Source organism: Vibrio sp. B172a, from assembly GCF_030248355.1.
Lineage (GTDB): Bacteria > Pseudomonadota > Gammaproteobacteria > Enterobacterales > Vibrionaceae > Vibrio > Vibrio owensii.
This window is the reverse complement of the sequence record NZ_JAHGAC010000002.1, coordinates 57672-115342: the sequence shown is the minus strand read 5'-3', so window position 1 is coordinate 115342 and position 57671 is coordinate 57672. Positions and strand designations below refer to the sequence as shown.

The following is a 57671-nucleotide window of genomic DNA, read 5'->3' as shown; positions in this document are numbered from 1 at the left end:
AAAGTCATCTGAACAATCTTCGCAATTGCGGCAGCAATCATGATCATCACAGCCATCGCTGCTGCAGCGCCAGTTTGACCTGCATCGTCCATATTCAGAATCGAGACCGAAGCCGGAATCGTATCGGTTGAGTAAAGGAATACTACCGCAGAAGTGGTGGTCAATGCATTAACAAACAAGTAAGTCGCAATGTCCAAAATCGCAGGTAAACACACAGGTAATGTCACTTTAAAGAACAACTTGTATTGAGGAAGCTTCACCGATGCCGCTGTGGCTTCAATCTCCGATGGCAACTGCTTTAGCGCTGTCAGGGCGGTCATGTGACCCACCGTGTAATAATGCACTACCGTGTTAATCACCAAGAATGCCATGGTGCCATAAAGCACGTTCAGAGGATTGTTCGCATCATTGAAGTAAAAGATGTAACCCAAGCCAAGCACCATACCCGGAACCGCCATTGGCACCACGCTGAGCATTTGCATCACTTGGCGAATTGGACCAAACGCTCGCCCTTTCTCAATGCAGTAAGCACCGACAAAGATGATTGCTGTACCAATAACCGCTGTCCAACCTGCCAGTGTTAGTGAGTTGAAGAATGGGCTCCAACCGTAGGTGCTCATTTCGGCAAAGTTGTAGTTGTTTAGCGTCAGCGCTTTGTTCCAAGGCCAGAACGTCACTAACGAGCCATACACCGCCATGCCAAGCACTGCCAACACTGCGATAGAAATGATGCTGCAGTAAACCAAACAAATGCTGTCACGCGCTTTGTTAGGCTCTGGCTGATAAGGCACCGAGCGAGTGTCAAATAAGTTCTTTTGTTTTTTCTGTACCCAGCGGTCTGCGCCGAACGCCATTACCGCAGGGAATAACAACATAATGCTGGTCACCGCACCCATGGCAAAGTTTTGCTGTCCCACAACTTGCTTGAAGATGTCAGTCGCCAAAACGTTGTAGCTTCCTCCAATCACTTTCGGCACACCAAAGTCCGTGATAACCAATGTAAAAACCACAATAAGCGTACTGATCAAACCGTATTTCGCCGCAGGTAACGTCACCATAAAGAAGGTTTTGATTGGTGAAGTTTTAAGTGCGCGGGCTGCTTCATACAAACGGGCATCAGAAGTGCGCAGCGAAGTGGTCAAAATCATCAATGCATGAGGGAAGGTCCAGAAAATCAAACCCATCGAGATACCAATCACGCCATAAATCGAGTTTCCTAACAGCATCTCTTTAGCAATGCCTTGATTGCCGAAAAGGAAGATCAAACTGATCGCTGGCAACAACGAAGGCGCAAGGATCGGCGCAGTACCTAGAATTTGAAACAAACCTTTAAACGGCATACATGAACGAGTCAGCGCGTAGGCATAACCGAACGCAAGCACACCCACTACCGAGGTCACTATCACGCCCAAAGTGAAGGTGTTTCCCACTGACACCCACAAGCTTGAAGAGGAAAAGTATGTCGCAAAGTTTGCCAATCCGACAAATTCGCCATTGGCATTTTGCACACTCTTGGTCAACATTGCCCAAAGCGGCATTAAGATGAACAACACCATCATGGTCGACAAACCAGCAAGCAAACCAAACAACACAAGGTTGTCGCGGCTAACACGTCCGAGTAAGGATTTTGCTTTGTCTTGTGTGGTCAGGCTATTCATCGTCATTGTCTTCGCATCCATGTTTACACCTACGCTGCTAGCGCTTTATCAACCGAGGGCACGGCGTAACCATGCAGCCCTTCTTCAGCAAACTGGATGTAACGTACATCGCCCGCCTTGATATTGAGTTTTTGAACCGTATCCACAGGCACATCCACTACGATGGTTTTCGTTGAGCTGTCGTTTTGCAATACGCAATCAATGCGGAAAAACGCACCCAGAAACTCGGTTGCCGTAACTCGCACGGGTAAAGAGTTGTTGTAGTTTTCAACGAACTTGATGCTTTCAGGACGCACCGCAAGGTCGAAGCGGTCACCACGTTGGATCTTACGATTGGTCAAGCTTGGCGCTGGCATCAAGGTTTCGGCAATGCGTACTTGGGAGTCCGTTGCGACTGAGGTTTCAATAAAGTTCATACTGCCGACAAACTCAGCGACAAAGCGCGTAGCTGGTTGTTGGTAGATCTCTTGAGGTGTGCCGACTTGCTCAATCACACCATGGTTCATTACCACGATACGATCCGCCATCGACAGCGCTTCGTCCTGATCGTGCGTAACCATGATGGTGGTGATGCCAAGCTTACGTTGCAGCTTACAAATCTCGTCACGTAAGTGAACACGTACTTTTGCATCCAGCGCCGATAATGGCTCATCAAGTAGCAGTAGACCCGGAGATAGCGCCAATGCACGAGCCAATGCAACACGTTGTTGTTGACCACCAGAAAGTTGGTTAGGGAATTTCTCTCCAGAGGTTGGAAGACCAATGGTTTCTAACCAGTAATCCACCTTCTCTAACGCTTCTTTGGTCGACATGCCTTGGTTCTTCAAACCCACCGCAATGTTCTCTTGCACGGTAAGGTTCGGAAACAGCGCGTAAGATTGGAATACGATACCGAAATCGCGCTTCTCTGGTGGTAGAAATGTGGTCTCTTGACCGTTTTGAAAAATCGCACCAGACGTTGGCAAGTCTAAACCTGCAATGGCACGTAGCAGAGTGGTTTTACCGCAGCCAGAAGGACCAAGAAAACAAACAAACTCGCCCTTTTCAATCGCTAGCGAGATTTTCTTTAATGCAGTGAACTGTCCGAATTGCTTCACTACATTTTCGATATCTAGGTAATGTTGGTTAGTTGACATAACACACGCTCCAAATGGTATATACCAACTTTAGTTTTGGAGTGTTACGTTCCAATGACAAATTTATAGCCAGAAGATGACAAATAGATGAAGGGAAATGAGGTTTGTTTCTACGCTTGCCCCCCCTCCAACTCCCCCTTTTATCAGCATGGTTTGCCAAGCAATTGAATGCGGTTATCAAGGGGGAGAGTTTTCTTTGCTACAGTGAGTTCGGTGCTTTCCCGACGTCATTCTGAAGGAGCCTAGGCGAGTATTCAGAATCTACTTGAAGCGTGTTAGATGTTGCATTGTGAATTAAATTATCCGCGAATGCAGAACCAGTCCCTCCCCTTTACCAACATGACTATTGTAGTCCCTTAAAGTTGAAGCCAACGGGAGGTTAGGTGGGGTTGCTGCTTTGCACTACAATCATAATTTGCGTGCGAACCTGAGATTCTCGACTTGCTCCTTCGTCGCTCTCGCGAATGACGTGGGGTGTGGTGATGAATTGAAAATACAGGGGCATTTTTAAGCTAGAAAGTGCTATGGACTAAAATTCCACCAGTAGCAATACTGGAAAGAAATCATGTCAATATGTAGTCAACATCTTTTACGACGGAACTTCTAAAGCATATCCAATTAGAATCTCGGCGAATCAATTTTTTCTTTGTATACCTACCTATAAAGGTAATTTTATTTACATTATCTACAATATCAATAAATCCCCCAACACCAAATAGAGAATCTCCTAGCTTTGCTACATACACATTTCCATCTTCGTCAATGTTCCCAACTCCGAGTAATGCATGGTCAAATTTTCTTGACCAAATATCTTGAAATGTTTTTGTCTGAGAGTTGATGGAAACAGGATCTATTGAGATACCAAACCCAAGTCCATCAATAGGAAACCCTCCTTGGTTGCCAGACTCAATTGATACGCTATAACCTGAGTCTATCAAGTTCAATTGGTTAATGGCAGCAACAGGTAGGCCGATACCTACGATAAGCTTCTCATCCTTACTTACTCGTTCCTCTAGAAGAGTTGATAGCCTCCTTACTGTATTGCACTCTCTATATAGAGGTTTGTTGTCACCAAGTAATGAATAGTCGTTCCTATAAGTAACACAGTGGTTATCCGCCCTATAGGAGAACACACCACTAAAAAAACAGCGAGGGATCGCTATATGCAAAGGGGACGGCGGTAAAGTTATCTCAGGGACCTGAATAATAACCTTTGCGCGTCGAACAAGAGAAGCGTCTAAAATGCGTTTCAAATCAAGATCAATAGGGTTATTCTCTAAAATAACATCGCCATTAACTAGAAAACCTGACCCTCGTAGTAAAACTAACTCAGAATGTGGAAGGCTATAGTTTAGCGTATTATCTGCAGATCCAGTTGTTACAGGTTTAAGTTGCGGGTTGTCTCCAAGCGCCCCACCACGATAGGAAGGATCGACCAGAGTCTTCAACCCTATATTGGAATGAACCGCACGAGACGTAGAACCCAATAAATGATTTACAATACCTTGAGGCAAAGTGTACCCATCTATATCACCACGAATAATCCCATCGCCAAGCCCTCTAGCCGCCCCAAAAAAACCACCAATAGCCCAACTTATCATTTGATTACTAGCTAGTATATTAACCCCATGCCTGTAGCCGCTACCTGTAAAAGTAGGACATATAACACCATACTTCTTTTTTATTCCCATTTGAGAGTGGGCTTGAACAATTAATTGCAACAAATAGTCTGGAGATACACAGCTACCGAAGCCAAGAATATCGATAGTGTCTACCCCTTTCAATAGTTGAGCTATAGTGGCAATATCATTTCTTCTCACCAGCACTCTCCCCTACTCGTTCAACTGGCTTATCCCATAGAACCAAAAATATACACCCGGTTTTAGTATGCAACGAGTGAGCGGAATCTGGGCGATAGACGATCAATTCCCCACGGGTATAGTTTCCATAGTTATCACTTAGAACACCTTCAATGACAAAGATAACTTCGTAGCCTGTATGTATATGTTCGGGAACGAAAGCAGCCTGATCATACTTTACTAGTGCTAGTCGTGAACCATTCTCACCCGCATCATGAAATATCTCGCGAATATTAACCCCCACACGGCCATCTGTGTGCATTGGTAAGAAGCCTTCACTATCAAGTGGCTTTAGAATATTTTTATGGAAAATCACACCATTCATTTTTGTTTTTCCTTGTTTAGTAGAAAAACTTGCTCGAGCAAGTGCCTGTAATCAACGTCAGCTCTTAATAACCATCTCGAGCCTCTTGATTCACCAAAATCATGCCCAGCCATACCCTTAATGTTGCATTTTTGAAAAATTTCTCTAACTACGATATCTGATGAACAATCACTACAAACTATCCACATAAACATGCCATTCGCTGAAAATGAGACGCCTTCAGGAGTTATTAGCGGTCTGACATTGTCGAGTATTTCGTGATAGTAACTAGTGATAGCTCTGGTCACTTTGCGTTCAGATAAATACTTCATCGCTAACTGTCGATTTAACATGGAAGGATAATTTGAAAGCTCAAATTGCTTCCGTGTAACTATCTCATAAAGGAACTTATTGGGTGTATAGGAGTAGCCAACTCGCAAGTTGGGAGTAGCACAAAACTTTGAGGTGCTAAATATTAAAATGTAGTTAGTTCTATCTTTTAATATTAAAGATATTTTTTCAACCTCATCGGTGGAAAGAAAACTAAAATATACTAGGTCAATAACAACATATTCATAAACTGCGACCAAGTGCACCAAACGTTCAAGGTCAACTCTTCCATCAGGATTGTTTGGCATGCATATTAAAGCTGCGGAACATTTATTTTTACATTCACCACTAGAAATTTTCATATTTGATTCGATAGAACCAAGAATAGAAGAATATCCATTCCAATAAGGAATTGACGTAAATATTTCATTTAGTCCTATTCTCGATAGGGCACAAAACACCGTATATAATGCTCCTCGCCCGCCATGGTGAACTGTTAACCCGGAATCCAAAACATTCTTGATACCTAATTTTTTCAGAAAGATCTTCTCAATTACTTCAGCCTCTTCTTTAAAAAATGAAGACGGATATTTACCACACTTAACACCATCATTTTCAATAGCTACCGATAAACTATCAATATATTTAACTGGGCACTCTGGTACTCCGATAGATAAATCCACCATCTTCGATCCTTAGATTTAATTAACACTAACTACAAATTTTTGGGCTTGTGTGTCAGCAGAATTTCTCAACAATGAAAGATCACTGGCACATGAGATAAAAGAAAACCCGTCAGAATAATATTTATCTGCCATTTCTTCATTGAATATTAAGGAGCCTGCTGGAATTGAAGACTCTTTACAAAGTTTGATAAACTCCCCGATGTTCTCTTGTACATCTGATTCAAAAGTTTGACCCGTCTTACCCATGTCATCTGACAAATCGGCAGGGCCAACGAAAAGACCATCCACTCCATCAACTGAAGCTAACTCTGGCACCAAAGAAATTGCCTTAGCACTTTCAACCTGAAGAATCACAGTTATATCTTGGTTTGCCTTATCGAAATAGTCAGAAATACGACCAAAGTGATTAGCACATTGACCTAAAGATACACCTCGAAGCCCACCTTTTGCTTTGTATCGCGTCGAAGCAACTGCCTGCCTTGCCATATCTACAGACTCAGTTAATGGAAACAAGAAGTTCTTCACGCCTACATCAAGCAATCGCTTTATTTCAACAGGATCGTTAACTGGAGGTCGGACGATTGGAGAGGTTTCGCTATCTCTAAAACAACGTAGAATGTTTGCTACTGATTCGGTAGTGTTAATTGAATGCTCCATATCAATTAACACCCAATCGTAACCTGAATCACGTATTACATCAGCAATAATGGGACTGCATGACGAAAACCATAGTCCATGAAGCTTTTCGCCATTTTTTAGGCGTAATTTGAAATTGTTACGTATAAATTGCTTATTAATCATTTGGATTCTCCAAAATTTATTGATAAAAAGTCACTCACCGCTTCTTTTGCGTGCAAGTAAGTGAGGGATGAAACCTCAGTAAAATAATTATCGATATTTGTTGCTGGACCAAGTATATAAAGATTCCTCTTGCTACATGCCTTAAAATTCGCATCAACTAGAGCAGAACCATCATTACTTATCACGTTTATACTTTTAAGAAACCTTTCGAGCGCCAAGTAACAACATGTACAGTCAATAGTATTTTCTCTTACTATAAGCTCTTTATTTACCACTTTCTTTTCGATAGTCAACTTATTATCAACAATTAAACTATTAATTATTTCTGCGTTCCTAATTGGGAACATAACTCGTCTATTTACAAATATAGAACGATGTCTTTTAAGTAACCTTTTCTGCCTGGAAGGAAGACCATTAAAAAATTTTCTATAGTTTTTAGTTGAACGATAAAGAAGAGGTTGCCAGATAGGAATTCTTGTTCGAGCAATGTCAAGTTCTTCTCGCAGTTCTCTCTTGGGTTTAAGCAAGTTTCTAAAATCCGCTCCTCCATTGATTGGGTCTTTAAGGCACTCAGATTTTATGAGTCGTAAGAGCTTAAACAAACAAGGGTTATTTAACAATTCTGGTTTACTCTCAAAGATATTGTCGAAATCACTTTCAGAAAAGTGGCTTCTTACAGCCGGAAAGATTCCATTTTTAGAAAATACATTAATGCGGAGATCTGGCCTCAACTTATTTGCTAAAATAATCCAATCTATCGATGACAACCCTGAGCCAACAATGTTTATAGTTCCCTCCTTAGGGATTGATTTAATCTTTGAAATGTTTTCTTTGATTGGGAATGAAGAGCCGAATCCAATAGAAGTAAATATTGCATCAAAATTATCATAAACAGTATTACCCGAAACTATAGAACCACATTTTTTTATTTCACTAACTAATCCAAGAAAGTAAACGTTAGTTTTATTCTTCTTTAGCTTAACTAATATATTTTTTTTAACTTCATTAAGGTAATTCCCAAAAACCCGTCGAGGTACAAAGCAATCTGTCGAAGAAAGAGTTGGATGATTACAGGCTATCCAATCTTGAAAGTCGTTTATATGATTAAAAAACGAGATACTATCATTACGAGTATTCATTATAAATTCATCAGGAGCTTGTTTGTAGGCCTCGCCAACACCGGTTGTATTTTTCATAAAAACATATATTTCAAATTTAGATTCTGACATTGAATATATATGATCTAGTATAGACAACATTCCAACCCCACCACCAACAATAGCAAGCTTTTGCGTTAGCATCTTGTTTTTCCTTGTAACCCTCTAATAACTAAAGTTTTCACTTCAATTACTATCGCCATCGAATTTTAAAACAAGTTAAATAAATAAAACGAGAATTGACAGGGATTTATTTATTATTTAAATACAAATTATGATTAAATAATAAATAACTAAGGCACAATACGGGTACTTATGATGTAATCCTTTTAAACTCGGGTAGTGTCATCATCCTCTGAAACAGAACATTACGTTCTTTCAATGTCAATAAGTTTACGGATAACAAATATATGGACTATTTACTATTTTTTACAATTTGTGTAGCTGCTACTTTTTCCCCCGGGCCAGCGGTCTTATTGACTGTGAAAAATTCAGCCTTGTATGGGGTTAAGCGAGCGGTCTCAGGGATTCTTGGAAATGTTGTGGCTATGATCACAATGGCAGGCTTGTCGGCTACAGGTTTAGGTGTTCTTCTTTTGGCATCTGAGCCATTATTCCTATTTATTAAAATGGTTGGCGGAATATATCTAGTTTTTCTTGGAATAAAGACATGGAGAGCAAACAAATGGACTGTAAAAAATTATAAGCCCAAAGCTAGCACGAATAGCAGAAAGATGCTGTTTCTTGAAGCGTATCTGGTTGGTGTAACTAATCCAAAGGCTATCGTATTTTATTCGGCCTTATTTCCTCAGTTTATCGAAGTTGAACATTCCATGATACAGCAATTTATTTTGCTTACACTCACCTTTACATCATCGTCATTCCTAGCACTTTTGACATACGCGTTGGTAACAAAAAACCTTGAGTTTTGGCTTATAAAAGAGAAAGTTAGAGCGACCTTCAATAAGGTTACTGGAGGGATATTTATTGGATTTGGCTTATCTTTAATTATTAGCAATAAGATATAGAAGTTGTTTTAATAATAACTTCAACGCTACATGGACGACCTTTCTCCTAACTTGTACTTATATATGAGAAACTCGCCTGAACAAACTTAGCTCAAGATATTTTTTAATACTGTCCTTTCAAAACACTACCATTTGTATACAAGTGTAATCTGATGAGCTAAATTAGTGGAACAGCAAACCTTGTACAAGGAATCAGATAACCCGCCACACTTCTTTAAATGAATCAAAGTATGCGTTTTAATCACTCTTAAAATCACGCGTGGATTAATATTAGAAGAACAAACCATAAAAGTGGTAAAAATTGCGCAACAAACACCATCCGTCCTAATGTCCTCTTTGCTACAGTCATAACATCTATACCACTCTAATAAGTAAAAAGTTAAATATTTAGATTTTAGCCCTGGGCTTAAAAAAACGATGCTAAAAAGCACATTTAATTTTGATAAATAATCATTATTTATCAAAATTAGAGAGTTGAACCTTAAACTTATGAGCTGAGCAACTAAGTTGACTCAAACTTAGATTAATGACCAAGCTTCGCTATAAAAGAAACTAACTGAAAGCAATATAGTCAAGCTTTAATCACTCCTGAGTCACTGATCTTTTGGATTGGTGAAGAAGCAATCCAGCATTTAGCCGTGATGATACAGGACTGAAGGTCTACGGTGAGGCAAGAAAAAAGTCAATGAGCATAGAACTCCAAGTGTGACTCCCCAAAACAAAAACTTCACCAAAACCCTAGCCATCAAATTTGATGCACTTGTGTTGTTCCTACAGAGATTTTAATCACCATTCCCAAAATTACACTTCATATCTAAGCCCCGTTCAACCTCCTCATCGGTAAGTTCAGGTATTGCTTTGATAGGTCTTCCTTTACATTTGAGGGGAGATTTCGCTGGCTTAGGTTTGGATGCTCTCACTTTTCGAGTTTTTAGGGGTACTCACAAACTGGCCTGAAAATATTCCACTAATAACTTCCCCTATGATCTCAGCAGATTGCGATACTCGCGCATCATCCACGTGAGCGTAACGAAGCGTGGATGAAATACGCGTGTGATCCAACAATTTCGACACCATTGGAATAGGGTCCCCCTCTAACACCGCAAAACTGGCAAAGGTATGACGCAAATCATGTAAGCGGACGCCTTCCAATCCTGCCAACTGGCGAGCCAGTCACCAGAAGATACCCAACTGCTTGGTTGATATGGGTTAGGTATTACAAGGGGCCGGAAACAGTTAATGACTCTCTGATTGTCATGCCTCCATAACCACGGTCATTGGAGGTTGTTGTATTAACCAAGCTTTTAATTTTTCGCGAGTAAATGCTTTATTAAACTCATCAGAGCTTCCTTGAAGCTTACAAACTTGGAAAGAGTGCTTTGCTAAATCAATGGCGATAGTAGTAGACTTTTTCATGTATGGACTCCTTAGATTTAGGCTTTGACACCATAAATTCTAGCTCCCTCCTGAGGGAGGGAGTCCATACATCGCGAATCTAGGTGAGACTAGGAATCTACTTGCAGCAAATTCTGAAATAGAAAGAGAAAACAAAAAATCCACCTCAACCGAGGTGGATTTCAACATTCAACTCAAAGCGAATTCAATTAAGACTTTGGCTCTGATTTCGCGTCAAACTTCTCAGACCATGCCGCTAGGATCTCTGCACGCTTGCTGCCCATTTGCGCGAAGTCCATCTTCGCCATGTTCTCTTGAACGTTCGGGAAGTTAGACACGGCCGCTTTCACTTCTTTATGTGCAACCACTGGGTACATTTCTACGTAAAGCTCGTTTGCTGCTTTAGAGATTGACCAGTCGACAACACGTTTCGCTGCATCAGACTCTTTTACTAGACCAACAGCTTCTGATTCCCAGCCGATGCCTTTTGGTGTGATAACCGCTAGTGGTGCACCTTGTGTTTTCAGCTTCGCGCCGCGGCTCGCCATCGAAATACCGATAGCCACTTCCCCCATACCCGCTTGAACACATGGTTTAGAGCCAGAGTGCGTGTAGTGTGCAATATTCTTGTCTAAGTCACGCATGTAGTTCCATGCTTGATCTTCACCCATGTTTTGTAGCCAAGCAGAAACCTGCATGTAGCCAGTGCCTGAAGACGCTGGGTTCGGCATTGCAATGTGACCTTTGTAAACCGGCTTCGTTAGGTCTTCCCAAGACGTTGGTTTCGGTAGGTTAAGTTGTTTCGCTACCGCTTCGTTGAAACAAACTGCGTTAAAGAACGCATCGTTACCAAACCAAGCTTGGTTTGATTGAGGGTCGTTTAGGTTCGCATGCAGCTCTTCCAAACCTTTTGGTGTGTAAGGCTTAAGAAGACCTTCATCTTTAAGCAGTGCCATTGACGAGCCAGCAAGACCCCAAACCACTTCCGCTTGAGGGTTGTTCTTTTCTGCCAGCAATTTCGCCGTCATGATACCGGTTGAATCGCGAACCCACTTAATCTTGATATCTGGGTTATCTTTCTCAAACGCAGACTTGTATTTCGCAAGAATGTCAGTTTCGAAAGCGGTGTAAACCGTGACTTCCTGTGCTGCCATTGCATTCGTAGCTAGCAGAGAGACAAGTGCAGCCAGCGATCCTTTCATCAAACGGTTTTTCATCATTTTCTCCAGTTAATTTGGCTAAGTTTTCATTTGGTCTGTACCAGTTGACGATATACACCCTACTGAGCCTTTGTGACGAATTCATGACCATTAAATGGCAGTTTTACGAAAATTTTCGATGAATAATTGTTCAATTGATCCACCATTTTCTGGATATTAAAGTTTTATGAAATTGGAGATTCGCCTATTTACTGCCCTTTTCTTCCTCGCTAGAGTGAACTCGAAATTTGGTGTAGACCAAACAGCCCATTCTGATGGAAATCGAGATGAAAAACGAATACCTACTACTGACTCCAGGTCCTCTATCTACTTCTGAAACGGTACGTGAAGCCATGCTTAAAGACTGGTGTACTTGGGATGATGAATACAACAAAGACATTGTAGAAGTGATCCGTACTAAGCTTGTAAAACTGGCGACGGAGCGAGATGGCTACACCAGCGTTTTAATGCAAGGTAGCGGCACAGCATCAGTAGAAGCAACGATTGGCAGCGCCATTGGCAAAGATGGAAAGCTGCTGGTTGTCGACAACGGTGCGTACGGTGCACGTATCGCTCAGATCGCTGATTACCTAAATATTCCATGTCATGTAGTTTCCCCAGGCGAAACATCACAGCCACACTTGAACGAGGTGGAAACTGCATTGGCATCGGATCCTACAATCACACACGTGGCGATTGTTCACTGTGAGACAACCACTGGCATGCTTAACCCAATTGAGGCATTTGCTTCTGCGGCAAAAGCTCACGGTAAAGTAGTGATTCTCGATGCCATGTCGAGCTTTGGTGGCATTCCTATCGATATCGCAGAGCTAGGCATCGATTTTATGATCAGCTCAGCGAACAAATGTATTCAAGGCGTACCGGGTTTTGGCTTTGTGATTGCGAAGCAAACTGAGCTCGAAAAGTGCCAAGGTCAGGCACGTTCTTTGAGCCTTGATCTTTACGACCAGTGGCACTGCATGGAAGTGAACCACGGCAAATGGCGTTTTACGTCTCCAACGCACACGGTTCGCGCTTTCTATCAAGCCTTGTTAGAGCTGGAACAAGAAGGCGGCATTGAGGCTCGTCATAACCGTTACCAAACTAACCAGAAAACACTGGTTGCAGGTATGCGTTCTTTGGGTTTTGAGCCACTACTGAGTGATGACCTTCACTCGCCAATCATCACTTCTTTCTACTCTCCGACGCACAGTGATTACCAATTCAAAGCGTTCTACACACGTTTGAAAGAGCAGGGCTTCGTGATTTATCCGGGTAAGGTGTCGAACGCAGATTGCTTCCGTATCGGCAACATTGGCGAAGTTTACCCAGCAGATATCGAGCGCTTAATCGGTGCAATTGAAAAAGCAATGTACTGGCAAGTTGCGTAAAGCGACCTTCTGATTGAGAGAGCGTTATGACTCAGAATATCAAACCGACCCATTTCCGTAGTGAAGGCGATATCAACACGACACCAGCGCGCCAAGCTTGGAATGCATCGATGGACGACGAACGCACGCAAACATTATTGAAGCGTGATTCGGAAGTCTTTCTTCATCAAGCCATGTCGACACCTTGCTTAGATACCTTGGAAGCAGCGGAAGGCATCTATATCCAAGATACTACCGGCAAAAAGTACATGGACTTTCATGGCAATAACGTCCACCAGCTAGGCTATGGTCATCCGCATGTGATTAAACGTGTGCAAGAGCAAATTGCCAAACTGCCGTTTTCACCACGTCGTTTTACCAACGAGACCGCGATTGAATGTGCCGAAAAGCTCACCCAAATCTGTGGCGGTGAATTGAACCGCGTGCTGTTTGCTCCGGGTGGCACATCTGCGGTTGGTATGGCTCTTAAACTAGCACGCCACATCACGGGCAACTACAAGGTGGTGTCTCTGTGGGATTCCTTCCACGGCGCATCGTTGGATGCCATCTCAGTGGGTGGCGAAGCGTGTTTCCGCCAAGGCATGGGACCATTAATGGCAGGCGTTGAGCGCATTCCACCAGCCGTATCTTACCGAGGCGCTTTCCCAGTTGCCGACGGCAGCGATGTGCATTATGCCGACTACCTTGAGTACGTGATTGAGAAAGAAGGCGGCGTGGGCGCGTTTATCGCAGAAGCGGTTCGTAATACCGACGTACAAGTGCCGAGTAAAGCCTACTGGAAACGCATCCGTGAAATCTGTGACAAACACAATGTCATGCTGATCATCGACGACATCCCTAACGGCATGGGTCGCAGCGGTGAATGGTTTACCTACCAAGCCTACGACATCGAGCCAGATATGCTCTGCATTGGTAAAGGTTTGGGTGGTGGCTTAGTGCCTATCGCAGCCATGGTAACCAAAGACAAATACAACACCGCCGAGCAAATCTCCATGGGTCATTACACTCATGAGAAGAGCCCTATCGGTTGTGCTGCAGCACTGGCAACCATGGAAGCCATTGAGCAAGACGGTTTGCTAGATAAAGCCAAAGCCGACAGCCAGTTCATGCGTGAAAAGCTGCTAGAGATGAAAGCTAAGTACCCAGTGATTGGTGATGTGCGTGGCATCGGCATGTTATGGGGCATTGAACTGGTCACTGACCACGAAAGCAAAGCACGCGCGTATGACGAAGCGGAAGCTGTGTTGTACCAATGCCTCAACAATGGCGTGAGCTTCAAGGTATCGCAAGGCAATGTGATTCAACTCAGTCCACCGCTGATCATCACTCGCGAAGAACTGACAGAAGCCTTGGCCATCTTCGAAGAAGCGATCGCCAAAGTGTGTAAAGACTTTAACTACTTCTAACCTCAACAAAAACCAATTTACCCAGAGCGCGGTTCCAACGTGTAGGCAAGCGCTCTGGCAAGCAAGAAAAAGGATTGAACATGAGCAACTCACCAATTCAAGCAGTGATCTTTGACTGGGCTGGCACTATCGTCGATTTCGGCTCTTTTGCACCGACTAGTATTTTTGTGGAAGCGTTCAAACAAGGCTTTGATTTCGATATCGACCTAGAAGAAGCGCGCGAACCAATGGGGCTTGGTAAATGGGATCACATCCAAGCCGTGGGACGCATCCCTGCGGTTGATAAGCGTTGGAATGAGAAGTTTGGTCGCTCAATGACCAGCGAAGACATCGACGCTATCTACGCAGCATTTATGCCTTTGCAAAAAGCAAAAGTGGCGGACCATGCAGACCCAATCCTTAATGCGATTGAAGTTGTGAACAGCCTGAAAGACAAAGGCATCAAGATCGGTTCTTGTTCTGGTTACCCTCGCGAAGTGATGGACGTATTGATTCCTGTGGCAGCAGATTACGGCTACAAACCGGATTACGTAGTAGCAACGGATGACCTGCCTCAAGGTGGTCGCCCAGCACCATTTATGGCACTGAAGAACGTGATTGAGCTGAATGTTACCGACGTTAATGCGTGTATCAAAGTGGATGACGCCGCACCGGGCATTGATGAAGGTCACAACGCCGGTATGTGGACCGTTGGCTTGCTGCTTTCTGGTAACGAAGCCGGTCTAACGTTTGAAGAATACCAAGCTGCGGACGAAGCAACACTTAATGCCGCTCGTGAAAAAGCGCGTGCAAAATTGCTCAAGAGCTCGCCTCACTATCTCATCGATACTATTGCTGACTTCCCAGAAGTGGTTGCAGATATCGAACGTCGCCTAGCGGCAGGTGAGCGTCCTTAGTCGACAATCACTATTCTCACGCATAAAAAAACCTCTCAGCATCGAGAGGTTTTTTGTATCGCGTTTTAGTATCTAACCAAATAAAATTAGTTGATTGCAGTGCTCGCTCGGCGTTTTAGCTTAAAGCCCATGTCCGTTGCGTGCTCTACAGGCTCGCCTTTAATGGCTTGCAGTAACTTGTCTGCGGCTTTCGTCCCCATACGTTCGTAATCGAATTCCGCACAGGTCAAACTTGGGTAGGCGTGCTCACCCATGGAAGAGCCTTCCAAACAGATAATCGCAATGTCGGTCGGGACTTTCAGCACTCGGCGGTGACACTCAAACAACGCGCCAATCGCAATCTCTTCATGGCTACATACCAGAGCATTCAAACTTGAATCGCGCAGCAATAGCTTCGCCAACCCTTCCGCACCTAATTGTGAAGATGGTGCTTCGTGCGTGGTTAAGAAATGGTCCGGCGCAAGGTAGTTCTCAATCATCGCGCTTTGCCAGCCGTGTAGCTTACGTTGCAAAGTGGAGTGATCGCCACGCGCACCAATGAAGCCCACGTTCTTGAAGCCTTGCTCAATCACGTGTTTGGTACAGGCTTTACCCACCTCAAAATGGTCAACACCGATATTGAGATAACTGGCTTTCGAACTTAGCTCAGCAATTTCCAATACTGGCGTATTCGAGGCTTCCAAAAGCTGATTAGTACGTTGGCTGTGTTCATTACCAAATAACACCACTCCGGCTGGGCGGCTCTCAAGAAATGTCGAAAGCAGTTTCTCTTCTTGTTCTACCGAGTAGTCGCTGTAACCAAGCAGCAACTGGTAACCCGCTTTGTTCAACGCTTGTTGAAAGCTCGGTAAGAAAAGCGCGCACGCTTTTTCAAACAAGGAAGGAATGATAAGAGCGATGGAGTAGCTTTCAGCAGACGCCAAAGCCCCTGCCGCTTTATTCGGGATATAGCCGAGCTCATCAACCACTTGTTGAATCTTTTCTCTCAGCTTGTCAGATACTAGCTCAGGCGTTCGTAATGCTCTCGACACCGTCATGGTGCCTACGCCGGCTTTTTTAGCGACGTCCGCCAAGGTGACATTGCCAGTACTTCTTCGTTTGCGAGGTTCGCTCATTGTTCTTATTTAGTGTTCTCTATTTTCTGCCGCGACATCTTACCACAGCGTTTTAGTGGTTTTGATATTAGCGCATTAGAAGTCGATCACAAGCATATGAAACTCGGATGACTGATAAAAATGGTAGCGCTATCACAATTTATGATAGCGCTATCAGATAGCGCTACCATTTGTGATCATTCTCAGGTTTTTCTGACAAATTGATCGATAAAGTACCCATCAACAAAACAACAAACCGGAAAGATCCAATGCTACGTGAACTGATTACCTCTGATGTGATTCGCATCCATTCTGATGCTACTGACTGGAAAGATGCGGTGAGCAAATCTTGTGAAGCACTGATTGAAAATGGCGCGATTGAGCCAAGCTACGTGGACGCTATTTACCGCTCACATGAAGAGCTCGGTCCTTACTACGTGGTAGGTCCTGGTATGGCAATGCCACACGCTCGCCCTGAAGATGGCGTTAACCGTTTGTCTCTTGCCATCACAGTGATTCAAAACGGCGTGAACTTCGATTCTGAAGGTAACGACCCAGTGAAAATGCTGGTTACGCTAGCCGCGACAGACAGTAACTCGCACGTGGATGCGATTTCTAAACTGGCTGAGTTGTTTATGAATGAAGAGCATGTAGAAGCCATCTGCACCGCTCAAAACACACAAGATGTTCTCGCGATCATCGAAAAATACTAACTCCTGATGTGCCCTTCAAAATGGGCATACACCCCTATAAAAAGAAAAGGTCTGAATTATGAAAATTATGGTTGTTTGCGGTCACGGTCTTGGTACTAGCCTAATGATGGAAATGAGCATCAAAGGCATCGTGAAAGAATTGAATGTAAACGCAGAAGTGGATCATATCGATCTAGGTTCTGCAAAAGGTACGGATTGTGACATCTTCATCGGTACTAACGATATCGTTGAACAGTTGAACGCACTTGGCGTTGAACCTCGCATCGTTGCGCTTGATAACATGGTCGACAAAGTGGCAATGAAAGAGCGTCTATCTGTGGCACTTCAAGAGCTTGGCGCTCTATAAGGTGGCGTTATGGAATTTTTCAGTTTCTTAATGAACGATGTCCTATCAGAGCCAGCGGTTCTGGTAGGTCTTATCGCCCTCATCGGCTTAATTGCCCAGAAAAAACCGGTCACCGAGTGTATTAAAGGCACGGTAAAAACCATTCTTGGTTTCATCGTGCTTGGTGCGGGTGCAGGTCTGGTTGTGACTTCCCTGGGCGACTTTGCGACGATTTTCCAACACGCGTTCGGCATCACAGGCGTGGTTCCAAACAACGAAGCTATCGTCTCTATCGCGCAAGAAGCGTTTGGTAAAGAAATGGCGATGATCATGTTCTTCGGTATGTTAGTGAACATATTGATCGCTCGCTTCACACCATGGAAATTCATCTTCCTAACAGGTCACCACACGCTATTTATGTCGATGATGGTAGCGGCGATCCTTGCTTCTAGCGGCATGAAAGGTGTTCCACTGATCGCGCTTGGCTCTCTGGTTGTGGGCTCTGTGATGGTGTTCTTCCCTGCGATTGCTCACAAGTACATGAAGCAAGTAACAGGTTCTGACGACGTTGCGATTGGTCACTTCTCTACCCTTTCTTACGTACTAGCGGGCTTTATTGGCAGCAAGTTCGGTAACAAAGAACACTCTACTGAAGAGATGAACGTACCTAAGAGCTTGTTGTTCCTACGTGATACGCCAGTGGCAATCTCGTTCACCATGGGCATCATCTTTATGGTGACGTGTATCTTCGCTGGCGGTGACTTTGTACGCGAAGTTAGCGGTGGTAAGCACTGGTTCATGTTCGCACTGATGCAATCCATCACATTTGCCGGTGGTGTGTACGTCATCCTTCAAGGTGTACGTATGGTTATCGCAGAAATCGTTCCAGCATTTAAAGGCATCTCAGACAAACTAGTACCAAACGCAAAACCTGCGCTTGATTGTCCGGTTGTATTCCCATACGCACCAAACGCAGTATTGGTTGGCTTCCTATCAAGCTTTGCGGCGGGTCTTTTGGGTATGTTCCTACTTTACGTGATGGGTCTTACTGTGATTATCCCAGGTGTCGTTCCACACTTCTTCGTGGGTGCAGCAGCAGGTGTATTTGGTAACGCTACAGGTGGTCGTCGCGGTGCAATCTTGGGTGCTTTTGCACAAGGTCTACTGATTACCTTCCTACCAGTATTCCTAATGCCGGTACTGGGTGACCTAGGCTTTGCTAACACGACCTTTAGTGACGCAGACTTCGGCGCTGTTGGTATCTTACTGGGTCTGATTGTTCGCTAAGTGGTTAGCTTGAATATGATTAGCTGAGAACTGGGTTGATTGAAGCGGGAATAGGCTCATCGGCATCAATCTTCAAGAATCTCTAGTCATAGCAAACGACGAACTTTAGAAGAAAGCAATCGTAGAAAGAAAACAAACGCCCCTCACGTGAGGGGCGTTTTTCTTTTTGGCACTATCTTAAGGAGGTTTGGCTTATTGAAGCGTACTTCCGTTAGATAGCAGCTTTCTTGTCGGCTCTTGCTCGGTGTATTCAACCGCATCATGTTCCGCGAGTTTATCGACTTCCGCCTGTTCACCCACCACAACCAACACGTGTTGTTTCACTAGAGCGTCGACCACTTCAATGTTGTGCTGACGAAGAAGCGCTCTCACTTCGCTCTCTTTCCCTTCATGATACTTAACAAAGTAACGTGCAGGTTGCTGCTCGGCTTGATCTTGGCGTTCATCCACGAGAGGAAATCCTTGATTGTTTGCCAAGCTGCTTGAGCTCAGTCCGATTGCCAATAGTGCGGTAGCGCCTACCGCAGACAAAGAAAGTAAGGTCAACTTCTTCATAGTCACTCCTTATTGAAAGGTCAGAGTCCAACTGTTGATGGTGCCTGTGTCTCTTCTGGCATTGTCCACCGCTTTAAGTTCCCATGTGCCTTGCGATTCAAAACCAGAGAAGTCCGCTTGGAAACTGGTTTTAATGTCGTTCGCACCACCACCCGCATTGTCGTGCAGTACTACTTGACCACCATCTGGTGACGTTAGCGTGACACGAAGATCGCCAATGTAGGTGTGAGTGATATCCAAGTCGATAGTCACTGAACCTGCATCGCCAGAGCGAGCCACATCTAATGGGCTTACGATACCTGCAGAGCTGTTGTCAGGAATTGCTACTGCATTCGAGTTGGTGTAGCTAGAAGGTGCAGAACCGCCACCTGATGAATCACCCGAGCCGTTATGCGTTGCAACAAGAGAAACACCAGAGTACGCGCTGTAGCCGTAAACTAATACTTCATATTGCCCTGCGCCAGATACGTTCAAGCTACAGCTTTCGCCATTACCGCCCGCCCATGAACGACAGTCGTAAGTGCTGGTGCTTGGTGTGCCGTTAAAGCGCACGTAAAGGTCAGCATCACCAGAACCACCACTCATGTTGAATGTCGCTTGCGTTGCATCCGCTGGGACGTCAAACACGAATACAGTGCTTGATTTGCTGCCACCAGAAAGCTGCGTTTTCGCCACGCCATTTTCTAGAACGTTGTCGTTGCCAGAGCCGCCGCCATCCGGACCATTACAGCCTGCGTCTAGGTATTGTTTCGCAGCCTCTGCATTCACAAGACCATGACCAGTACGGTTATCACGACCTGTTACGTCGATGTCCGTTGCTGTCTTGATCAGCGCGTTACGTACTTGCGCTGCGGTACAGGTTGGATGGTAGCTCCACACCAAACCCGCAACACCCGTTACGTGCGGCGTCGCCATCGAAGTACCGTTGTAGTACTCGTAGTCTTCACCCTTGGTGGTCGATACCGTGATGTCTTGACCAACATAGCCCAACAGCTCCTGACCGAAGGCACGATCAACTGTCACTGAAACAATACGCGCCGCGTTGTTTTGATCGACAAGGAAAGGATTCTGCAAACCCGGAAGCTCAGAGTTACTGTACACAATCGCCGCACTTGCACCTGCGTTGTAACACGCTTGAACTGCATCGATTTCTGGGTAGTTACCCGATGATTGGTTACCCACACGCTCAGTCAAACAGATCTTGCCAGACATATCACCACAGCTGAAGCTGCTACCGGATACGTCACAGCTTGCCAGTGTCGCCGTGATAGAGCCGGCTACTGGATCAGGACCGTAACTGCCGCCCGATTGGATCAAGCGGTTGTGAGGAACGATGCCACGATCGAACTGGCTAACACCGTTCAAGCGAATGTCTGAAAGCTTACCCTCGCCCACTGTCACCGTAGATAGAATCGCTACGCCCGGACCTGCGATTTCAACTTGGTCTGTCGCTTGAGAGAACGCCGCGTGATCACGCTTATCATCCACTGCCGCAACGGACATAACTGAGTCGTAAGACGCTGGGTAGCTGTGCGCAGTATTACCATCGTTACCCGCAGCGGCAATCAGCAGCACGCCTTGGTCGTAAATGGTTTGCAACGCGTTTTTCTCCGTCACACTCGACTGGCTACCACCAAGGCTCATGTTGACGACGTTCGCGCCGTTGTCAGCACAAGTTTGTACCGCTTTCACCAAGCTGGATGAGTAGCCCCAACCCGCTTCATTGAACACCTTAACGATGTGCAAATTCACGTTTTGGTTCGGCATAACGCCTTTGATGCCCTCTGTATTGGCAATCGCGGCAATCGTACCTGCTACGTGCGTACCGTGAGCGTTGTTGTTCCCCGGAACACTCCAAGAACCTGTACCGCTATCGTTTGTACCCGACACTCGGTTGCCACTCAGATCGTTGTGCGCCAAATCGTAACCCGAGTCGATGATACACACGGTGCGATTCCCTGCATTCGAGTCATCCAGAAGCTGAGCGTTAACCGCCTCGTAGCCCCATGGGATAGTCTCGCTTAACAGATAACGCGGAGGGTCAATTTCAACGTATTCCACATCGCTGCGGTTACGTAATTGCCCCAACTCCGAGTCTTCCATCTCCACGCTGTAGATCGCGCGGTTTCCTAGCTTTTCCACTTTACGCGCTTTAAGCTGATCTAAGACCGACTCTTGCGCGATGCGTGGCCCCCAGAATGAGTTCCCACCCAATGCTGAAGGACTGGACGTATCTTCTTTAAATTTGACGATGTATTTGGTCGGCAAGTTAGATTCGTCGAACCCCGTTAAAGGAGCCGCATGCGCTGACATCGAAAATGTCAGTGCTACTGCAACGGCAGACAATGAAAACAAGCCATTTAATTTAGTTGTTGTGTGATGCATTTGCTCTATTCCTTTTTGAGCTGATTTTTATTCACTTTATCCTCATGAAAAATCATAACCCTGACTTATGCATGAGCGATTCAGCTATAGGTTATCGCCTAAAAATGCCAAACAATTTGTTTCATGAATACACAACAATGAACAAAAGATCATCTAAACAACAGATTTAGTTAACATACAAAAACACCACCAAAACCTTATAAAGCAATTACTTATTAACACAAAAAGTGCATGTTAAATTAATGTTAGTGAGTAATTATTCTAGATTTTATAAAATCTTAGTATTTACCAAATCTATTGAAATACGATTGCGGTACCAAAATTGACAGAATGAATAATTAGATATTTGACTAAGTAGGGTATTTACTCAGAATGAGGGCGTTTAGTGAGATAAATTCTCACTTAAATCATGACGATAATCATCATAGAGAGTGAATCATGAATAAGACCATTACGTTACTTAGTGCATTATTACTACCACTGAGTTTGGCTCACGCCGACGAGCCATCACTGACTCCTGAAATGGTAAGTGCCTCGCAAGTCAGAAGTGCGCAAGCGAAACAAACCTACACTTATGTTCGCTGTTGGTACCGCACCAGTTATTCAGAAGACGAGCCTGCGACAGATTGGGAATGGGCAGAGAATCCCGACGGCAGTTACTTCACAATTGACGGCTATTGGTGGAGTGCTGTTTCTTTCAAAAACATGTTTTACACCGACACACCACAAAGCATCATCAAAGAGCGTTGTGAGCAGACCCTAGATCTAGCGAATGACAACGCTGACATCACCTTCTTTGCTGCCGATAACCGTTTCTCCTATAACCACACCATCTGGAACAACGATCCAGTCATGCAGCCCGATCAAATCAACAAGGTCGTGGCGCTGGGTGACAGTTTGTCGGATACCGGCAACATCTTTAACGCATCACAATGGCGATTCCCGAATCCAAATAGCTGGTTCCTAGGGCATTTCTCTAACGGTTTTGTATGGACAGAGTACATTGCTCAAGCCAAAAACCTACCGCTCTACAACTGGGCTGTAGGCGGCGCAGCGGGTGAAAACCAATACATCGCTCTGACGGGAGTGGGTGAGCAAGTTTCATCTTACTTGGCGTATGCGAAACTGGCCAAAAACTACAAGCCAGCCAATACCTTGTTTACGCTTGAGTTTGGTTTGAATGACTTTATGAACTACAACCGTAGCGTGCCAGAAGTGAAATCAGACTACGCAGAAGCATTGATCAAACTGACCGATGCGGGTGCGAAGAACTTGTTGTTGATGACGCTGCCAGACGCCACTCGTGCGCCACAGTTTACCTACTCAACTCAAGAGGAAATCGACAAGATCCGTGCGAAGATCGTCGAGATGAACGAGTTCATCAAAACACAAGCGGCGTATTACACAGCGCAAGGCTACAACATCACTCTGTATGATACCCATGCCCTGTTTGAAAGCTTAACAGCGAACCCAGAGCAACACGGCTTCGTTAATGCGAGCCAAGCTTGCCAAGACATCAACCGCTCGTCTTCTGCAGATTACTTGTACCACCATTCGTTGCGCTCAGAGTGTGCTTCTTCTGGCTCTGACAAGTTTGTGTTCTGGGATGTGACTCACCCAACTACGGCCACGCATCGCTACGTAGCAGAGAAGATGTTAGAAAGCAGCAACCAACTATCGAACCATCCGTTCTAATCCTAGAACCCGAGGGGCAGATAAGAAAAAGGCTGACGTAATGTCAGCCTTTATTGTTTTTGAATCCTGTTTATCTCGAAGCTTTGCCTCGTCTAGCGACCTTTATCGGTGCAGAATCGCCACCGCTTTAGTGGTCTTCTCTAAGTTCTCTTCCGCTTGATCTGGAATCTTACTCGCGATGGTCGCATACAAGCTGTCGATCATGGCAAGTTTGACCAAGCGCGCGATGCCGTTTTTACCCAATAGCGGTTCTGGCGATGCAGGCGCGTATAGCGGGTAATCGGAAAGCTGGGACAACTCAGCGTGGAAGTTGTTGGTGATAGAGATGATTGTCGCACCAGATTGCTTCGCAAGGCGGACAGCATCCATCAAATCAACGGTTTGACCTGAATGCGAAACCACCAGCACCACGTCTTTTTCACTCAGCACACTAGCCGACATCAACATTAAGTGACGGTCACGAGGCACTGATGCGCGAATACCAAAACGTAGGAGCTTGTGCTGGAAGTCCTCACAGATGATGTTCGAACCACCCGCTGCGTACAACTCAATGTTACGCGCGTGAATGATGGCCTCGGCGGCTGCGCTCACCATGTTGGCATCCACAAAGTTGAGGATTTCCGTCAAGGCATTGATGGAGTTTTGCAGCACCTTAGTGACGATCTGCTCGCAAGAATCATCCGGCTGAAGTTGCTCACTTGGCGCGTAAGAATCTGAGTGATGATGAGCGTTTAACGCATCTTTAAGCTGTTTAAAACCACTGAAGCCAAGCTTCTTTGACACCTTAACGATCAACGCCGTTGACACACCCAATCGCTCCGCCACTTCTTTAATTGAAGTCGACTTCTGCATGAAGTGAGGCTTGAGAAAGTTTTCCGCAATGGATTGTTCGGTACGCGTGAGTGAAGGCATACGCATACGAATATTGGGAATTACTTGATTGACATCCACGGACAATATCATTCCTTGTGAAACAGTCGGATCATTATACATAGCTACCGCTCTCTCGTCATGGTAACTGCACTTGCAGCTACGGTTATGCCTTTAATTGCCAATGTGTTGCCGTGACTGTGCTTTCGCTCTCAATCACAAAGCCCACACCTTGTGCGTTTTGGCCGAAGAAGCGTGATGTCGACACCGCCTCACCTTGGTTAATAAACACTTCCACACATGAATGGTCACGAAGAATTTGTAGATGACGAACCTCACCTTGCCACTGCTTTGATTCCCACTCACCCGTTTTCAGATTTCGGCGAATAGTTGCTAGCCCTTGTGGCGTCACGTGCAACGTCAAATCGGCGGCAACATCGATCGTCAGTTCTGCCGGAACATCTTCAATCAGCAGTTCAGAAGACAATCCATAAAAACGCAGCGATTGGTTGGTAAAGCTTTGTGGTTGCGAACGCAAAGATTCGAGTTCTGCACTTGGTTTTTGCAGTAAGCGTCCGTCTTGAAGAATCAGCTCTCGCGGGCAAGTCATTTGGTGAATCCAGCCAAACTCTATCGTTGGCTGGTAAGATTCGAACTCATCTGGTTTCCCCATCCACCCAAAGAGAATACGACGACCTTGTTCATCTTCAAATGTCTGTGGCGCATAAAAATCGAAACCATGATCCATCAAGACGCCTTCGCCATGTTCAAAGCCCGCTGTTGGGTAATCAAGCTGGCCAAGATGATAAGTCACATCAAAGGTTTCCACTTTACGACCGTCCACTTCTAACCAGTTTTTCGGACAAGTGATCAGCGCGTATTGGTCACCAATTGGGAAAAGATCTGGGCATTCCAACATAAAGTCATCACTTTGATGTTGATTGCGGCCATCACCAAATACTTCACCAACAAACTGCCATTGTTGTCTGTCTGATGAACGGTAAAGCAGCACTTTGCCTTTGTAATCGAGATCTTCTGCGCCCAGCACCATGTAGTACTCACCGTCGTGCAACCACACTTTTGGATCGCGCACATGGCCGCTGTAACCTTGAGGTAAGTCGAGCACAATGCCTTGCTTCTCTACTTGTTTGCCCGCCTGTAAGGTAGCTCGGCATTGGTAAGCGGTTCGGCCACCTTGTTCGAACTTCACGTTGCCGGTGTAAAACAGTTCCAGCGCACCATCCACCACCAAGCCTGAGCCAGAATAACAGCCGTGCGTTTCGTAGTTTTCTGTTGGTGCTAACGCCAAAGGTTGATGCTGCCAGTGAATAAGATCTTTACTGGTGGCGTGTCCCCATGCTTTCGCGCCATGTGCACACGCTTTTGGATTCCATTGATAAAACAGGTGATATTCGCCCGCAAAGTGCGCCAAGCCGTTTGGATCATTCAATAAACCAAATTGCGGTGCAAAGTGCCAAGTCGGACGGTAAGGGTCTTCTTGCGGATTTGCCATCTGATTTAAGGCAATCGCCAACACGTCGTTAATGTAGATTTGTTCTGCTGTCATGGTAAGCCTTATTAAAATCTAGAAACAGGAATCCCCCTGAAGTCAGGGGGATGAAAACACAAGGGATTACTTGTCTTGCAGCATCTTGTCTGAGTAACCAAATAGGTAAGTCAGAGTAAATGCCGTACCGATAGCAATTAAGTTCACCGCTAGGTAACCCAGCATTTGACCATTCAAGTAGAGCAGCGCTCCTGGAATTACCGTGATAGCCATGCCTGTTGCTTTCAAACCAAATACCGTTGCGAAGAAGCCGCCAACTGCACCGCCAATCAAGCCCATAATGAATGGTTTGAAGAAGCGAAGGTTCACACCGTATAGCGCTGGCTCAGTGATACCCAAGAACGCAGATAGTGTTGATGGCATTGCCAGAGCTTTGAGTTTCTTGTCTTTGGTTTTCACACCTACCGCAAGACAAGCAGCACCTTGTGCAGCGATTGCAGCGGTGATGATGGCGTTGAATTCGTTTGCGCCAGTGTTGGTCAGCAATTGAATCTCAAGCAGGTTGAAGATGTGGTGAACACCCGTCATCACAACGATTTGTTGCAGACCACCAATCAAGACACCGCTCAGACCCAGTGGCAGATCCAGCATGAACTGGGCGCCTTGCAGGATAATAAGCTCTAACCAGTGGAAGATAGGACCAATCACAAATAGAGAAGCCGTAATCATCACCAATAACGTTAGGAATGGTGTGACCACTAAGTCCAAAGCTTCTGGTACGAAGTTACGAATACGGCGCTCTAGTTTGGCTCCCAACATACCGGCGATAAAGGCAGGGATAACAGAACCTTGGTAACCAAGCACAGGAATAAAGCCAAAGAACATGATGGGATCAAGCTCACCAGACGCCACAGACCATGCATTTGGCAGCGCTGGCGACACCAGCATCATACCCAAAATCAGACCAATTAAAGGAGAGCCACCAAACACGCGTGCCGCCGACCACGCGATCAATGCTGGTAGGAAAATGAAGGCAGTATCCGTCAGAATCTGAGTATAAAGAATGAAGTTTTGCGGAATGGTTTCTGGCGTTAGACCAAACAAGCCTAAGATCTCTGGCTGCATGAACAAGCCACGCAAACCCATAAACAAACCTGTCGCAACAAGCGCTGGAATGATTGGCACGAAAACATCACCAAACGTACGGATTGCACGTTGGAAAGCCGTCCCTTGTTTTTCAACCGCTTTACGTTGTTCATCTTTCGAAGCTGTCTTCAGCTTTAAGTTCTCAAACGCTTCAAAGACTCGGTTCACCGTTCCGGTGCCGAAAATAATTTGGTATTGGCCGCTGTTAAAAAATGCGCCTTTTACCTTGTCGGTGCCTTCGATGCGTTTCTTATCAATTTTGTTTTCATCGGCAACCATTACGCGTAATCGAGTAGCACAGTGAGCGACAGAGACAATGTTTTCTTCTCCGCCTAACGAGCCCACCAACTCTTCTGCAATCATCGTGTAAGACATATTCAAACCTGTTTCGTGATTAATGGATTAACTGCCTATTAAGCTATCAATAAGTCATAGACTCTGCCTCTACCGAGATCACAAAAATAAACTTTCTGTGAATTTTTTATTTCTGTGAATTTTATTGTGAACTTTTATTTATTTTAAATACAATAACTTAAGTAACATTTGGTGAGTTTCAATTAAATTCACTGTTTACAGTTGTGATTTTATTTGTAAACTTTAAAGCAAATCTGAACGCTTGAGAGTTACGAATATGAAAATTGCTATCGGTTGTGATCATGTAGGGATCGAACATAAAGAATTGGTTATCAAACACTTAGAAAGTAAAGGTATTGAAGTGATTGATTTCGGCACGCATTCAGCAGAGCGTACTGACTACCCTCAATACGGTTTAGCCGTCGCGAAAGCGGTAACAAGTGGCGATGCAGACCAAGGTCTTTTGATTTGCGGTACAGGTGTTGGCATTTCGCTAGCAGCAAACAAAGTTCCGGGCATTCGCGCTGTCGTTTGTAGCGATCCATACACGGCACAGCTATCTAAACAGCACAACAACACCAACATCCTTGCGTTCGGCTCTCGTGTTATCGGTATTGAGCTAGCAAAAATGATCATCGATAGCTGGTTAGAAGCAGAGTTCGAAGGTGGTCGTCATCAGAACCGTGTAAACCAAATTGCAGAAATTGAGGAGCGATAAGATGGCTAAGTTTTGTCCTTCAATGATGTGTGTCGACTTCTCTAAGTTGGCAAGCGAGCTGAAAGAGCTAGAAAAAGCAAACGTCGATATGCTGCATATTGATGTGATGGACGGTCACTTTGTACCAAACTTCGCGCTTGGGCCAGAAGACATCAAAGCAATTCGTAACCTAACGGACATCGAATACGATGTGCACCTAATGTTGTCGGATCCAGACCAGTTCATCGACTTGTTTGCAGCACTAGGCCCTAAGCTGATGTACATCCACGCAGAAGCGCCACCGCACCTGCATCGTTCACTCGGTAACATCCAAGCGAAAGGCATTAAGTCTGGCTTAGCAATCAACCCAGGTACGCCATTGAGCGCAATTGAAGACGTACTGGATGTGACGGACGTGATTTTGGTGATGTCGGTAAACCCTGGTTTTGCAGGACAAGCCTTTATTCCAAATGCTTACAACCGCATCGAGCGTATTATCGAAATGATCGAAACGAAAGGCACCAACACTAAGATCGCCATTGACGGCGCGATCAGCCCAGAAGTGATTGAACGTCTGAGCGACAAAGTGGAGTACTTTATTCTTGGTACTGCGGGTCTGTTTGGTAAACCAAAGAGCTACGCAGACACCATGCAAGACCTACGCGCCCTTGGCGAAAAAGCGGTCGCTTAACCCCCCCAACTATCTTTTTTTAGTTTATCCCCGAGTGCTTTGCTTCTGGTGCGCTCGGGGATTTTTTGTCAAAACAGGCGTACATTCCATCTAGCGTATACACTTATTTCTACTCAATAAATTCAGAGTCGAGGTTGGTGTGAAGGGAATGAGAAAGCCGATGTTTGCCCGCAGCTTGCGTTGCTTAACCGCTGTGTTGTTATTGCTGATTTCCTTTGTCACCGTCGCGCAAACCCTACCCGAAACCGACTTTCTGAAAAGCGAAATCGCACGCTTGAACGCGGAGTCACCAAAAAACGACACGCTGATTGGTCAGTACGAAACTCTACTCAATCAAATTACAGGGTTCGACGCACAGAAAGCATCGCGTGACGATTACCGAAAAATCATTAGCCAGTTCCCCTTGCAGCGAGAACGTCTTCTCAAACAAATCGAAGAAGCCGAAAAGCTCGACATGTTCAAGGCCAAGCAGCTCAATAGTTATAGCGACCTATCCCAATCCATAGCGTCACTTCAGGCAGCGATGAGTGAATGGCGCACCACTTCACAAGCGAATGCTGAAAAGACCAAACAACTTAACGCAGCAAGAACCTCCCTTCCCGTATCTTTGGCTCAATTGAATCAACAAATCGAGCAAGCTTCATTGGTCAAAAGTGAAAACGGCGCAGAGATAGATCAATGGTTAGAGACCGCGAATCTCACCTACCTTAAGTTACAAAAAGAGGTGATGACCGCCGAGCTACAAAGTTTGGATGAGCGCACAGAGCTTGTGCGATTAGAACAGCAATTGTTGGCGAAGAAGCTTCAGTTAGCCTCTCCCATGCTGATTGAACTGCAAGACAAGCTCACCCGAGTTGAACAAGAATCGGTAAGAGGTTTGATTGCCGAAGCGCGAGAGCTAAGCGCGAAAGCCGATGAATCTGACGTGGAGAAACAGCGACTCATCGAGCAGCTTCGTCAGTACACGTTAGAGCTAGAACAAGTGTTGGTAGAAATCGACCAAGCACGCATTGCTGGACAAAAGTTTGAATCAGAGCGCCGAAGCTTGTCGGAAGAACAGCGCCTAATCAAAGAAAACCTATCATGGCTGCGAGACAGCACCGCATTTGGCGCTTCGATTCGCGCTCAGCTACAGCGTTTGCCAAACCAAATTCAAAACAAGACCATACCCGATGAGATTGCCAATGCTCACATCCGCAAATACGAAATCAGCCAGTTGCTGGATGATTTTGCGCTTGAAGATGCCGTTCGTGCAACGCAATCCAATGCCAAAGTTCCAGACCGTTTAGAAACCTTATCACACGAGTTAGTTGAACAGCTCTCACAAGATTATGAAAAACTCATTATCGCCTTAGGAAAACTGCAACTGACCATCAACCAGTACGCCATCGAAGTCGAAAATGCGCGAGCATTCTTACGTGAACAACAACTTTGGACACGCAGTAATGTGCCTTTCTGGCAGCATCTGACTGACTTCGATAAAGAGATTTGGTTTGGCACCAAAACCCCATTGAAAACCCTGCAAGATGAGGTCAATCCTGACCAACTCAAAATGGTGGGTGGTGCGTTTGTTTTCTACACACTGGTGTTGTTTTATCTGGGGCGTCGTGTGGTTCGTCGTACGACTCGACTTCGTCATGAATACAAAAAGGTGTTTGGCCACCCGCTCAAGGACCGCTTCCAAAACAGTATTTCACTGCTGTTTATGGCGATGTGTCGAGCCGTGATTTTGCCACTTTGGTATGCCATCACCGCAGCAGCGCTGTTCTGGCTGTGGCCGGCTCCCAACGCAACCGAATCCAAAATGCTGATCGTTGCCAGTGCTTCTGCCTTGTTTGTGATCGAATTGATTTACGCCATGAGCTCGAAAAAAGGCTTGTTGGAGTTGCACCTAAATTGGCCAGAACGCATTTGTGATTATGTTCATAAGCAGAGTAACCGCCTGCGTTTTCCATTTGCCCTCTTCCTTTTATTGATCTTCTTTGCAGAGTTGGTTGCCGGCGACCAAGAAGCAGAAATATCTCGCCTGTTCTTCCTAATGCTAATGGTCGGCATGACGATGGTGTATGGCGCTTTACTTAAGTCTGATCGCATCCCATCGACACTACCTGTTCCACTCAATCGCGGACTTGGATTGTTGCTGCTTAAGGTGATGATCCTCGGTTCCTTCATTGCCATCATCATTATGGCGTTGATGGGTTTGTACATTGCTGCATGGCTGTTGCTCATTTACCAGCAACTCACCCTGTTTGTCGTGCTTGGCGTCTTGTTTACGTATCAGCTTGGCGAACGCTGGCTCAAACTCGAACACCGTCAACTTAATTACCAACGCCTACTGGCGCGCCGTGAAGAGCTAATTGCTCAGCAACAAGAACAAGCAGACGAACCACCGGAAATAGCCGAACTCAGAGAAAACTTCCCGGAAGTGGAAGAGCAAGGCTTAGGGAGCGAGCAGATCAGCGAACAATCCATGACACTGTTGCGCGGTTTATCCTTGATTGGTTTGGTAATTGCGGTTCTGACTTTATGGTCGAGTGCGTTAGAGATGACCAGTTGGCTCGATAAAGTGGTGGTGTGGCAAGTCAGTGAAGTGGTCAGCGGCAGTTCGACCTTGGTTGACGTGACGCTACAATCTTTGATTTATGCGCTGATCACCTTGCTAGTTACCTTTGTTGGCGTGCGCAACCTACCGGGTATTCTGGAGCTGCTGATTCTGCGCCGTTTAGAGTTATCTCCTGGCACGGGCTACGCGGTGACCACTTTGCTTCGCTATCTGATTTTGATGACGGGTGTGCTGTCTGCTTTCGCCATTCTTGGCTTTCAGTGGTCGCGCCTACAATGGCTCGTGGCAGCATTTGGTGTTGGCTTAGGCTTCGGTCTACAAGAAATCTTCGCAAACTTTATCTCTGGTTTGATCTTGTTGTTTGAGCGCCCAATTCGTATTGGTGATATCGTCACCATCAATGACCTATCAGGCACAGTGAGCAAAATCCAAACTCGCGCAACCACCATCATCGATTGGGACAATAAAGAGATTGTGGTGCCGAACAAAACCTTCATTACCGAAAAGCTCATCAACTGGTCACTCACCGATTCAATCACTCGTATTGTGATTCCAATTGGCGTGGCGTACGGCTCTGATGTCGAAAAAGTCGAAGAGTTGTTGTATCAAGTAGCGGAAGATCACCCATTAGTGTTGAACGATCCGTCTCCGTCAGTCTTTTTCTTAGCGTTCGGAGCAAGCAGCTTGGATTTCGAGCTGCGTGTGCACATTAACTCCATCGATCACCGCTTATCGACCATTCACATCATCAACAAAAACATCGATAAGCTGTTCAAAGAGAACGACATCGAAATCGCCTTCCCACAAATGGATGTGCACGTTCGCGACTGGCCACAGGATGGTGAGAAAAGCTAAATCTGCCAATTGCACCGCACGGATAAACTCGGTAAGTTGAAAGAAAAATCAGAGGTCAATGTCGTGCTCGATCATCCATTAACTCAACGTGCTCTTGATGTGATTCGCTCGAAATCCGCAGGAGCGCCGCAATCACATCCTTTCGCAGTGACCATCAACTTTCATCCCGATCGAACCACTTCTAAGGGCGAGCCTTTGCTTATGGCAATAGCCCAAGATGGCACGCTCAAATCCCAATTTGAAACCGGTACAAGCAATGGCGGACTGACGGCTTACGAAGGTGGAGAGCGTTGGCGTTGGGAGCAACGTGTGTTTGATGGGGTTTACGACAATAGCCAACCAAATCAACGCCCAAAGTATGGCGCGTTAAACTTCTCAGGTTCAAACGTTGGCGCTTCACCCCGATTTGGTTCGAGCTACTTCTTATTGAAACCAGAGATCAGCAAGCGAGCGACATTCTGCTATCCAGATAGCTTCTTCGAGCCAGAGCACTTCGCCACCATTGAACGTGTTCAACCCTTGTTGGATGAGTTAAACGCACAAGCGCCTGACAGGTTGGACGCCTATATCGAAACTCAAATCCACGGCGATTTGCGCTTGGAGGAAGATATTCAAGCCTTGGTGCTCGACCCTTCATTTAAAGACACAGAGGTAGAAGATTACGCTCGTGAATTGCCAGTTGAAATTCGTTGGCACAGTGGTTTTTGTGTCTCAACAGAAGACATCAATCTTTATCCAGACTACCGAGGACAAGCCATTTTAGACATCGCCGATCAAGTTGCAGAAAAAGGCATGCTAACACCACGTATTATTGGTGAAGCGGTAAAAGCAAAAACGTTTGACGAGCAAGATTTGAAGAAAGTCTGGCACTACTTAGCGCGATTTGGGTTTGATTATCGGCAGACTGGCGATTAAAAGCCACCAGCCCATTTGTCGAAATCGTCGATCACGTTAAGCTCTTGTTGAGTGCGAGGGCGCGGATAATACGGCAGAGCAAGTAACTTCTCTGATGGCATTAACAGCCAATCTGGTGACATCTTCATGCGCACCAACTCTTGCTCATCATCGTGGCGAACAAACATGTAATAGCCATCTGCGTGGGTATTGGCGTAGCTGGCGATTTGCACAATCTCGCCGCTTGGCAGTTTGACTTTGCGTCCCAATGGATACAAACGATGCAGCGCAAAGCTCACATGCGCATCCTCTAGATAACCCTTTTTGAATCGAGAGATACCAATCGCAGTCGACGTTGTTCGATGAGACCATCCTGCCAACTTCAGCCCTTTGAGAGAATCTTTGAATGGCTGTCCTTTTGGCTCACCTTCATTGGAGATGAATTGCACCGTTAGCGCGTCACCTTGCTCATCTAGAATCTGCAAGAATTGCTCGCCCGTTTTATCTGCCAATAATTTCACGTTACTGCTCCGCCAAAAGGTTTGTGAATGGAATACTATAAAGCCACCATCGCAAAGTTCAAGCTCATCCTCACAATCCCTTTTCCCGATGAGTAATCGTCTCTACAACGAGAATGCACAGTGTCGGGTTCTACAAACAGCGTTTAGAGACAGACACAAGCAAAAATTGTTAGGGTGGGTTTATCTTTTTTATCGCGGGTTTACCATCACTTTTCGTCAATCTTGCTATGATGATTTGGTAACCCTTTAAGGAGCAAAGAATGAATCTAAAACGCTATGTTGTGTTGCCTATGATGGCAGCAGCGCTATTTGGCTGTGCTCAACACGAATCCGATGACACCGCAAAAGTCATGACCGTTAATGTAGGTTCAGAACTGGTGGACTGTGTGGGCGTCGGGCCAATGAAATGCATGGTGGTCGATGGTAGCTACTTCTATGACCAAATCGACGGTTTTGAATTTGAATCAGGTTCCGAGTACACCTTAAAAATCAAACGCACTCAGCGATTTACACCAGAGAATGCACCAGCCGATGCGAGCTTGTATCGATATGAGCTGATTGAAGTGCTAGAGAAGCGATAACCATAACGTTCACCACCCATAGAAAAGGAAGTTTTATGTTTGGAAATTGGAAACGAAACCGCCAAATTCGCGAGGTCGCAAAGGACATCACGCCAAAACTAGCACTCAAGTATGGTGAGAAAGCAGATTACTCGAAGGAAGAGATCGATTGGGCACTGAAAGAAAATGGCAAGACAGATGATGCCTTTACCCTGATCGCATACGGCATGTTGATTAGCCAAGCTGCTTACGTGCCGATGGGCCTAAGCCAAGAGCTAGGTGAACATGCTGACTTCCAATCAGAAGTCTCACTTGCTTTGTTTGACCAAGCGACAGATCTTGTGAGCGTCAGCGCTTTACTGACTTACGCGGAGATTCAAGACAGCCACAAACAACAGCCCGCTACTGATTCGGATGATTTCGATGCTGATGGAGGAGATGGCGGTGGGGATGGTGGCGGCGAATAGCATCACGCCAACATCTGTGACGATAAGCACCTGAGGCAATAAAAAGCGACGCTAAGTCATCTCAATATTAACCACAAAAAGGCTCATCACGAGCCTTTTAGCTTATCACCTTGGGCAACTTAAAAGCTTCGTTTTGCTTATACCAAGCCTTTCAATTTCGCTAAACCATAAGCCGCAATGGTGACGCAGTCTTTGATTTCGCCGTCTATCATCATTTGCTCGAACGCTTCAACTGAGAACGAGCGCGTGATCAAGTCTTCTTCTTCACTGTCTAGCTGATTGCCCACTTCGGCTAACTCACTCGCGAAATACACATGGCAAGTTTGGTTTAAGAACCCATAAGCGATGAACTGCGCACCAACGTACTCCATCTTATTGGCCTGCATGCCTGTCTCTTCTCGAAGCTCACCTTTTGCTAGCTCAAGATGATCCGCATCTGGATTTGATTCCCACGCCCCTTGCGGGATTTCCCAGCAACGTTGACCTACGGTGTAACGAAACTGCTGTACTAAGTGAATCACGCCGTTATCGATAGCCAGAATCGCTGCACAGTCTGGCTTGTCGACCACACCGTAGATGCCCTCTGCTCCACTAGGACGTTGGATTTTATCTTCACGTACCGTCATCCATTTGTTTTGATACACCACTTTGCTGTCGAGCTGCTTGATGTCTGCCATGAGAGTCCTTACTGCTTGATTCTTCGAAATTAGTTATTGGATTAGAAGCCATTCTAACGCTGTTTGCGTGTCAGTTTGTAGACGGTTTTCAAATTCAACGCGCTTATTGGTATTCAATATATCCAATCAAAACAATCATTCATCGCAATGATTAGGATGGCGCGAAATGGCAAGTTTTCAATTCGAGGAACTCATATAGTTAACCCATCGACGCAAGGCATGGCTTTGCAAACTTGTTCATTATTGATTGAGGGTTCTTATGAGCGCATCGGATAAAGTCTACGGTTTCAACACTCCACAACGTCTGTTTGTTGGTTATACCTTGGCGGTATTGGTAGACCTTACGGTACTGAACTTCTATGACGAATATTGGGATTTCGTAACCATTGATTCATTTACGATTTCTTTCGCCGCGGCATTATTGCTTCAGTTGCTCTTGAAGCTGTCTATCAAAGCGGAACACAAAATCGCAGAGTACTTTAAATCGAAACCGGGTACGGCACCTAAGATTTACCGTGGTATCTCGACTTACGTTATCTTGGTCGGTTCGAAGTTCGTGATGCTAGAAGCTATTAACATTCTGTTCGGTGACAAGGTTGACTTTAGTGGTCCTTGGAACGGTGTCGTCGCCTTCTTTGCGGTGGTGTTTACTATCCTGATTTCAGAAGTCATCGTCGGTAAGATTTACTTCAAACTTGGCGAGAAAGAACAACAAGCACAACGTGAATTGGCGGAAAACAACGCTAGCTAATAAGCAAGTTCGATGAATACAAAACAGCATCGATAGAAACAAAAAAGCGCTGAGAAATCAGCGCTTTTTTTTGATTATTCGTTCGCTTAAGCCACAAGGATGTTCTTAAGCTCGTTCAACGATTCCACCGTGTAGCTTGGTGCAATACGCTCATCCACACTCGCACCTGTGGTGTTCAACCAACACGTTTCAATGCCAAAGTTGTTACCGCCCAAGATATCAGAGTGCAGATTGTCGCCCACCATCAACACGCGCGTCTTACATGGGTTGCCCATTTGCGTCATCGCGTATTCAAAAATACCCAGATCCGGCTTAGCAATACCAACTTGCTCAGAAATCACCACGTGCTCGAAGTAATCGCTCATACCTGTACGTTCTAGGCGAATCGCTTGCAGTTCAGTAAAACCATTGGTGATGATGCCCATTTTGGCTTTACCTTGCAGCGCTTCCATCAACTCTTTCGCACCCGGCAACAAAGTACAGATATCTGCCATCGCTTCTAAGAATGCAGTGTTGAGATCCGCCGTTGTGGTATTGAGCTTTTCGGCCCACTCAGTAAAGCGTTTGTGCTTGAGCTCATCTGCCGTCACTTTACCATCTTGGTAATCTACCCAAAGTGGCTTGTTGACCGTTTGGTAGTGGGCAAAATCTTGCTCGGTGAAATCTACGCCTTTGCGAGAAAACATCAGCTGCAAACCTTTGAAGGCATCAAAGTGAAACAAGGTTTCGTCAGCGTCAAACAAGATCCAATCGTATTTCATTTTCTTCTTTCCAATATCCAGGTCGTTTTCTGCCGCATAGTCTAATTGTTTTCTTCTTGAAGATAATCTCTATAATTGGAAAATGATTGTATCGTTTTTCTCAACAATAAAATTAATAATAGATAACCCCCAATAACCTAGGAGCACGCCGTGAATGCCATTGCGTCACTGCCAGTATTTGTCGCTGTCGTAGAATGTGGCAGCTTTTCCCTTGCCGCCAAGCAGTTAAACCTGACTAAATCGGCGATAAGCAAACGCATTAATCAACTCGAAGATGACCTTGGCATTCGCTTGCTTAATCGCACTACGAGAAAACTCAGCCTAACCGAAGCTGGACGCCGATACTTCGAGTACGCTTCACAAGCAGTGAATCTTGCTCAACAAGGTGTCGATGCCGTTTCTGAATTGCAAGGCTCACCGCAAGGCAGGCTTAAAATCACTGCACCCATGTCTTTCGGTGTTTTGCACGTTGCGCCACTTATCAGCGAATTTCTTGCACGTTATCCGAAAATTGAGGTCGATTTGCAGCTAGAAGACGCCATGGTGGATTTGGTCGAACAAGGCTTTGACTTGGGGATTCGCATTGGCGAACTTGCGACTTCTAACCTTGTCGCTAAGCGCCTTGCTCCGTGTAAAAGCGTGCTGTGTGCCTCTCCAGAATACCTAGAAGAGTTTGGCGTACCAACCAAACCAAGCGATTTGGTGACACACAACTGTTTGCGTTATTCGTATTTCCGAGGCGGCGTCGAGTGGATGTTCATCAACAGCGGCAACGAATACAAGGTACTGCCGAAGGGCAACTTTGTGGTCAACAACAGCGAAGCAATTCGCCAATTGCTCTTAAGAGGGTCTGGCATCGCGCAATTACCGACTTTCATCGCCGCGAAAGACTTTGCAGCCGGTAACTTAAAACCGCTGATGGAAGAGTTCTCTCTCCCTGAGCATGCCATCTATGCGGTGTTTCCAGAGCGCAAACACATGCCATTGAAAGTACGTGTGTTCATCGACTTCATCAGCGAAAAGCTCGGCACTGATACACCGTATTGGGATCGCTATTGATCGATTTGAATACCCACTGACGAATACACATGTTTTGCTGAGATCAGTTATTAGCCTCAATCAGAAGATCTTTCTTCAACTTAAGCGCCATAATTTCCTTTCTCAGCACTTCTTTCGTTTCAGGATCTTCTGAGCTTTCGAATTCTTTCTGCTTCTTCTCGATAAGCTGCATCATTTGCACCGCTGGCGGCAGGCAGTTTGCGTCTTTAAGAATCTTCATACCCATTCGGTGCTCAGCGGGTGTTTTAAAGTAGTCTTCAAGGTCGAGCTTTTTGCCTCTGTAAGGGTTGTCTTTCAGCTCACCTGTTTTTTCAGCATTGCGAATCCAACCACCGATCGCGTTATCAATGTATGACGACATATTCACCTCTCGAGTAATGCGTTCTATTTGTAAACGGCTTTGAGACCTTCGATCGTGATTCGAATACCATCATCGAAGTACTTGTCATAGTCCACGGGCTTAGCTTGACTCATTAACCACGCAAAATGAGGCAGTTGCTCGGCGTCCAATTCAGGAAAAGATTGCGGTTCATTACGTGCAGCTTGTTCTTGATGCTCAACAATGTCCGTCACTCGCGTATACACACTCGCAAACGCCATAAAACCAACTTCTGCTTCAAATTTGGCCTCTCTGAAGATACCTAAGACATCGTTGACGATGATGCTTGAAGCGGGCGTAAAGCTTTGACTATGGCGAATAAACGCGACCGAACCTGGAATAGACATAAGTGCTTGTCTGAAGTTTTTTGCAAACGCGTAAAGGTATGCTTCCCAGTCTTTCTCTTGCGGCAAGGCGACTTTCTCTAGTACATAGTCACAACATAAATCGACCAAGGCTTCTTTAGAGCCAACATGTCGGTACAGTGCCGTCGCGCTGACCCCCAATTGTTTGCCAAGTGCATGCATGCTTACATTTTCTAGCCCTAGGTTTAAGGCACACTCAACCACTTCTTTTCTAGAAATTTGTGCAGGACGCCCTTTGCTGCTTTTTTCGTTCATCATTGTCTCAAAATAAATAGTTAACACCATTAAGTTAATATCGTTAAGTTAATACCATTAACTTAACCTGTCAATACTGCGATTTATTCAAAATGGCATATCGTCTTATTTGGTTAATCTAATGTTTCATTTTTAACAGGTGCGCAACCATCATAGGAGCGCTAACTTAAGTAGCACGTCAACCACACCGGAGTGTGAAGCTATGAAAGTACTGATTCAATACACCCAAGCGGGTAAATATCGTGACCAAGCGTGGGAATCACTGACGCTAAAAGCAAAAGGCGAGATGCAAGCTGTGACGCCTTCTTATGCCGCGCAGCTTATCGAGCAAAACAAAGCGACGCTGGTAATGACGGAAGACGAGCAAGTGATCTTCCATTCTTAAGTAACAGGCATCGATAAAAAATGAGCTCAAATTGGAGCTCATTTTTGTTTGATTGGTAGGAGGACTATAACGATCAATCTTGAATGATCTTGTTTCCGCAGTTTTCGCAGATTAGATGACGAGAGAACTCATCCATAGATGCAAGGAAAGCACCAAAGACTGTGCTTTTTAGAAAACCAGAAATGAACTCCTTCTTACTGCGATTCTTATCTCCCTCAAAAGCACTTTTCTTTCTAACCAACACCACAACATGATGCGTTTCCACACCACACGAAGGACACATAACAACTTCCGTCTTTTTAGACATAATAAGCTCCTTGAAATCGATTCTGTTTTCTAAAAATTGTCTCGCTAAAGCCTCGCACTGACCTTTCCCCTCAGCGCTCGCGCATACTCAGTTAACAGTCGAGCATTGTCGGCGGTTTCAACGTCCCCACAGGCTTGACCTTGATAGGTAATATTTGGGCTGGAATACACAGGTAGGAGGTTCTCTGAGTAGCTCATGATGGTTCCAGAATCACCACACAAAGCAGCATGAGCATAACGCTTAAGCTGTGATTGGTTATCCTCCGTCGTCATGGAGTTGAGTGTTCTACTCTGAAGCTGAGATGACAGTGTTTTTAAATCATGTTGTGCCCACGCTAAATGCCCTAGCTCATGCTCCAAGGCGAATGGAGCAGCTCGTACATCAGAAACCACAAAGTTAGGAAACAGATCGACCCACGTTTCGGCGATTTTGTACTCAAAATCAAAGTAACTGTTGTCTTCACTTAGGACTAGCACAACATAGAAGTTTGGCTCTTGGTACGCGCGTTCCAACAAATTGCGGTGTTGCAGATTAAGTTCATAATGTGAGGACAACATGTCCGCTGGCTTCGCGTTGCGAGCATCGAAGAATTCATAACCAGCACTCTTACGAACCATGGGGATACATGAGTTTGAGAGGATAAGATTTGAAAAGGCTAGGTCTTCCTCGATTCGTGCTTCCAATGCTTCTATATCGAAATCGCTGAGAATGGAGTAGTCAAATACGAATTGAACCCAAGTCTCGACTTTTTCTTCTTGGGGACATTGCGGAAGCACGAGCTTTTGGGCATCAAAAGAGATGCGAGCACTCGCGAACACCGCCACCACAATTAAGCAAATACTTACAACTTTCAGCTTCATACATTCTTCTTACAAATTTCGCAGGCAACAAACATAAGCACATGAAATTTATAAATTAATGAAACCAATATGTAAACAAGCGCTTATTGATTATGAGAATAAGCGCCGTGAGTATGTGTGATTACTCATCCTCGTTTAAGCGACGAATCAATTTGGCAGGCGTACCTCCATATAGACAATCTGGTGGAACATCGCTGTTTACCACTGAGTTAGCAGCAATGACTGAGCGAGCACCAATGGTTACCCCTTGGTTGATCACCGAGTTGCCACCAATCCAAACACTATCTTCAATAGTGATTGGTTTACAAAACGTTTCCCACTTAAGTCGGCTACGGTAATCCAACGAATGTGATGCTGTGTAAAGTTGCACACTAGGGCCGATAAGTACGTGGCTACCAATGGTGATTTTGGCTCCGTCAAGCATGACGACATTCATATTGATGAAGGTCTCTTCACCGATTTCAATCGTCTTACCAAACTCACAATGGAACGGTGCTCGGACCATACTCATCCCAACTTTACCAAACAGATCCTTTTGCAAAGCATCACGTTGAGATTCGTCGGTATTGTTATTGAAGGCCTTCAACGCATGAGTTGCGTGAGTGCGGATCGCTTCGATCTCTTCGTCTGTACCGTTAAACACTTGGCCAGACATCATTTTTTCTAATTCGGTCACTGGATCATTCCTACAACTTTTGACCAAGATAGATTAGCGTAAAAGAGGAATAAAAAAAGAGAAAAGCACGTGCTTTTCTCTTTCCTATTTTGTCGATGTGTCACGTCGGAGTTATACGATTTCCCAGCTGTGAGTCATCTCAACGCCTTCGCCCAACATTAGACATACTGAGCAGTATTTTTCTAATGAGTCCGCCGCCACTTTAGCTACGATTTCTGGGTCTAGTGCTTCACCAGAGACTTCAAAGTGAATGTTCACCTGAGTAAAGATACGTGGCGCGGTTTCACGACGTTCAGTGGTGAGTTTCGCGTTGACAGAAGCCACTTTCTGGCCCGCTGATTTTAGACCATCAACAACGTCCACAGAGCTACAACCACCAGCAGCCATCAACACCATTTCCATTGGGCTTGGTGCCGTTGCACCGCCATTGCCATCCATCACGACTGAGTGACCAGATTGAGACTGACCGAGGAATTTAAAGTCTTCGACCCATTTTACTTCTGCTTGCATGGTTTCCCTCATTATTGCTTTTGCCTCATCGGAAACCTTCTACCAATGAGCGCTTGTTTCGTGCCGTTACTGTAGCCCTGTTGTGAGAAAGGGCAAAGAATTTTTCGTAATCACTGCAATTTTTTCGCTCTTACTTCTGTCTTCTTACGTAACATTCATTGAGAAAAATGACGTTTGAGGAAGTTATGAAGAAAGTATCTAAGCTATTGGTGGGATTCTCATTCACACTCCCTGTACTGTTCATCTTGCTAAGTAAAACAGGTACCGCCGATACCATGGATAAGATGAACGCATCTGGTAAAACCGACATCGCAACACTTGCAGGTGGCTGCTTCTGGTGTACCGAATCCGATTTAGAACAATTGCCTGGCGTGTTAGATGTTGTCTCTGGTTACTCAGGCGGTGATTTAGAAAACCCGACTTATCGACAAGTCTCTTCTGGCAAATCTGGCCATATTGAAGTGATTGAGGTGAAGTACGATCCTGCTGTCGTAAACTACGAACAAGTGCTGGACTACTTCTTCCGCCATATCGACCCGACTGACGACAAAGGCTCATTCGTCGACCGTGGTCCCCAATACCGCCCGGCGATCTTCTATCATAATGCGGAGCAAAAGCAGATTGCTGAGCAGTTTATGATGGAAATCGACAAGGCGATGATCTATCCAAAACCGTTGAAAACAGAACTGATCGAGTTTGAAAAGTTTTACCCTGCGGAGTCGTACCATCAGGATTACTACAAGAAGAGTAGCCTGAAGTACAAATACTACCGCTACGCATCAGGTCGCGATAAGTATCTCGACGAAGTGTTTGGTGAAGACCGTAAAGAGAACCCAAAAACACTGCGTGAACTTATCAACGAAAAAGAGTTGGTGACGAAAGTGAAGGTATACGAAAAGCCTTCAGACAAAGAAATCAAAGCTAAATTGACTGAGCTTCAATACTACGTGACACAAGAAGAAGGTACGGAGCGTCCTTTTAACAACAAGTATTGGGATAACAAAGAAGCGGGCATTTACGTTGATATCGTCACTGGTGAGCCTTTGTTCTCATCAACAGATAAGTACAAATCGGGTACAGGTTGGCCAAGCTTTACGAGACCAATTAACCCAGGCTACATCGTAGAGAAAACCGACTTTAAACTGGTTTATCCGCGCACAGAGATCCGCAGTAAGTTTGGTGATTCGCATATTGGCCATGTATTTAAAGATGGTCCTAAGCCAACGGGATTACGCTACTGCATGAACTCAGCCGCAATGGAGTTTGTACCAGTGAACAAGATGGCGAGTTTAGGCTACGGCGATTACCTGTACCTATTTGATAAGTAGCTAAACCACTGTTTAAACCAAATTAGGAGTGAACATTCAGCGCGATGAAAGGTTTTAAATCCAACCTTCCCATGAAAGTCTGTCCGGTCTGTCAGCGCCCATTTTCTTGGAGAAAGAAGTGGGCGCGAAATTGGGAGGAAATCGTTTATTGTTCTGAGCGTTGCCGAAGAAATAAATCAACGAAAACGTAGGTCACTCCGAACCTCTCTGGAGATCGTTATTTCCTTTGTATTAACGTTTGTACGCGTTCTCTTACCAAGGCAATAACGTCCCATCATAAGCCCAAAATGCCCCGCTATCTTGCGGGGTCGCTTTTTCTATCAAGCCTAATAAGTCCTTGGCGACTCGCTCTGGTGTAAACAGCTTTCCCTCTGGGACATTGGTTTGAAAAGGTGCCGACAAAGCGGTATCTGTGGTGCCAGGGTGAAGTGAAAGCACCGTGCCATGTTTGACCATTCTTTGCCATTCGATCGACATGGTTTTAAGGAACATGTTTAATGCGGCTTTCGATGCTCGATAGCTGTACCAACCACCTAACTGATTATCGCTAATGCTGCCAACTTTGGCCGAAATGGTCGCAAACTTAGGTGCAGTACTGCGTTTTAGTTTGGGCGTGAAGTATTTCGCCAACAATAAACTTGGCAAAGTATTAACCGTGATGGTTTGCTGAAAAAAGTCAGCGTCGAGCGAATTAAGATTCTTCTCAGGGCCTTTCTCTTGGGTGTGCAACATACCAACGCAGTTCACTAACCAATCGACGTGTTCAATCTGCTCACTGAACGCTTTTACCTGCTCGTCTTGCGATACATCCACTTGATGCCAAACGACATTTGGATGTTGCCAATCTGGTTGCTGCTTACGATAAGTGGCATGCACGTGCGCTTGAGGGAACCGAGCTGCGGCTTCTTGAACCATCGCCAAACCAATTCCACCATTGCCACCGACGATGAGTATTTCCATCACAAGTTCTCCACGTTTTCTATGTAGTGCTCTGCGGTATCAAGTATCGCTTGGCGCTGCTGTTCTTCCATGTTGTCCCAAGAGCGGAAAATCATCCCGATTCGTGGGTTGGTTGCGAGACGCTTGTCGTGCTTGTTCATAAAGCGCCAATACAAGCTGTTAAAAGGACACGCCCCTTCTCCACTGCGCGATTTATTGTCGTAATGGCAACCCTTGCAGTAATCGCTCATTTTGTTGATGTAAGAGCCACTCGCCGCGTAAGGTTTGGTGCCAACAATGCCGCCATCCGCAAACAATGCCATGCCACGAGTGTTTGGCATTTCTACCCACTCAATTGCATCCACATAGATACCGAGATACCACTCATCCACTTGATCTGGGTCGATCTCGGTTAGCAAACAAAAGTTACCTGTGACCATCAAACGTTGAATGTGGTGTGCATAGGCGTAATCGAGGGACTGACCAATTGCATTACGCATACAGGCCATTTTAGTTTCACCATTCCAGAAGAAATCTGGCAGCTTTCTGTCTGCGCCCAACTCATTCTTTTTCGGGTAATGAGGCATATTCGCCCAGTAGACGCCTCGGATGTACTCTCGCCATCCTAAGATTTGGCGAATAAACCCTTCGACTTGAGAGATGTCGATGTCCGCGTTGGAGTGAAATGCCTTGAGTGAAGCATCAATGACTTCTCTCGGGTGCAGCAATTTGCTGTTGAGCGAGAATGAAATTCGGCTGTGATACAGGCTCCACTTAGCATAGTGCTGACCTGTCATAGCATCTTGAAAACGTCCGAATAACGGCAGACAGACTTGGCAGAAATGCGCGAGTAAAGAGAGGCTTTGCGCGCGATTAATCGGCCACAACAACTCCCCTTCAAGATTTCCGATGGTTTTGATGTCATGTCGTGCCAACCGCTCAGTAATATCGCGCACATCGGTACTGAACATCAAAGGTTGTGGCAGTTGTTCAATGTCTTTGGCTTTGAGCTTGTTACGGTTGTTGGCGTCGTAATTCCATTTTCCACCGACGGGTTTTCCGTCTTGCATCAAGATGTCGAAGCGCTTGCGCATGCGGCGATAAAAGTGCTCCATCATGATGTGTTTGCCTTGAGGAAACTGCGATTCTATTTCTTCAAACGGCAACAAAAAGTGTTCCGAATCGACACAACGTGCCACGACCCCATCAAGCTTTAGTTTGGCTAACTGTTCTAGTAAACGGTATTCATCGGGGCGTTGATATTCAAACTTACTTGCACCAACTTCGCTTACGTAGTGTTGCAAGACTTGCTCAAGATCGTCGAAGGATTGTGTGTCATCCAGTGTGAGGTGCAGAACTTGATGACCTTCGCTCTGACGCTCTTTCGCAAACTGTTCCATTGCAGAAAAGAACGCACACACTTTCTGAATATGGTGCGTGACGTAAGTATTCTCTTGTTTGAGCTCCGCAATCAGGTAAAGCACTTGCTTATCCGGTTGCTGAAACCAAGAGTGCTCACTGTTGAGTTGATCGCCCAAGATCAATCGTACGGTTTCAAATTGCATTACGGTTTCTCCGATGACGAAGCTTTATCACTGCTGCCCATCACAATCGGCCAATCGACCATGTCTACACTATCCAAATGCGCGCCAGCACAACGACCTTGCCACCTATCGATGAACTCCATGTGCGGATCGTACATTTCGGTTTGCTTTTCGAGGTTGAATTGTCGTGAACCACGCGGATCAGCACCAACGCCTGCTAAGTATTGCCAGTTTCCCCAGTTCGATGCCACATCGTAATCAACCAGTTGTGACTCAAAGTACGCCGCGCCATAACGCCAATCGAGGCCAAGCTCATGCACTAAACAACTGGCGACTAACTGTCTGCCACGATTCGACATATAACCGGTTTCATTAAGCTGGTGCATACACGCGTTCACGATAGGAAATGGCGTTTCACCTTTCTTCCATTGTTGAAAACGGTGCGCATAAAAGCTGGTGAGTGGTGCTTGATTTTGGATGCCACCGAATCGGAACAGCTGCCGTTTGTATCGACGGGCATACCAATAAAAGTATTCACGCCAAAGCAGTTCGAAGTAAATCCAATAGGTTGAATCATTTGCGCCATTCGCGGCTTCATAACGTTTCAACATGGCATAAATGGTTTTCGGAGAAAGACACCCATGAGCTAACCAAGGAGAGAACTTGGTGGAGTAATCCATACCATCTAAACCGTTGCGCGTTTGTTTGTATTCACTTGCTAGTTTTGAAGCAAAATACTGACGACAATGTTCAAGCCCTGCTCGCTCACCACCAGTAAACAGGCTTGGCTGGACATCACGGGTCAAACTCAACGTCGGCAGTGCGAGTCCATCTGGCAGTGGAGGCAACGTTGTTACAGCTTCTACAGGTTCAGTTAGAGCAAGTTTCTCAACCTTTTTTCGGAACTTGGTGAAGGTATCAGGAAGCGCTTCAAGCTCAAAAGGTAAATCTTCAACAGAAAACAAGCTACGTACTTCTCTCTGAATAACCACTAAATGGGGCGCTTCTGCTTGAATCTTATCGACCACATCTTGCTCGTCTGATCCAGCAACAGCATCCACATAAAGGTGCGTCACGCCAAGTTTGTCAGCAGCGTGCTTGATCGCTTGGTATAGATGTAAGTCAACAACCTGCAAACGCTGATTAAGTGCATTCAAAGACAAATTCAGGCAATGCAGCGACTCATCCAAAAACTGCTGTTTGGCAAACCCGAACTCCGGCTCTTGTGCGTATTGCTTTAGATAGGAGGACACTTTTGGATAGCAGTATATGCAGATAAGCATATCAACTTCTGCAGAAGCTCTTCGTAGGAGCGGATTGTCGTGCAATCTTAAATCGTTGGTAAACCAGTACAGTCCGATTGTTTTGTTCAAAAGAAGCTCCTTTTGGCTCTTTTCTATTGCGCACATGCCAGTTTTTACGCATCTTCGTTGGTCACGGTCAGCGCGCCATCGACATTGCTCAAAACTCCATCAAACAAACCTCTTTAGTAAACAGAATGTTACGGATAATTTTATCAAATTTAATAATCAAACCTTACATTCATGAAACTGTTTGATTATTTGCTCATTTTTTTTAAGAAAACCAAGCAAAAATGACAAAAATTAAAGCGATATTGTTTTATATCCGTTACCCTTAGCCTAATTCCATTTTGCTTGTAACACCGCAGAAATGACCGACGAATTTAAGAAATCAACCGCCAATCTAAAAAAAGCGGTGCCACTAATGATAAAGAACCACGTAGCGGCGACACCTGCCAACTACGCGCTGTGGTACACCTACGTAGACAAGACGATCCCAGAACTAAACCAAGAGTTAGATATGGTTCTGGAGAATTATGACGTCTGTCCCCCCGCTATGCATAAGCAGCTCTACAACAACTACGTGGCGAGCAAAGCTGAAACCAGCTTAGAAGAGCTCAAAACGAACGTCGAAGTGCTGTTGGGTGAAGTCTCTAGCTCAATGAGTGACACCATTACGGATACTTCATCCTTCTCAGACATGGTAGACAAGAGCTTCAACAAACTAGAAAAAGTTGAAGACAACAGCCTGAGCATCGAAGAAGTGATGAATGTTGTGCGTCAGCTTGTTGTTGAATCCCGCGAGATCCGCCACTCCACCAAATTCCTAAATAGCCAACTCACCACGGCCAGTGAAGAAATTTCCCGTCTTAAAAACCAGCTTGCGGAAGTACAAAAAGACGCGCTGTTTGATGGTCTGTCAAACCTATACAACCGCCGTGCTTTCGATAACGACCTGAAAATGCTGATCGACAGTAACCAAGCAATGACCTTGGTGATGTTGGATATTGATCACTTCAAAGCGTTTAACGATAACTACGGCCATTTGTTTGGCGATACGGTGATTAAAGCCATTGCGCGCCGTCTGCAACAAAGCTGCCGTGATGGTATCAGCGCCTATCGTTTTGGTGGTGAAGAGTTCGCCGTGATTATCCCGAATAAGTCGCTACGTATTGCGCGCCAATACGCAGACACTTTGCGTCGAATGATTGAGAAACTTCGTGTCCGTGACAAACGCTCTGGCACTCAAGTGCAAAGCATTACCGCATCGTTTGGTGTGGCGGAGTTCGAAGTGGGTGATACGCCAGAAAGCTTAGTGAACAAAGCGGATAAACAGCTCTACGAAGCAAAACAACTGGGTCGCAACCGTGTGATGCCGCTGTAACGCAAGTAAAGCAAACTAGCGAAAGCAATTCACACAGGCTAAAAATATAAACAAAACCCCAAGCGCTTGCTTGGGGTTTTGTCTTTCTTGGGCTGGCTTGTTATTTGTTTCTTAAATCATTAATCAATGCTGTAGCAGTAGCTTAGGAAGTAATCATCGCCGTTCTTCGCGGTGTATTCTTTGTCTTCACTGCATGCCATTGGTTTACCTTTCTTATCGCCTTTGATTAGGCTGATCCAGTGGCGCATCGCAGTTGGTGCATTGCCGGTTAGTTCTGGGCTAAAGGTGGTGCGTGTCTCCAATTGGATATCGTCGATGTCCATCAACTCCACACAACCTGTGCCTTTGTGACAACCAAACATCACTTCTGCGTGGCTACCTGATTCGTCTTTAAACAGAATCGATTTAGGGTCTTCTTTCTCACCTGTGTACGCTACAAAATGCTTTGGGCTTTTCAGACCGCTGTGGGTACCGTCTTTGAAGTAAGCCATAACATGGCGATAGTCGATCACGTAGCTTGATACATCTTGGTGAGAACCGTTCTCCAGTGGGAACATACGGTCTAGTAGTTGCTTCGCCTTAACTTGTTTCTCGCTCTGCTGCTCAGCACTTACCGCCTCGACGGCAAATACGGCTTCAGCGATAAATGGGCGTTCTTGTTGTTGGATGTCTTTTTTATCGAAATTCAGCATATTCATCGTCGTTTCCTCGCACTTAAACACTCTTCCTAGAGTAAAAACTTAAAACTTCCGTTTAAGTTTCAGGCAAATCTGTGAAGTGGATGGTTAATTTCCTTGCCTGCTCATTATGTAGACTAGCGAAATTTTGACTACAATTTCACAACAAAAATTTTACAATGTGAATTTTACAAAATGTCTGTGTCAAAAAGTCTTATCCGCCAATCACATTTCTTAGGGACGAAAATTCGTAACCTAAGGAAGAATAACCATTTAACGATGGAAGATTTGTCTGCGCGTTGCGTTAGGATCAATCCTGAATACGCGCCGTCGGTTTCTTATCTGTCGATGATCGAACGTGGAAAACGCGTACCGAGCATCGATATGTTGGAAGTGATCGCCGAAGTTTTCCAAAAAGAACCCGCTTGGTTTTTGGACGACGAGCCAGAGCTAGAAGCCATCACGCCCAATAAAGGTAACCGTGGTGGCATTAACGGGATGGCGCTCGAACCTAGCTTCCTGTTCTCTAACGATATCCTGCAAATTGCGATACCAGAAATGCTCTCCCAGACTGGTATCACAGGGCGTCAGTTTGCCCATCTCTTGATTCGAGCACACCAAGAGAACCACCAAAACCACTTCCCAGATCTAGAACGGGCAGCGGAAGAAGTGGGCTTAAAGCGACTTAATCTGTCAGTGGAAGATCTGATCGACATTGCAAAAAGTATGGGGTTAGATATTCGCTGGGTAGACCGAGCACCGCAAGATGTGATTGATGAGCTTGGCGTAAGTGCCAAGCAGTTGATCACGTCGTTCATGGAAGCTCCAGGGACGATTTACCTCAACAAACGCATGCGTGATTACCCAACACGTTTGAAGTACGACTTAGCCGTGTACATCGGCCATCGGGTGCTGCACAGTAGTGACGGTATGAGTAACGTGCTGTCTATTGGGCATCAGAACAACTGGGAGCAAAGTGGTTCCCAGGTTTCGAACTCTGAGCTCAATTCACAAGACATTTTGCAAGCATGGCGCGATTTTGAGTCGAGCTTCTTTGCTGGCGCCTTGCTTTGCCCAAAAGTGCCATTTCGTCAGTTGCTTGACCGCTCTGGCTATGAAATCGATGTTCATAAAAAAGCCGGCGTCTCCCCTTCGGTCGCAATGCGTCGCATGACCGTGGTGTCGCCATACCCACACTGGCATTACTTCGATGCTTATGGTCCTGGCAAACTCAAAGCCGTGTATCGCGGTAATGGTATCCCGCTTCCTTGGGGTAACATGCGCAAGGTAAACGACCCTTGTCAGCATTGGGCGGTATTCCGTCGCTTATCCCAACCATTGGATACCAGCTCTGCGCAGATTTCGATTCTTAATGTCGGCAATGAGCCACGCATCTACTGCTGTGAATCGGTCAACGTCTTCGACCCTGCCGGTAACAATCGTGTTCTGTGTGCAGGTATAGACCTCAACCCTGCGATTTCAGCCCAAGGTGGCGATGCTATTGCGATTGCAGAAGAGTTGAAATCTCTATGTGTATCGTCAGGCGGTAGTACTGTGATTCCTCAGCACATTAAGAAAGATCTCACCACCATAGCTAAGATACTCAACATCAACTGGATTGAACGTGGGATTCAAACTCAAGCTCGATTGATTTGTTCGAGAGGTGCGGTGTGTCCAAGACAGCCAAGCTGCTACAACAAATGTGGCGATTCAGGGGAAGCGGGCGATGAGGTGCAAATTCTTGACCTCTAGAAAGAAAAAACGCCAATCACAATAAAGGTGATTGGCGGTATATATCTGTGAACAATGTGTATTCACTAACAACGTCAGTTGGCTAGGTGACCCTCGGCTTAATAAGGGTCACTCTGTATAAAGCACGATGCGTGCCAACTTTTAAAACTCCGTTTTTTCTTCGATCTTGATGCATATTGGTGCTTTATTGAGCACACATTTTGCAAATCGCAGTTGCAAAATGCAAATCAATGCAAAATATGCTACTGCACACATTGCTACTAATCCCTTTATCAGCAAATCAGCGTTTAAATAAGAAAGACTGTCAAAATGAAAAAGCCCCGTAGGTATACGAGGCTCTAACTGTCTGTATTCTAACGTTGCATTTCGCTTATAGACGTTGCTTTGCAAGCCTACTTCGTTTTAAACGCTACCCGCCATAGTGTTTTTGTTGATACATACGCTCGTCTGCGATTTTCATCATTTGCTGCGGTGAGGTCATTTCTGGATCAAACATGGCGTAGCCCATACTGGTTCGTAAATAGATCAGCTCTTCGTCATAGATAACTGGCGTTGAGCACAATGCAAATCTCAGTTTCTTCAACAAGGCTTGAATGTTCTCTTCCGTCTTTGGATTGTGTACAACCACCAAGAACTCATCACCGCCCATCCGCGCCACGATGTCAGATCGACGTAGACTGCTTTTGATCCTATCCGCACACGCAACCAGCACTTTATCGCCCGCATCATGGCCATAGGTATCGTTAATGTGTTTGAAATGGTCGAGATCGATGTTGATCAAAGCGAAGCTGTAACGCTTTTTGTAGCGCTTCGCAATTTCGAACTGTTGCTTGTATGACTGCATAAAGTAGCGTCGGTTTGGCAATTGCGTTAGCTCATCGTGCAACGCTCGGCTATCGGCGACGATGTATAAGCGGTAAATCACAATCAACGCAATACTCATCGCTAACACGATGGGATAACCGACTAAGCGAGCCAGTTGTAAAATATACCAAGGCACTTGCTGCTCTAACCGGTCATCCGAGTAAACGGCGAGGCTCCATCCTCCGTATGGGAAGTGAACCTGCTCTTTTGCGTATATTTGCCCGCTTTTGCTTGGCTTGCCGAAAAACACATCACCGAATTCACCTCCGCTATCGTACCCGCTGATAGTCATGTGATAGCGGTAAGAGAAATCAACCACACCGGTTTCTCGGAGCAAGCTGTCAAAATCAATAACAGCGCTGATCACCCCCCAATAATCATCATTAAAAGGCGGATCTCGAAATACGGGCACACGCACAATCAACCCTAACCCGCCTTGCACCAGCTTAACTGGCCCCGCTATGAATATCTCTTCAATGTCTTTGGCCTTTTGTACTTGGACCCACTGTTCAGGAACGGTGCGATAATCAAGCCCTAAAACGCTCTCATTGCCTTGAAGAGGAAAGAGATAACGAACGATGTCGTTTTCCGCGATGCCAATAACGGAAATGCGCTTACTCTTGTTCAGGATACGGTTAACCGCGATATTCAGCTTGCGCTCTTCTTCATTGGGTAGCAAAGTGATGAGAGTAGCAAGTGTGCTCGCGTTGTAGATGTCAGCCATGAGTTCCGCTTCCAAATTGGAACGGAGAATGGAAAGTTGTTCTTTGGCCTCAACTTGAACTCGCTCTTGATGGAGGTTTTGCTGGTTTCGGTGCAACAGCTCGATAACCCCAACAGACAAGGCAAAAAAAGTGAGGAAGAACAATGCAAAATAACACTGTTTTCTGGGTGAATAACGCATTTGTTCCCCACTAGCTCGTAGCGATTCGCCACGAAGCTTAATATTTATTGTTAAAATACTTATTTAATTTAAGAATAACCAATACTTATCGGAAAGGTAATAAATATCGAACCTTTTTATAAATGAGACAGGTAAAGTGAGATGCAAGTACAAGGTGATTTATTTAAAAGCTCATTTTGGCAAGAAGTAGCACAGGGAAAGATCTACTATGACCCTAACTTTCTGAGTCAATTAGACGCCGATCGCTACTTTTCGCAACTCCGCTCTACCTTACCTTGGCAACAAGAAAGCATCATGATGTTTGGTCGTTCTGTCTTGCAACCTCGCTTGCAAGCTTGGCATGGCGATGTGGATTACACCTATTCAGGATTAACCATGGCACCACATCCTTGGACACCTGAACTGACAGAACTTAAGTCGCGCAGTGAAGCCATCGCTGAAGTGCAGTTCAACTCAGTATTAGCCAACTTATATCGCAATGGACAAGACTCCATGGGATGGCACCAAGATAACGAGCCGGAACTAGGGAGAAATCCTGTTATCGCATCGATTAACCTCGGTGAAACCCGTCGATTTTTGCTGCGAAATTTACATTGTAAAACCCAAATAGAATATGAACTTAGCCATGGTTCATTACTTATTATGGCGGGTGAGCTTCAGCACCACTGGAAGCATGCAGTGCCAAAAACAGCCAAACCAAAAGGCGAACGTATTAATCTGACTTTCCGTCATATCGTGACCAACTATTGACTGAGTTATTACATAGCAAATAAGCATTGATGGTAGGTTTGAATTCTAGCTTTCTAACGGAATGTGTTTATGCGTATCAAACCTCTCAGCTTAGCCGTGTTGCTTTCATGCTCACTGGCTTTCCAAGTGCAAGCCGCGCAAGAGTCTCCTGTTTTGACCTATTCACAATCCGCTCAGTTAATTAAAGATACCTATGAATCGCGGCTCTACACACTGCCTGCGTTTCGTGAAGGGCACTTTGGCCTTCGAATGTATCGCCAAACCTTAGATGACAAATACCTTCCAGCCGTTTGGACAGACATGGCACAGGTCGCCAGTCGCCTGAACCATTTTGCCAGCGATGTCACCACTCAAGAACAGATCTTCCTCTATTCAGAAGAGCGCCTCGCGAATTACCACGACCAAGAAGATGAGAGAGGTCAGCGCCGCTATACCGTGACCAAGCACCAACCAGAATATTTTTATTTAGGCGTGGATTTGCTAGGGGCAATGGCGAGAGCAGATGAATATGGCTTAAAACACAAGCAAGATAAGACCTTGAGAAGTGTCTTACGCCGCTATGATTTCGCTCGATACGCCACTGATCCTGAGATGATTGAAGCATGGGCTGCGCAGTTAGCGAATCAGGTGTATTGGTTGCGACAGCTTGGAGAGCAAGATGTGGTGGCGCAGTTTACCAAAGCCTTCCGTAGCACGTATCCTGATAGCCAAGACAAGAAGCTGTCACCTCAGCAATACAGCAACAAAATTTATGGCATGACGCACATCATCTTTGGCGATTCTCAATACTACCAAAAGCAGGTGAATGAAGCGGATCATCAATGGATTTATGACTACTTTCGCGACAACATCGACACCATCATCCTGCGTTCAAAAGAAGACGTGATAGCGGAGGTTGGGATTACTTTCTTGTTGGCCGGTTTGGATGACGATCCGGTGGTTGATAAAACACGTCAGGCCATTCAAGGCGCAATCAATACCGAACAAGGCATGATTCCCTCAGTAGAAGGCGATTACGATCTAAAATACGGAGAACACCGCAACGTACTAGCGATTATGCTGCTCGATTGGCAAGGTGTGCATCAAGCACCAACCGTGAAAAACCAGCCTTACGCCTTCGAATCCCTGCCTTATGGTCTCATGCCAAAGAAGACCGAACAGTCGCGATAAACGAACAACAGCAATAAATAAAAAGCAGAGTGGTTAACTCTGCTTTTTTGTTACCTGCTCGTAGCGTACTAAGCGAAAGTCCTGAAACCCTTGCATGACGCTTAAGATCATCGGATTCTCAAAAAACTGCTCACTAGTCCCTGCATAAAACGTGACGCTGTGGCTATAACAACACTTCTCTAAAAAGCAGTCTTCCATAAACTGATTCAAACTGTGGTCTCGGATCGGAAAGTAAACCGTCAAACCTTTACTGATTTCAGCAATATGGGAAAGCAATGCCGTTCGGATGGCTTTAGTGAGGAACACCACACTCACCAGATAAATCGCGTTCTGCTTTTGTTCATAAAGAATGTGCCCCACCAGCATCTTTTTGTAGTAGAAACAAAATACCTTTGGTTGCGTGAGGTGCAGAGCGTCTAATGTATCCGTCACCGCACTGCCGTTTTGTCGATGATGTGACTCACAAATCAACTGTTTGTCATCTTCGTCCAGCTTTTCAAAAGCGACATGGCTACGATGAGTAATCTCATAATCGTACACAGTGCTTAAGTTCTGAAAGTTAACCGGGTGTTGCAATGCCTTCTTGACGCTTTTTAGCTCTTGCTCATCGTAATGATAAGGCTGCTGAAAGAAGTGAGCGATACCTAGGCGGCGTAACAATGTCGGTTCTATTCGCCCCCTTTCCCACTGACTGAGTGTGGCTTGATTCAAACTTGAAAACACACGATGAGCGGAAGAAAGTAACTCGGCCAAGGCATCTTGCGAATATTTAGATTTTTTCCTGAAATGTTTTAGTGCATCTGCAAAATGAGCGCGTTCAAACTGCATGCTCTCTCCTAGCCAACTTATTGTAATTTAGAATTTTATTTATCTTTATAAATTAGAATAGACAACAAATTGTCTTTTGGTAGAACCTTCTTTAGAAACCACCATACCTTTATTAGAAAGTGTTGGCTGTAACGCCTTCGGGGTAATTCTCGTGCAGAGGCGCAAGTTCACTTTCAAACCCGACACGACTGCCCCTTGGGATCACCACAAGTCCACCTTCGGTAATAAAGAATTGCTCACTGTCTTTTTCCGGTTTTTCACCAATCACCGTGCCCGGAGCAATATGAACATCTTCTTCGATGATTGCACGGGTAATTCGGCTATTCGCCCCAACTTGGCAGCGCCCCATGAGCACCGCTTCATGCAGGATACTGTTTCTGCCCAAGTCACAGTCAACACCAATCACTGAGCGGATAGAACAAGCCCCTTCAATGTTACATCCTGACGCGATGTAACTGTCTTTAATGCGCACTTTAATGCCATCAATTTCATTGCGTTGACAAGGTCTATCTGACTGCGCTTTTTCACTTAATAGCAGCTCTGATTGAGATTTTTTCAAACGGTGGTTTTCCGTCAACAACATCATTTGTGCACGCCAATAGTCGTCAACGTTATTCAGTCCATGCCAGTACATAGGCGTTTGCTCTGAATAAAGAACTCCGAGATCAAACAACTCAACCTTCACACGACGAGCCATTAGACCAACAATATCCTTAGTCAGATCATGCTGACCATCGAGCTTTTTCGCGTTGGTAAACAATCCCTTTACTAACACTGGACGTTGGAAGAGATAGTTCTCTGTCAGCACCATGGCAAAGCCCGGCTTGTTTGGTATTTCTGCAGGATGTTCTGGTTGATGTTGAATACTCACAACTTGACGTTGAGCATCCAGTTCTACGACATGATATTTCGAGGCTTGCTCGATTGGCACCTGTACGACAACCAAAGTCAGTTCTGCTTTTTGGATTTGGTGGTATTGAAGTAACGAGGCAATGTAGTTGCGATGAATTTGCTCACCACCAACCAACAATACATGCTCATCGGTCGGATGATTGATCGAATCAAGATTCTGCAACAGTACATCGGTCCAATTTTGTTCCAATGCAGGCAAGAGCCTTGTTTGAGGATAAGTAGTTTGAGGATAAGTCGGCTCAAGCACTTCGATGCGTGCTTGATAGTTTTGCCACGCCTGCTCGATGTGAGTGTTCAACGCAGCACAATGAAAGCGGGTCAAAACCAGATTTCGTTTAACGCCTGCCTGAATCAGATTACTTAAAGCAAAATCAATCAAACGATGAGATCCCGCAAACTGCGTGACCGATTTACAACATGTTTCTGTGAGAGGCCCTAGCCCTGTCCGCTCTCTATCGGCAAGCACCACCGATACGACTTTTGACGTCACGCTCTTCCTCCTTGTCATATTAACAAATTAGAAAGTAAGCCCAAACCGTACGGCAATACTATTCGATATAAGGAGCAAATGACTCAGAAATGAATAATACAGAGCGATGTACTCTTAAATATTTAACCAACCTCTCATTCGGTAGCCTAATAAAATAAAACCCACCAAATTGGCGGGTTTCATTAAAGTATTTTATGTGCTGGCATTCCTTTATAGCGAGATAAAGATACCCGCCAAACATGCACTCATTAGGTTAGCTAGCGTGCCTGCTGCTACCGCTTTCAGACCCATGTTCGCTACGTCTTTACGACGCTCTGGAGCCATCACACCGATAGAACCAAGTTGAATGGCAATAGAACCGATGTTTGCGAAACCACACAGCGCAAACGTGATGATCACTTGTGTGTGTTCAGTCAGCGTTGCTTTATGTTGTACGAAGTCGATGAATGCCACGAATTCGTTCATTACGATTTTCTGACCGATGTAAGAACCAGCCGCTAGAACTTCGTGACTAGGCACACCAATCAACCAAGCAAGAGGAGCAAATAGGTAGCCAAAGATTGCCTGTAGCGTGATACCCGCAAAGCCGAACATTTCGCCTAGGTTTTCCAGACCCGTGTTCACCATCGCAATCACACTCACAAACGCGATCAGCATTGTACCTACCGCAACCGCGACTTTCATACCGCCCATCGCACCGCTTGCTAGCGCGTCGATCACGTTGCTTTCTTCTGATTTGTCTAGCTCGATGTTGTTGTAATCGCTTGGTGTTTGACGCTCTGGCACAATGATTTTTGCCATCAGCAAGCTACCTGGTGCTGCCATGAAGCTTGCTGCGATTAGGTATTTCAGCTCTACACCTAGACCTGCGTAACCGCCTAGAACACTACCCGCTACTGATGCCATACCACCCGCCATTACCGCGAACAGTTCTGAACGAGTCATGTTTTGCAAGAAAGGACGGATAAGAAGTGGCGATTCGCCTTGAGATAGGAAGATGTTACCTGTTGCAACAAGAGATTCTGCTTTGCTGGTACCCAAGAATTTTTGGATTGCACCACCGATAAATTGAATCACTTTTTGCATGATGCCCAAGTAGTAAAGGGCAGAGATAAGAGCGCTGAAGAAGATAATGATAGGAAGAACGCGAACCGCGAAGATGAAGCCAGTAGAAGCAAGGTCACCAAAGAGGAATTTGATGCCTTCATCGGCAAAACTTAATAACCCTGCAACACCACTACTCAAACTCGCCAGTGCCGCTTGCCCCCAAGGGAAATAAAGCACTAAAGCTGCAAAACCCATTTGAAGCAACAATGCTCGAGACACGGTTTTCCAATTGATTGAAGAACGGCTCTCTGACAGCAGGAACGCACAACCTAGTAGTGCAACAATACCAAATAGACTAAATAGAACACTCA

Annotated in this window: 56 protein-coding genes (2 of these 56 cut by a window edge); 23 read left to right on the top strand and 33 right to left on the bottom strand. The window is 45.4% G+C overall.

Features of this window, described 5'->3' with window-relative positions; all coding sequences use genetic code 11:
* The 7 genes from KIT90_RS02795 to KIT90_RS02765 all read right to left on the bottom strand — a co-directional run.
* A protein-coding gene (locus KIT90_RS02795; RefSeq protein ID WP_285375102.1) for a putative 2-aminoethylphosphonate ABC transporter permease subunit crosses the window boundary here: on the bottom strand, positions 1 to 1679 show its 5' portion. It extends 46 nt beyond the left edge of the window; 1679 of the gene's 1725 nt are visible here — the first part of the coding sequence; it begins with the start codon at positions 1677 to 1679; its stop codon lies off the left edge, out of view.
* 8 nt (positions 1680 to 1687) lie between these two features.
* A complete protein-coding gene (locus tag KIT90_RS02790; RefSeq protein ID WP_285375100.1) occupies positions 1688 to 2794 on the bottom strand; it encodes a putative 2-aminoethylphosphonate ABC transporter ATP-binding protein in 1107 nt (368 codons plus the stop codon).
* 563 nt (positions 2795 to 3357) lie between these two features.
* Positions 3358 to 4614: a hypothetical protein gene (locus tag KIT90_RS02785; RefSeq protein ID WP_285375097.1), complete on the bottom strand. Its 1257-nt coding sequence runs from the start codon at positions 4612 to 4614 to the stop codon at positions 3358 to 3360.
* The gene (locus tag KIT90_RS02780) at positions 4601 to 4978 is read right to left on the bottom strand and encodes a cupin domain-containing protein (protein ID WP_285375095.1); all 378 of its coding nucleotides are present in this window, start codon (positions 4976 to 4978) and stop codon (positions 4601 to 4603) included. The genes KIT90_RS02785 and KIT90_RS02780 overlap by 14 nt, the downstream gene beginning before the upstream one ends.
* Complete coding sequence (locus KIT90_RS02775; RefSeq protein ID WP_285375093.1) at positions 4975 to 5973, bottom strand: pyridoxal phosphate-dependent aminotransferase; 999 nt, start codon at positions 5971 to 5973, stop codon at positions 4975 to 4977. Before KIT90_RS02775 ends, KIT90_RS02780 begins: the two co-directional genes overlap by 4 nt.
* A gap of 15 nt (positions 5974 to 5988) precedes the next feature.
* Positions 5989 to 6774: an HpcH/HpaI aldolase/citrate lyase family protein gene (locus KIT90_RS02770; RefSeq protein WP_285375092.1), complete on the bottom strand. Its 786-nt coding sequence runs from the start codon at positions 6772 to 6774 to the stop codon at positions 5989 to 5991.
* The gene (locus KIT90_RS02765) at positions 6771 to 8075 is read right to left on the bottom strand and encodes an FAD/NAD(P)-binding protein (protein WP_285375091.1); all 1305 of its coding nucleotides are present in this window, start codon (positions 8073 to 8075) and stop codon (positions 6771 to 6773) included. Before KIT90_RS02765 ends, KIT90_RS02770 begins: the two co-directional genes overlap by 4 nt.
* Before the next feature lie 266 nt (positions 8076 to 8341).
* Between KIT90_RS02765 and KIT90_RS02760 the strand changes: the two genes are divergently transcribed.
* Positions 8342 to 8959, top strand: coding sequence for a LysE family translocator (locus KIT90_RS02760; protein ID WP_285375088.1), 618 nt, complete (start codon positions 8342 to 8344; stop codon positions 8957 to 8959).
* Positions 8960 to 9859: 900 nt separating this feature from the next.
* Here the strand turns inward: KIT90_RS02760 and KIT90_RS02755 are convergent.
* From KIT90_RS02755 to KIT90_RS02745, 3 genes are all read right to left on the bottom strand, one after another.
* Positions 9860 to 10120 carry a tyrosine-type recombinase/integrase gene (locus KIT90_RS02755; RefSeq protein ID WP_373417655.1) on the bottom strand — a complete coding sequence of 87 codons (261 nt, stop codon included), beginning with the start codon at positions 10118 to 10120 and terminating at the stop codon, positions 9860 to 9862.
* A 93-nt stretch (positions 10121 to 10213) separates the two neighbouring features.
* On the bottom strand, positions 10214 to 10375 hold the full coding sequence (locus KIT90_RS02750; RefSeq protein WP_285375085.1) for a hypothetical protein: 162 nt from the start codon (positions 10373 to 10375) through the stop codon (positions 10214 to 10216).
* A gap of 188 nt (positions 10376 to 10563) precedes the next feature.
* Positions 10564 to 11574, bottom strand: coding sequence for a putative 2-aminoethylphosphonate ABC transporter substrate-binding protein (locus KIT90_RS02745; protein ID WP_258677665.1), 1011 nt, complete (start codon positions 11572 to 11574; stop codon positions 10564 to 10566).
* A 266-nt stretch (positions 11575 to 11840) separates the two neighbouring features.
* Between KIT90_RS02745 and phnW the strand changes: the two genes are divergently transcribed.
* From phnW to phnX, 3 genes are all read left to right on the top strand, one after another.
* Positions 11841 to 12944, top strand: coding sequence for a 2-aminoethylphosphonate--pyruvate transaminase (gene phnW / locus KIT90_RS02740; protein ID WP_285375078.1), 1104 nt, complete (start codon positions 11841 to 11843; stop codon positions 12942 to 12944).
* A gap of 26 nt (positions 12945 to 12970) precedes the next feature.
* A complete protein-coding gene (locus KIT90_RS02735) occupies positions 12971 to 14350 on the top strand; it encodes an aspartate aminotransferase family protein (protein WP_285375075.1) in 1380 nt (459 codons plus the stop codon).
* Positions 14351 to 14430: 80 nt separating this feature from the next.
* The gene (phnX, locus tag KIT90_RS02730) at positions 14431 to 15246 is read left to right on the top strand and encodes a phosphonoacetaldehyde hydrolase (protein ID WP_285375072.1); all 816 of its coding nucleotides are present in this window, start codon (positions 14431 to 14433) and stop codon (positions 15244 to 15246) included.
* An 86-nt stretch (positions 15247 to 15332) separates the two neighbouring features.
* Here phnX and KIT90_RS02725 read toward each other — a convergent pair whose 3' ends face one another.
* Complete coding sequence (locus tag KIT90_RS02725) at positions 15333 to 16361, bottom strand: LacI family DNA-binding transcriptional regulator (protein WP_005442357.1); 1029 nt, start codon at positions 16359 to 16361, stop codon at positions 15333 to 15335.
* 248 nt (positions 16362 to 16609) lie between these two features.
* On the opposite strand from KIT90_RS02725, the gene KIT90_RS02720 reads away from it, so the two are divergent.
* Genes KIT90_RS02720 through KIT90_RS02710 form a run of 3 tightly spaced genes read left to right on the top strand, consistent with a single transcriptional unit; the run spans position 16610 to position 18665 of the window.
* Complete coding sequence (locus KIT90_RS02720; protein ID WP_005384357.1) at positions 16610 to 17053, top strand: PTS sugar transporter subunit IIA; 444 nt, start codon at positions 16610 to 16612, stop codon at positions 17051 to 17053.
* Positions 17054 to 17111: 58 nt separating this feature from the next.
* Positions 17112 to 17399, top strand: a complete 288-nt coding sequence (locus KIT90_RS02715; RefSeq protein WP_005374080.1) for a PTS sugar transporter subunit IIB — start codon at positions 17112 to 17114, stop codon at positions 17397 to 17399.
* 9 nt (positions 17400 to 17408) lie between these two features.
* Positions 17409 to 18665 (top strand): PTS ascorbate transporter subunit IIC, encoded by a 1257-nt coding sequence (locus KIT90_RS02710; RefSeq protein ID WP_005384349.1) that lies wholly within the window; start codon positions 17409 to 17411, stop codon positions 18663 to 18665.
* A 192-nt stretch (positions 18666 to 18857) separates the two neighbouring features.
* Here KIT90_RS02710 and KIT90_RS02705 read toward each other — a convergent pair whose 3' ends face one another.
* Both KIT90_RS02705 and KIT90_RS02700 read right to left on the bottom strand, forming a co-directional pair.
* A complete protein-coding gene (locus tag KIT90_RS02705) occupies positions 18858 to 19220 on the bottom strand; it encodes an ATPase (RefSeq protein ID WP_095760049.1) in 363 nt (120 codons plus the stop codon).
* Positions 19221 to 19229: 9 nt separating this feature from the next.
* Entirely contained in the window at positions 19230 to 21605 is a 2376-nt protein-coding gene (locus KIT90_RS02700; RefSeq protein WP_285375065.1) for a S8 family serine peptidase, read from the bottom strand.
* A gap of 435 nt (positions 21606 to 22040) precedes the next feature.
* On the opposite strand from KIT90_RS02700, the gene KIT90_RS02695 reads away from it, so the two are divergent.
* Positions 22041 to 23300, top strand: coding sequence for an SGNH/GDSL hydrolase family protein (locus KIT90_RS02695; RefSeq protein ID WP_285375330.1), 1260 nt, complete (start codon positions 22041 to 22043; stop codon positions 23298 to 23300).
* Positions 23301 to 23402: 102 nt separating this feature from the next.
* Here the strand turns inward: KIT90_RS02695 and KIT90_RS02690 are convergent, their stop codons facing one another.
* From KIT90_RS02690 to KIT90_RS02680, 3 genes are all read right to left on the bottom strand, one after another.
* Positions 23403 to 24251, bottom strand: a complete 849-nt coding sequence (locus KIT90_RS02690; protein WP_285375063.1) for an SIS domain-containing protein — start codon at positions 24249 to 24251, stop codon at positions 23403 to 23405.
* Between the two features lie 85 nt (positions 24252 to 24336).
* On the bottom strand, positions 24337 to 25737 hold the full coding sequence (locus KIT90_RS02685; protein WP_285375060.1) for a sucrose-6-phosphate hydrolase: 1401 nt from the start codon (positions 25735 to 25737) through the stop codon (positions 24337 to 24339).
* 66 nt (positions 25738 to 25803) lie between these two features.
* Entirely contained in the window at positions 25804 to 27198 is a 1395-nt protein-coding gene (locus tag KIT90_RS02680; protein ID WP_039842769.1) for a sucrose-specific PTS transporter subunit IIBC, read from the bottom strand.
* Between the two features lie 256 nt (positions 27199 to 27454).
* Here KIT90_RS02680 and rpiB point away from each other — a divergent pair, with 256 nt between their 5' ends.
* The 4 genes from rpiB to KIT90_RS02660 all read left to right on the top strand — a co-directional run bounded on the left by rpiB (position 27455) and on the right by KIT90_RS02660 (position 32898).
* Positions 27455 to 27895, top strand: a complete 441-nt coding sequence (gene rpiB, locus KIT90_RS02675) for a ribose 5-phosphate isomerase B (RefSeq protein ID WP_009705066.1) — start codon at positions 27455 to 27457, stop codon at positions 27893 to 27895.
* Between the two features lies 1 nt (position 27896).
* Positions 27897 to 28565 (top strand): ribulose-phosphate 3-epimerase, encoded by a 669-nt coding sequence (gene rpe / locus KIT90_RS02670; protein ID WP_285375057.1) that lies wholly within the window; start codon positions 27897 to 27899, stop codon positions 28563 to 28565.
* A gap of 148 nt (positions 28566 to 28713) precedes the next feature.
* The gene (locus KIT90_RS02665) at positions 28714 to 31983 is read left to right on the top strand and encodes a mechanosensitive ion channel domain-containing protein (protein WP_285375055.1); all 3270 of its coding nucleotides are present in this window, start codon (positions 28714 to 28716) and stop codon (positions 31981 to 31983) included.
* A gap of 63 nt (positions 31984 to 32046) precedes the next feature.
* Positions 32047 to 32898: a DUF3626 domain-containing protein gene (locus tag KIT90_RS02660; protein WP_285375054.1), complete on the top strand. Its 852-nt coding sequence runs from the start codon at positions 32047 to 32049 to the stop codon at positions 32896 to 32898.
* Here KIT90_RS02660 and KIT90_RS02655 read toward each other — a convergent pair.
* Positions 32895 to 33398, bottom strand: a complete 504-nt coding sequence (locus KIT90_RS02655; RefSeq protein WP_285375053.1) for a hypothetical protein — start codon at positions 33396 to 33398, stop codon at positions 32895 to 32897. The genes KIT90_RS02660 and KIT90_RS02655 overlap by 4 nt on opposite strands.
* Positions 33399 to 33658: 260 nt before the next feature.
* Here KIT90_RS02655 and KIT90_RS02650 point away from each other — a divergent pair, with 260 nt between their 5' ends.
* Both KIT90_RS02650 and KIT90_RS02645 read left to right on the top strand, forming a co-directional pair.
* Complete coding sequence (locus KIT90_RS02650) at positions 33659 to 33979, top strand: DUF4377 domain-containing protein (protein ID WP_285375051.1); 321 nt, start codon at positions 33659 to 33661, stop codon at positions 33977 to 33979.
* Between the two features lie 35 nt (positions 33980 to 34014).
* A complete protein-coding gene (locus KIT90_RS02645) occupies positions 34015 to 34425 on the top strand; it encodes a DUF6559 family protein (protein WP_285375049.1) in 411 nt (136 codons plus the stop codon).
* Between the two features lie 137 nt (positions 34426 to 34562).
* On the opposite strand, the gene KIT90_RS02640 is transcribed toward KIT90_RS02645, so the two are convergent.
* Positions 34563 to 35102 carry an NUDIX hydrolase gene (locus KIT90_RS02640; RefSeq protein ID WP_041054182.1) on the bottom strand — a complete coding sequence of 180 codons (540 nt, stop codon included), beginning with the start codon at positions 35100 to 35102 and terminating at the stop codon, positions 34563 to 34565.
* Positions 35103 to 35361: 259 nt separating this feature from the next.
* Here KIT90_RS02640 and KIT90_RS02635 point away from each other — a divergent pair, with 259 nt between their 5' ends.
* Positions 35362 to 35853 (top strand): hypothetical protein, encoded by a 492-nt coding sequence (locus KIT90_RS02635; protein ID WP_005442324.1) that lies wholly within the window; start codon positions 35362 to 35364, stop codon positions 35851 to 35853.
* Positions 35854 to 35939: 86 nt separating this feature from the next.
* Here the strand turns inward: KIT90_RS02635 and yjjG are convergent, their stop codons facing one another.
* Entirely contained in the window at positions 35940 to 36614 is a 675-nt protein-coding gene (yjjG, locus tag KIT90_RS02630; RefSeq protein ID WP_020196620.1) for a pyrimidine 5'-nucleotidase, read from the bottom strand.
* A 150-nt stretch (positions 36615 to 36764) separates the two neighbouring features.
* On the opposite strand from yjjG, the gene KIT90_RS02625 reads away from it, so the two are divergent.
* Positions 36765 to 37673 (top strand): LysR family transcriptional regulator, encoded by a 909-nt coding sequence (locus KIT90_RS02625; RefSeq protein WP_005438170.1) that lies wholly within the window; start codon positions 36765 to 36767, stop codon positions 37671 to 37673.
* 43 nt (positions 37674 to 37716) lie between these two features.
* Here the strand turns inward: KIT90_RS02625 and KIT90_RS02620 are convergent, their stop codons facing one another.
* Both KIT90_RS02620 and KIT90_RS02615 read right to left on the bottom strand, forming a co-directional pair.
* Entirely contained in the window at positions 37717 to 38034 is a 318-nt protein-coding gene (locus tag KIT90_RS02620) for a DnaJ family domain-containing protein (RefSeq protein WP_009696887.1), read from the bottom strand.
* Between the two features lie 23 nt (positions 38035 to 38057).
* Positions 38058 to 38675: a TetR/AcrR family transcriptional regulator gene (locus KIT90_RS02615; RefSeq protein ID WP_285375043.1), complete on the bottom strand. Its 618-nt coding sequence runs from the start codon at positions 38673 to 38675 to the stop codon at positions 38058 to 38060.
* A gap of 199 nt (positions 38676 to 38874) precedes the next feature.
* Between KIT90_RS02615 and KIT90_RS02610 the strand changes: the two genes are divergently transcribed.
* Entirely contained in the window at positions 38875 to 39057 is a 183-nt protein-coding gene (locus KIT90_RS02610; RefSeq protein ID WP_009705084.1) for a hypothetical protein, read from the top strand.
* A 73-nt stretch (positions 39058 to 39130) separates the two neighbouring features.
* Here KIT90_RS02610 and KIT90_RS02605 read toward each other — a convergent pair whose 3' ends face one another.
* The 4 genes from KIT90_RS02605 to KIT90_RS02590 all read right to left on the bottom strand — a co-directional run bounded on the left by KIT90_RS02605 (position 39131) and on the right by KIT90_RS02590 (position 41410).
* Positions 39131 to 39364: a hypothetical protein gene (locus tag KIT90_RS02605; RefSeq protein WP_009705085.1), complete on the bottom strand. Its 234-nt coding sequence runs from the start codon at positions 39362 to 39364 to the stop codon at positions 39131 to 39133.
* A 44-nt stretch (positions 39365 to 39408) separates the two neighbouring features.
* Entirely contained in the window at positions 39409 to 40224 is an 816-nt protein-coding gene (locus KIT90_RS02600; RefSeq protein WP_285375040.1) for a hypothetical protein, read from the bottom strand.
* Positions 40225 to 40345: 121 nt separating this feature from the next.
* Positions 40346 to 40900 carry a sugar O-acetyltransferase gene (locus tag KIT90_RS02595; RefSeq protein WP_009705087.1) on the bottom strand — a complete coding sequence of 185 codons (555 nt, stop codon included), beginning with the start codon at positions 40898 to 40900 and terminating at the stop codon, positions 40346 to 40348.
* Positions 40901 to 41011: 111 nt separating this feature from the next.
* Entirely contained in the window at positions 41012 to 41410 is a 399-nt protein-coding gene (locus KIT90_RS02590) for an OsmC family protein (protein WP_005438193.1), read from the bottom strand.
* Between the two features lie 185 nt (positions 41411 to 41595).
* Here KIT90_RS02590 and msrB point away from each other — a divergent pair, with 185 nt between their 5' ends.
* Both msrB and KIT90_RS02580 read left to right on the top strand, forming a co-directional pair.
* Positions 41596 to 42738 carry a peptide-methionine (R)-S-oxide reductase MsrB gene (gene msrB / locus KIT90_RS02585; protein WP_009705088.1) on the top strand — a complete coding sequence of 381 codons (1143 nt, stop codon included), beginning with the start codon at positions 41596 to 41598 and terminating at the stop codon, positions 42736 to 42738.
* A gap of 44 nt (positions 42739 to 42782) precedes the next feature.
* Entirely contained in the window at positions 42783 to 42929 is a 147-nt protein-coding gene (locus KIT90_RS02580; RefSeq protein ID WP_005374142.1) for a DUF2256 domain-containing protein, read from the top strand.
* A gap of 61 nt (positions 42930 to 42990) precedes the next feature.
* On the opposite strand, the gene KIT90_RS02575 is transcribed toward KIT90_RS02580, so the two are convergent.
* The 3 genes from KIT90_RS02575 to KIT90_RS02565 are packed head-to-tail and all read right to left on the bottom strand — an operon-like array spanning position 42991 to position 46594.
* Complete coding sequence (locus KIT90_RS02575; RefSeq protein ID WP_005384152.1) at positions 42991 to 43698, bottom strand: SDR family oxidoreductase; 708 nt, start codon at positions 43696 to 43698, stop codon at positions 42991 to 42993.
* A complete protein-coding gene (locus KIT90_RS02570) occupies positions 43698 to 45242 on the bottom strand; it encodes a cryptochrome/photolyase family protein (protein ID WP_285375033.1) in 1545 nt (514 codons plus the stop codon). Before KIT90_RS02570 ends, KIT90_RS02575 begins: the two co-directional genes overlap by 1 nt.
* Positions 45242 to 46594, bottom strand: a complete 1353-nt coding sequence (locus KIT90_RS02565) for a DASH family cryptochrome (RefSeq protein ID WP_285375031.1) — start codon at positions 46592 to 46594, stop codon at positions 45242 to 45244. Before KIT90_RS02565 ends, KIT90_RS02570 begins: the two co-directional genes overlap by 1 nt.
* Before the next feature lie 298 nt (positions 46595 to 46892).
* Between KIT90_RS02565 and KIT90_RS02560 the strand changes: the two genes are divergently transcribed.
* The gene (locus KIT90_RS02560) at positions 46893 to 47906 is read left to right on the top strand and encodes a GGDEF domain-containing protein (RefSeq protein ID WP_039842786.1); all 1014 of its coding nucleotides are present in this window, start codon (positions 46893 to 46895) and stop codon (positions 47904 to 47906) included.
* 119 nt (positions 47907 to 48025) lie between these two features.
* Here the strand turns inward: KIT90_RS02560 and KIT90_RS02555 are convergent, their stop codons facing one another.
* Positions 48026 to 48604: a malate synthase gene (locus KIT90_RS02555; RefSeq protein ID WP_005438204.1), complete on the bottom strand. Its 579-nt coding sequence runs from the start codon at positions 48602 to 48604 to the stop codon at positions 48026 to 48028.
* Positions 48605 to 48778: 174 nt separating this feature from the next.
* Here KIT90_RS02555 and KIT90_RS02550 point away from each other — a divergent pair, with 174 nt between their 5' ends.
* Complete coding sequence (locus tag KIT90_RS02550) at positions 48779 to 50335, top strand: DUF3612 domain-containing protein (protein WP_005438205.1); 1557 nt, start codon at positions 48779 to 48781, stop codon at positions 50333 to 50335.
* A 409-nt stretch (positions 50336 to 50744) separates the two neighbouring features.
* On the opposite strand, the gene KIT90_RS02545 is transcribed toward KIT90_RS02550, so the two are convergent.
* Complete coding sequence (locus KIT90_RS02545) at positions 50745 to 52103, bottom strand: diguanylate cyclase (protein ID WP_285375027.1); 1359 nt, start codon at positions 52101 to 52103, stop codon at positions 50745 to 50747.
* 141 nt (positions 52104 to 52244) lie between these two features.
* Between KIT90_RS02545 and KIT90_RS02540 the strand changes: the two genes are divergently transcribed.
* Positions 52245 to 52853, top strand: a complete 609-nt coding sequence (locus KIT90_RS02540; RefSeq protein WP_199437181.1) for an alpha-ketoglutarate-dependent dioxygenase AlkB — start codon at positions 52245 to 52247, stop codon at positions 52851 to 52853.
* A 69-nt stretch (positions 52854 to 52922) separates the two neighbouring features.
* On the top strand, positions 52923 to 54023 hold the full coding sequence (locus KIT90_RS02535; protein WP_045413462.1) for a DUF3541 domain-containing protein: 1101 nt from the start codon (positions 52923 to 52925) through the stop codon (positions 54021 to 54023).
* Positions 54024 to 54056: 33 nt separating this feature from the next.
* Here KIT90_RS02535 and KIT90_RS02530 read toward each other — a convergent pair whose 3' ends face one another.
* From KIT90_RS02530 to KIT90_RS02520, 3 genes are all read right to left on the bottom strand, one after another.
* Positions 54057 to 54851, bottom strand: coding sequence for a helix-turn-helix domain-containing protein (locus KIT90_RS02530; protein ID WP_038895827.1), 795 nt, complete (start codon positions 54849 to 54851; stop codon positions 54057 to 54059).
* Between the two features lie 112 nt (positions 54852 to 54963).
* Positions 54964 to 56253 carry a sugar phosphate nucleotidyltransferase gene (locus tag KIT90_RS02525; protein ID WP_285375019.1) on the bottom strand — a complete coding sequence of 430 codons (1290 nt, stop codon included), beginning with the start codon at positions 56251 to 56253 and terminating at the stop codon, positions 54964 to 54966.
* 210 nt (positions 56254 to 56463) lie between these two features.
* Positions 56464 to 57671, bottom strand: the 3' portion of a protein-coding gene (locus tag KIT90_RS02520) for a NupC/NupG family nucleoside CNT transporter (protein WP_005438212.1). 1 nt of this gene lie beyond the right edge of the window; 1208 of the gene's 1209 nt are visible here — the last part of the coding sequence; its start codon straddles the right edge of the window (only 2 of its three bases are visible, at positions 57670 to 57671); the stop codon is at positions 56464 to 56466.

Coding starts and splice junctions, on each gene's coding strand:
- KIT90_RS02620 (WP_009696887.1), bottom strand. CDS start 38,034: ATGTCGTCATACATTGATAACGCGATCGGTGGTTGGATTCGCAATGCT.
- KIT90_RS02680 (WP_039842769.1), bottom strand. CDS start 27,198: ATGTCTTACACGATGATTGCAGAAGAGTTGGTGGGCTCGTTAGGCGGA.
- KIT90_RS02550 (WP_005438205.1), top strand. CDS start 48,779: ATGTCTGTGTCAAAAAGTCTTATCCGCCAATCACATTTCTTAGGGACG.
- phnX (WP_285375072.1), top strand. CDS start 14,431: ATGAGCAACTCACCAATTCAAGCAGTGATCTTTGACTGGGCTGGCACT.
- KIT90_RS02725 (WP_005442357.1), bottom strand. CDS start 16,361: ATGAGCGAACCTCGCAAACGAAGAAGTACTGGCAATGTCACCTTGGCG.
- KIT90_RS02750 (WP_285375085.1), bottom strand. CDS start 10,375: ATGAAAAAGTCTACTACTATCGCCATTGATTTAGCAAAGCACTCTTTC.
- KIT90_RS02570 (WP_285375033.1), bottom strand. CDS start 45,242: ATGCAATTTGAAACCGTACGATTGATCTTGGGCGATCAACTCAACAGT.
- KIT90_RS02610 (WP_009705084.1), top strand. CDS start 38,875: ATGAAAGTACTGATTCAATACACCCAAGCGGGTAAATATCGTGACCAA.
- KIT90_RS02720 (WP_005384357.1), top strand. CDS start 16,610: ATGCTACGTGAACTGATTACCTCTGATGTGATTCGCATCCATTCTGAT.
- KIT90_RS02645 (WP_285375049.1), top strand. CDS start 34,015: ATGTTTGGAAATTGGAAACGAAACCGCCAAATTCGCGAGGTCGCAAAG.
- KIT90_RS02765 (WP_285375091.1), bottom strand. CDS start 8,075: ATGCTAACGCAAAAGCTTGCTATTGTTGGTGGTGGGGTTGGAATGTTG.
- KIT90_RS02780 (WP_285375095.1), bottom strand. CDS start 4,978: ATGAATGGTGTGATTTTCCATAAAAATATTCTAAAGCCACTTGATAGT.
- KIT90_RS02790 (WP_285375100.1), bottom strand. CDS start 2,794: ATGTCAACTAACCAACATTACCTAGATATCGAAAATGTAGTGAAGCAA.
- KIT90_RS02540 (WP_199437181.1), top strand. CDS start 52,245: ATGCAAGTACAAGGTGATTTATTTAAAAGCTCATTTTGGCAAGAAGTA.
- KIT90_RS02580 (WP_005374142.1), top strand. CDS start 42,783: ATGAAAGGTTTTAAATCCAACCTTCCCATGAAAGTCTGTCCGGTCTGT.
- KIT90_RS02745 (WP_258677665.1), bottom strand. CDS start 11,574: ATGATGAAAAACCGTTTGATGAAAGGATCGCTGGCTGCACTTGTCTCT.
- rpiB (WP_009705066.1), top strand. CDS start 27,455: ATGAAAATTGCTATCGGTTGTGATCATGTAGGGATCGAACATAAAGAA.
- KIT90_RS02770 (WP_285375092.1), bottom strand. CDS start 6,774: ATGATTAATAAGCAATTTATACGTAACAATTTCAAATTACGCCTAAAA.
- KIT90_RS02555 (WP_005438204.1), bottom strand. CDS start 48,604: ATGAATATGCTGAATTTCGATAAAAAAGACATCCAACAACAAGAACGC.
- KIT90_RS02590 (WP_005438193.1), bottom strand. CDS start 41,410: ATGCAAGCAGAAGTAAAATGGGTCGAAGACTTTAAATTCCTCGGTCAG.
- KIT90_RS02635 (WP_005442324.1), top strand. CDS start 35,362: ATGAGCGCATCGGATAAAGTCTACGGTTTCAACACTCCACAACGTCTG.
- KIT90_RS02710 (WP_005384349.1), top strand. CDS start 17,409: ATGGAATTTTTCAGTTTCTTAATGAACGATGTCCTATCAGAGCCAGCG.
- KIT90_RS02530 (WP_038895827.1), bottom strand. CDS start 54,851: ATGCAGTTTGAACGCGCTCATTTTGCAGATGCACTAAAACATTTCAGG.
- KIT90_RS02560 (WP_039842786.1), top strand. CDS start 46,893: ATGACCGACGAATTTAAGAAATCAACCGCCAATCTAAAAAAAGCGGTG.
- yjjG (WP_020196620.1), bottom strand. CDS start 36,614: ATGAAATACGATTGGATCTTGTTTGACGCTGACGAAACCTTGTTTCAC.
- KIT90_RS02685 (WP_285375060.1), bottom strand. CDS start 25,737: ATGACAGCAGAACAAATCTACATTAACGACGTGTTGGCGATTGCCTTA.
- KIT90_RS02640 (WP_041054182.1), bottom strand. CDS start 35,102: ATGGCAGACATCAAGCAGCTCGACAGCAAAGTGGTGTATCAAAACAAA.
- KIT90_RS02715 (WP_005374080.1), top strand. CDS start 17,112: ATGAAAATTATGGTTGTTTGCGGTCACGGTCTTGGTACTAGCCTAATG.
- KIT90_RS02600 (WP_285375040.1), bottom strand. CDS start 40,224: ATGAAGCTGAAAGTTGTAAGTATTTGCTTAATTGTGGTGGCGGTGTTC.
- KIT90_RS02650 (WP_285375051.1), top strand. CDS start 33,659: ATGAATCTAAAACGCTATGTTGTGTTGCCTATGATGGCAGCAGCGCTA.
- KIT90_RS02705 (WP_095760049.1), bottom strand. CDS start 19,220: ATGAAGAAGTTGACCTTACTTTCTTTGTCTGCGGTAGGCGCTACCGCA.
- KIT90_RS02605 (WP_009705085.1), bottom strand. CDS start 39,364: ATGTCTAAAAAGACGGAAGTTGTTATGTGTCCTTCGTGTGGTGTGGAA.
- KIT90_RS02760 (WP_285375088.1), top strand. CDS start 8,342: ATGGACTATTTACTATTTTTTACAATTTGTGTAGCTGCTACTTTTTCC.
- KIT90_RS02545 (WP_285375027.1), bottom strand. CDS start 52,103: ATGCGTTATTCACCCAGAAAACAGTGTTATTTTGCATTGTTCTTCCTC.
- phnW (WP_285375078.1), top strand. CDS start 11,841: ATGAAAAACGAATACCTACTACTGACTCCAGGTCCTCTATCTACTTCT.
- msrB (WP_009705088.1), top strand. CDS start 41,596: ATGAAGAAAGTATCTAAGCTATTGGTGGGATTCTCATTCACACTCCCT.
- KIT90_RS02735 (WP_285375075.1), top strand. CDS start 12,971: ATGACTCAGAATATCAAACCGACCCATTTCCGTAGTGAAGGCGATATC.
- KIT90_RS02665 (WP_285375055.1), top strand. CDS start 28,714: ATGAGAAAGCCGATGTTTGCCCGCAGCTTGCGTTGCTTAACCGCTGTG.
- KIT90_RS02615 (WP_285375043.1), bottom strand. CDS start 38,675: ATGATGAACGAAAAAAGCAGCAAAGGGCGTCCTGCACAAATTTCTAGA.
- KIT90_RS02575 (WP_005384152.1), bottom strand. CDS start 43,698: ATGGAAATACTCATCGTCGGTGGCAATGGTGGAATTGGTTTGGCGATG.
- rpe (WP_285375057.1), top strand. CDS start 27,897: ATGGCTAAGTTTTGTCCTTCAATGATGTGTGTCGACTTCTCTAAGTTG.
- KIT90_RS02700 (WP_285375065.1), bottom strand. CDS start 21,605: ATGCATCACACAACAACTAAATTAAATGGCTTGTTTTCATTGTCTGCC.
- KIT90_RS02775 (WP_285375093.1), bottom strand. CDS start 5,973: ATGGTGGATTTATCTATCGGAGTACCAGAGTGCCCAGTTAAATATATT.
- KIT90_RS02535 (WP_045413462.1), top strand. CDS start 52,923: ATGCGTATCAAACCTCTCAGCTTAGCCGTGTTGCTTTCATGCTCACTG.